The 55,914-nt window shown below is 70.8% G+C and carries 54 protein-coding genes (1 of these 54 only partly in view); 29 read left to right on the top strand and 25 right to left on the bottom strand.

Features of this window, described 5'->3' with window-relative positions; all coding sequences use genetic code 11:
• Both OKJ99_RS28490 and OKJ99_RS28485 read right to left on the bottom strand, forming a co-directional pair.
• On the bottom strand, nt 1-19 hold the 5' portion of the coding sequence (locus OKJ99_RS28490; RefSeq protein WP_326020638.1) for an acyl-CoA reductase. Its footprint begins 1,391 nt before the window's first position; 19 of the gene's 1,410 nt are visible here — the first part of the coding sequence; it begins with the start codon at nt 17-19; the stop codon falls past the left edge of the window.
• Nucleotides 16-1,380, bottom strand: a complete 1,365-nt coding sequence (locus OKJ99_RS28485; RefSeq protein ID WP_326020636.1) for an acyl-CoA synthetase family protein — start codon at nt 1,378-1,380, stop codon at nt 16-18. The genes OKJ99_RS28490 and OKJ99_RS28485 overlap by 4 nt, the downstream gene beginning before the upstream one ends.
• 101 nt (nt 1,381-1,481) lie before the next feature.
• Between OKJ99_RS28485 and OKJ99_RS28480 the strand changes: the two genes are divergently transcribed.
• From OKJ99_RS28480 to OKJ99_RS28460, 5 genes are all read left to right on the top strand, one after another.
• A complete protein-coding gene (locus OKJ99_RS28480; protein WP_326020634.1) occupies nt 1,482-2,129 on the top strand; it encodes a TetR/AcrR family transcriptional regulator in 648 nt (215 codons plus the stop codon).
• A gap of 101 nt (nt 2,130-2,230) precedes the next feature.
• A complete protein-coding gene (locus OKJ99_RS28475; RefSeq protein WP_326020632.1) occupies nt 2,231-3,040 on the top strand; it encodes an enoyl-CoA hydratase in 810 nt (269 codons plus the stop codon).
• A gap of 40 nt (nt 3,041-3,080) precedes the next feature.
• Complete coding sequence (locus tag OKJ99_RS28470) at nt 3,081-4,259, top strand: amidohydrolase family protein (protein WP_326020630.1); 1,179 nt, start codon at nt 3,081-3,083, stop codon at nt 4,257-4,259.
• Nucleotides 4,260-4,279: 20 nt separating this feature from the next.
• Entirely contained in the window at nt 4,280-5,287 is a 1,008-nt protein-coding gene (locus OKJ99_RS28465) for an acyl-CoA dehydrogenase family protein (protein ID WP_326020628.1), read from the top strand.
• Nucleotides 5,271-6,452, top strand: a complete 1,182-nt coding sequence (locus OKJ99_RS28460) for an acyl-CoA dehydrogenase family protein (RefSeq protein ID WP_326020626.1) — start codon at nt 5,271-5,273, stop codon at nt 6,450-6,452. The genes OKJ99_RS28465 and OKJ99_RS28460 overlap by 17 nt, the downstream gene beginning before the upstream one ends.
• A gap of 44 nt (nt 6,453-6,496) precedes the next feature.
• Here OKJ99_RS28460 and OKJ99_RS28455 read toward each other — a convergent pair whose 3' ends face one another.
• Nucleotides 6,497-7,399 (bottom strand): LLM class F420-dependent oxidoreductase, encoded by a 903-nt coding sequence (locus OKJ99_RS28455; RefSeq protein ID WP_326020624.1) that lies wholly within the window; start codon nt 7,397-7,399, stop codon nt 6,497-6,499.
• Nucleotides 7,400-7,601: 202 nt separating this feature from the next.
• On the opposite strand from OKJ99_RS28455, the gene OKJ99_RS28450 reads away from it, so the two are divergent.
• The 3 genes from OKJ99_RS28450 to OKJ99_RS28440 are packed head-to-tail and all read left to right on the top strand — an operon-like array spanning nt 7,602 to nt 10,526.
• Nucleotides 7,602-8,861 carry an aromatic ring-hydroxylating oxygenase subunit alpha gene (locus OKJ99_RS28450; protein WP_326020623.1) on the top strand — a complete coding sequence of 420 codons (1,260 nt, stop codon included), beginning with the start codon at nt 7,602-7,604 and terminating at the stop codon, nt 8,859-8,861.
• Between the two features lie 33 nt (nt 8,862-8,894).
• Complete coding sequence (locus OKJ99_RS28445) at nt 8,895-9,233, top strand: hypothetical protein (RefSeq protein ID WP_326020621.1); 339 nt, start codon at nt 8,895-8,897, stop codon at nt 9,231-9,233.
• A 33-nt stretch (nt 9,234-9,266) separates the two neighbouring features.
• The gene (locus OKJ99_RS28440) at nt 9,267-10,526 is read left to right on the top strand and encodes a metal-dependent hydrolase family protein (RefSeq protein WP_326020619.1); all 1,260 of its coding nucleotides are present in this window, start codon (nt 9,267-9,269) and stop codon (nt 10,524-10,526) included.
• A gap of 6 nt (nt 10,527-10,532) precedes the next feature.
• Here OKJ99_RS28440 and OKJ99_RS28435 read toward each other — a convergent pair whose 3' ends face one another.
• The 3 genes from OKJ99_RS28435 to OKJ99_RS28425 all read right to left on the bottom strand — a co-directional run bounded on the left by OKJ99_RS28435 (nt 10,533) and on the right by OKJ99_RS28425 (nt 12,878).
• Nucleotides 10,533-11,588, bottom strand: coding sequence for an NAD(P)H-dependent amine dehydrogenase family protein (locus OKJ99_RS28435; protein WP_326020617.1), 1,056 nt, complete (start codon nt 11,586-11,588; stop codon nt 10,533-10,535).
• Nucleotides 11,589-11,654: 66 nt separating this feature from the next.
• Complete coding sequence (locus OKJ99_RS28430) at nt 11,655-12,317, bottom strand: TetR/AcrR family transcriptional regulator (RefSeq protein ID WP_326020616.1); 663 nt, start codon at nt 12,315-12,317, stop codon at nt 11,655-11,657.
• Nucleotides 12,318-12,425: 108 nt separating this feature from the next.
• Nucleotides 12,426-12,878: a MarR family winged helix-turn-helix transcriptional regulator gene (locus OKJ99_RS28425; protein ID WP_326020615.1), complete on the bottom strand. Its 453-nt coding sequence runs from the start codon at nt 12,876-12,878 to the stop codon at nt 12,426-12,428.
• Between the two features lie 127 nt (nt 12,879-13,005).
• Between OKJ99_RS28425 and OKJ99_RS28420 the strand changes: the two genes are divergently transcribed.
• Nucleotides 13,006-14,460, top strand: a complete 1,455-nt coding sequence (locus OKJ99_RS28420) for an MFS transporter (RefSeq protein ID WP_326020613.1) — start codon at nt 13,006-13,008, stop codon at nt 14,458-14,460.
• Between the two features lie 18 nt (nt 14,461-14,478).
• Here the strand turns inward: OKJ99_RS28420 and OKJ99_RS28415 are convergent, their stop codons facing one another.
• Together OKJ99_RS28415 and OKJ99_RS28410 are read right to left on the bottom strand one after the other, a co-directional pair.
• Nucleotides 14,479-14,916 (bottom strand): TIGR03618 family F420-dependent PPOX class oxidoreductase, encoded by a 438-nt coding sequence (locus OKJ99_RS28415; RefSeq protein WP_326020611.1) that lies wholly within the window; start codon nt 14,914-14,916, stop codon nt 14,479-14,481.
• A complete protein-coding gene (locus tag OKJ99_RS28410; RefSeq protein WP_326020609.1) occupies nt 14,906-15,646 on the bottom strand; it encodes an enoyl-CoA hydratase/isomerase family protein in 741 nt (246 codons plus the stop codon). Before OKJ99_RS28410 ends, OKJ99_RS28415 begins: the two co-directional genes overlap by 11 nt.
• A gap of 146 nt (nt 15,647-15,792) precedes the next feature.
• On the opposite strand from OKJ99_RS28410, the gene OKJ99_RS28405 reads away from it, so the two are divergent.
• The 7 genes from OKJ99_RS28405 to OKJ99_RS28375 are packed head-to-tail and all read left to right on the top strand — an operon-like array spanning nt 15,793 to nt 24,069.
• A complete protein-coding gene (locus tag OKJ99_RS28405) occupies nt 15,793-17,355 on the top strand; it encodes an AMP-binding protein (protein ID WP_326020608.1) in 1,563 nt (520 codons plus the stop codon).
• Between the two features lie 35 nt (nt 17,356-17,390).
• Complete coding sequence (locus OKJ99_RS28400) at nt 17,391-18,572, top strand: amidohydrolase family protein (RefSeq protein WP_326020606.1); 1,182 nt, start codon at nt 17,391-17,393, stop codon at nt 18,570-18,572.
• Nucleotides 18,569-20,074, top strand: a complete 1,506-nt coding sequence (locus tag OKJ99_RS28395) for a FadD3 family acyl-CoA ligase (RefSeq protein WP_326020605.1) — start codon at nt 18,569-18,571, stop codon at nt 20,072-20,074. Before OKJ99_RS28400 ends, OKJ99_RS28395 begins: the two co-directional genes overlap by 4 nt.
• Nucleotides 20,071-21,654 (top strand): methylmalonyl-CoA mutase family protein, encoded by a 1,584-nt coding sequence (locus OKJ99_RS28390; RefSeq protein ID WP_326020603.1) that lies wholly within the window; start codon nt 20,071-20,073, stop codon nt 21,652-21,654. Before OKJ99_RS28395 ends, OKJ99_RS28390 begins: the two co-directional genes overlap by 4 nt.
• A complete protein-coding gene (locus tag OKJ99_RS28385) occupies nt 21,654-22,061 on the top strand; it encodes a cobalamin B12-binding domain-containing protein (protein WP_326020601.1) in 408 nt (135 codons plus the stop codon). Before OKJ99_RS28390 ends, OKJ99_RS28385 begins: the two co-directional genes overlap by 1 nt.
• 11 nt (nt 22,062-22,072) lie before the next feature.
• Entirely contained in the window at nt 22,073-23,029 is a 957-nt protein-coding gene (locus OKJ99_RS28380; RefSeq protein WP_326020600.1) for an LLM class F420-dependent oxidoreductase, read from the top strand.
• Complete coding sequence (locus OKJ99_RS28375; RefSeq protein WP_326020599.1) at nt 23,026-24,069, top strand: CaiB/BaiF CoA transferase family protein; 1,044 nt, start codon at nt 23,026-23,028, stop codon at nt 24,067-24,069. Before OKJ99_RS28380 ends, OKJ99_RS28375 begins: the two co-directional genes overlap by 4 nt.
• A gap of 41 nt (nt 24,070-24,110) precedes the next feature.
• On the opposite strand, the gene OKJ99_RS28370 is transcribed toward OKJ99_RS28375, so the two are convergent.
• The 6 genes from OKJ99_RS28370 to OKJ99_RS28345 all read right to left on the bottom strand — a co-directional run bounded on the left by OKJ99_RS28370 (nt 24,111) and on the right by OKJ99_RS28345 (nt 33,326).
• The gene (locus tag OKJ99_RS28370) at nt 24,111-24,917 is read right to left on the bottom strand and encodes an SDR family NAD(P)-dependent oxidoreductase (RefSeq protein WP_326020597.1); all 807 of its coding nucleotides are present in this window, start codon (nt 24,915-24,917) and stop codon (nt 24,111-24,113) included.
• A gap of 495 nt (nt 24,918-25,412) precedes the next feature.
• A complete protein-coding gene (locus OKJ99_RS28365; RefSeq protein ID WP_326020595.1) occupies nt 25,413-28,076 on the bottom strand; it encodes a family 78 glycoside hydrolase catalytic domain in 2,664 nt (887 codons plus the stop codon).
• A 35-nt stretch (nt 28,077-28,111) separates the two neighbouring features.
• Nucleotides 28,112-29,407, bottom strand: a complete 1,296-nt coding sequence (locus OKJ99_RS28360; protein ID WP_326020594.1) for an MFS transporter — start codon at nt 29,405-29,407, stop codon at nt 28,112-28,114.
• Nucleotides 29,408-29,420: 13 nt separating this feature from the next.
• The gene (gene uidA, locus OKJ99_RS28355) at nt 29,421-31,232 is read right to left on the bottom strand and encodes a beta-glucuronidase (RefSeq protein ID WP_326020593.1); all 1,812 of its coding nucleotides are present in this window, start codon (nt 31,230-31,232) and stop codon (nt 29,421-29,423) included.
• Nucleotides 31,233-31,275: 43 nt separating this feature from the next.
• Nucleotides 31,276-32,082, bottom strand: a complete 807-nt coding sequence (locus tag OKJ99_RS28350; RefSeq protein WP_326020591.1) for an SDR family NAD(P)-dependent oxidoreductase — start codon at nt 32,080-32,082, stop codon at nt 31,276-31,278.
• Nucleotides 32,083-32,105: 23 nt separating this feature from the next.
• Entirely contained in the window at nt 32,106-33,326 is a 1,221-nt protein-coding gene (locus OKJ99_RS28345; protein ID WP_326020589.1) for a glycoside hydrolase family 1 protein, read from the bottom strand.
• Nucleotides 33,327-33,491: 165 nt separating this feature from the next.
• Between OKJ99_RS28345 and OKJ99_RS28340 the strand changes: the two genes are divergently transcribed.
• Nucleotides 33,492-34,100, top strand: a complete 609-nt coding sequence (locus tag OKJ99_RS28340; RefSeq protein WP_326020588.1) for a TetR/AcrR family transcriptional regulator — start codon at nt 33,492-33,494, stop codon at nt 34,098-34,100.
• Nucleotides 34,101-34,116: 16 nt separating this feature from the next.
• Here the strand turns inward: OKJ99_RS28340 and OKJ99_RS28335 are convergent, their stop codons facing one another.
• On the bottom strand, nt 34,117-34,716 hold the full coding sequence (locus OKJ99_RS28335) for a TetR/AcrR family transcriptional regulator (RefSeq protein WP_326020587.1): 600 nt from the start codon (nt 34,714-34,716) through the stop codon (nt 34,117-34,119).
• A gap of 99 nt (nt 34,717-34,815) precedes the next feature.
• On the opposite strand from OKJ99_RS28335, the gene OKJ99_RS28330 reads away from it, so the two are divergent.
• From OKJ99_RS28330 to OKJ99_RS28300, 7 genes are all read left to right on the top strand, one after another.
• Nucleotides 34,816-37,152: a xanthine dehydrogenase family protein molybdopterin-binding subunit gene (locus OKJ99_RS28330; RefSeq protein WP_326020585.1), complete on the top strand. Its 2,337-nt coding sequence runs from the start codon at nt 34,816-34,818 to the stop codon at nt 37,150-37,152.
• A complete protein-coding gene (locus OKJ99_RS28325) occupies nt 37,149-38,027 on the top strand; it encodes an FAD binding domain-containing protein (protein ID WP_326020584.1) in 879 nt (292 codons plus the stop codon). The genes OKJ99_RS28330 and OKJ99_RS28325 overlap by 4 nt, the downstream gene beginning before the upstream one ends.
• The gene (locus OKJ99_RS28320; protein ID WP_326020582.1) at nt 38,020-38,508 is read left to right on the top strand and encodes a (2Fe-2S)-binding protein; all 489 of its coding nucleotides are present in this window, start codon (nt 38,020-38,022) and stop codon (nt 38,506-38,508) included. Before OKJ99_RS28325 ends, OKJ99_RS28320 begins: the two co-directional genes overlap by 8 nt.
• On the top strand, nt 38,505-39,101 hold the full coding sequence (locus OKJ99_RS28315; protein ID WP_326020581.1) for an SRPBCC family protein: 597 nt from the start codon (nt 38,505-38,507) through the stop codon (nt 39,099-39,101). The genes OKJ99_RS28320 and OKJ99_RS28315 overlap by 4 nt, the downstream gene beginning before the upstream one ends.
• A gap of 63 nt (nt 39,102-39,164) precedes the next feature.
• Nucleotides 39,165-40,001, top strand: a complete 837-nt coding sequence (locus tag OKJ99_RS28310; RefSeq protein WP_326020580.1) for a mycofactocin-coupled SDR family oxidoreductase — start codon at nt 39,165-39,167, stop codon at nt 39,999-40,001.
• Nucleotides 39,998-41,194: a cytochrome P450 gene (locus OKJ99_RS28305; RefSeq protein ID WP_326020579.1), complete on the top strand. Its 1,197-nt coding sequence runs from the start codon at nt 39,998-40,000 to the stop codon at nt 41,192-41,194. Before OKJ99_RS28310 ends, OKJ99_RS28305 begins: the two co-directional genes overlap by 4 nt.
• Nucleotides 41,191-41,421: a ferredoxin gene (locus OKJ99_RS28300; protein WP_326020578.1), complete on the top strand. Its 231-nt coding sequence runs from the start codon at nt 41,191-41,193 to the stop codon at nt 41,419-41,421. The genes OKJ99_RS28305 and OKJ99_RS28300 overlap by 4 nt, the downstream gene beginning before the upstream one ends.
• 59 nt (nt 41,422-41,480) lie before the next feature.
• Here the strand turns inward: OKJ99_RS28300 and OKJ99_RS28295 are convergent, their stop codons facing one another.
• The 6 genes from OKJ99_RS28295 to OKJ99_RS28270 form a co-directional block, all read right to left on the bottom strand.
• Nucleotides 41,481-42,197: a carboxymuconolactone decarboxylase family protein gene (locus OKJ99_RS28295; RefSeq protein WP_326020577.1), complete on the bottom strand. Its 717-nt coding sequence runs from the start codon at nt 42,195-42,197 to the stop codon at nt 41,481-41,483.
• 16 nt (nt 42,198-42,213) lie between these two features.
• The gene (locus OKJ99_RS28290) at nt 42,214-43,719 is read right to left on the bottom strand and encodes an aldehyde dehydrogenase family protein (protein WP_326020575.1); all 1,506 of its coding nucleotides are present in this window, start codon (nt 43,717-43,719) and stop codon (nt 42,214-42,216) included.
• Complete coding sequence (locus OKJ99_RS28285; RefSeq protein ID WP_326020574.1) at nt 43,701-44,489, bottom strand: SDR family oxidoreductase; 789 nt, start codon at nt 44,487-44,489, stop codon at nt 43,701-43,703. The genes OKJ99_RS28290 and OKJ99_RS28285 overlap by 19 nt, the downstream gene beginning before the upstream one ends.
• Nucleotides 44,486-45,271, bottom strand: a complete 786-nt coding sequence (locus tag OKJ99_RS28280; protein ID WP_326020573.1) for an SDR family oxidoreductase — start codon at nt 45,269-45,271, stop codon at nt 44,486-44,488. Before OKJ99_RS28280 ends, OKJ99_RS28285 begins: the two co-directional genes overlap by 4 nt.
• 39 nt (nt 45,272-45,310) lie before the next feature.
• Entirely contained in the window at nt 45,311-45,976 is a 666-nt protein-coding gene (locus tag OKJ99_RS28275; protein ID WP_326020571.1) for a TetR/AcrR family transcriptional regulator, read from the bottom strand.
• Nucleotides 45,977-46,080: 104 nt separating this feature from the next.
• Entirely contained in the window at nt 46,081-47,049 is a 969-nt protein-coding gene (locus OKJ99_RS28270) for an enoyl-CoA hydratase/isomerase family protein (RefSeq protein WP_326020569.1), read from the bottom strand.
• A gap of 149 nt (nt 47,050-47,198) precedes the next feature.
• On the opposite strand from OKJ99_RS28270, the gene OKJ99_RS28265 reads away from it, so the two are divergent.
• The 3 genes from OKJ99_RS28265 to OKJ99_RS28255 all read left to right on the top strand — a co-directional run bounded on the left by OKJ99_RS28265 (nt 47,199) and on the right by OKJ99_RS28255 (nt 49,933).
• Entirely contained in the window at nt 47,199-48,188 is a 990-nt protein-coding gene (locus OKJ99_RS28265) for a CoA transferase (protein WP_326020567.1), read from the top strand.
• Entirely contained in the window at nt 48,143-49,441 is a 1,299-nt protein-coding gene (locus OKJ99_RS28260) for an amidohydrolase family protein (protein ID WP_326020565.1), read from the top strand. Before OKJ99_RS28265 ends, OKJ99_RS28260 begins: the two co-directional genes overlap by 46 nt.
• Before the next feature lie 144 nt (nt 49,442-49,585).
• Complete coding sequence (locus tag OKJ99_RS28255; protein ID WP_326020563.1) at nt 49,586-49,933, top strand: ANTAR domain-containing protein; 348 nt, start codon at nt 49,586-49,588, stop codon at nt 49,931-49,933.
• Nucleotides 49,934-50,115: 182 nt separating this feature from the next.
• Here the strand turns inward: OKJ99_RS28255 and OKJ99_RS28250 are convergent, their stop codons facing one another.
• The gene (locus tag OKJ99_RS28250; protein ID WP_326020562.1) at nt 50,116-50,670 is read right to left on the bottom strand and encodes a TetR/AcrR family transcriptional regulator; all 555 of its coding nucleotides are present in this window, start codon (nt 50,668-50,670) and stop codon (nt 50,116-50,118) included.
• Between the two features lie 53 nt (nt 50,671-50,723).
• Here OKJ99_RS28250 and OKJ99_RS28245 point away from each other — a divergent pair, with 53 nt between their 5' ends.
• Nucleotides 50,724-52,055 carry a carboxypeptidase regulatory-like domain-containing protein gene (locus tag OKJ99_RS28245; protein ID WP_326020560.1) on the top strand — a complete coding sequence of 444 codons (1,332 nt, stop codon included), beginning with the start codon at nt 50,724-50,726 and terminating at the stop codon, nt 52,053-52,055.
• On the opposite strand, the gene OKJ99_RS28240 is transcribed toward OKJ99_RS28245, so the two are convergent.
• A complete protein-coding gene (locus OKJ99_RS28240) occupies nt 52,045-53,139 on the bottom strand; it encodes a PLP-dependent aminotransferase family protein (protein ID WP_326020558.1) in 1,095 nt (364 codons plus the stop codon). The genes OKJ99_RS28245 and OKJ99_RS28240 overlap by 11 nt on opposite strands.
• 131 nt (nt 53,140-53,270) lie before the next feature.
• Nucleotides 53,271-54,617 (bottom strand): MFS transporter, encoded by a 1,347-nt coding sequence (locus OKJ99_RS28235; RefSeq protein ID WP_326020556.1) that lies wholly within the window; start codon nt 54,615-54,617, stop codon nt 53,271-53,273.
• 129 nt (nt 54,618-54,746) lie between these two features.
• On the opposite strand from OKJ99_RS28235, the gene OKJ99_RS28230 reads away from it, so the two are divergent.
• Complete coding sequence (locus tag OKJ99_RS28230) at nt 54,747-55,115, top strand: ArsR/SmtB family transcription factor (RefSeq protein ID WP_326020554.1); 369 nt, start codon at nt 54,747-54,749, stop codon at nt 55,113-55,115.
• Nucleotides 55,116-55,126: 11 nt separating this feature from the next.
• On the opposite strand, the gene OKJ99_RS28225 is transcribed toward OKJ99_RS28230, so the two are convergent.
• The gene (locus OKJ99_RS28225; protein ID WP_326020552.1) at nt 55,127-55,774 is read right to left on the bottom strand and encodes a class F sortase; all 648 of its coding nucleotides are present in this window, start codon (nt 55,772-55,774) and stop codon (nt 55,127-55,129) included.
• Nucleotides 55,775-55,914: the final 140 nt, after the last annotated feature.

The raw sequence follows: 55,914 nt of genomic DNA, 5'->3' as shown, positions 1-55,914 counted from the left end.
GGGTCTGGGCGGTCGTCACGACACACCTCGCACATACGCGTCGACGGTGCCGGCGCACCCGATCTTGTCGTCGCCCGCGAGGTCCGCGTAGCGCACGATGTTGTTGCGGATCGAAGGGCCGGCCGCCCCGCAGGCGCACGGGTCGAGAGTGAGCGAGATCCGGTCGCCGGTGATGACACCGCCCCAGCGCCCGTCCAGCGCGAGGTCGAAGAAGGCGGCCCGCCCCTCGACCTCCCCGCTCTCGTGCGGGAGAAGCTGTTCCCCGGACTCGTCGAGCACGAGCGGGACCACCCACGGCGGTACGTGATAGCGGTCGCCGGTGCGGCACTTGGGCATGCCGGAGTTCAGCTCCTGCATCGAGTAGTTCTGGAAGTTCCGGTCGGCCGGGATGCCGAACGTGTCGTGGACGAACTCTTGGTAGTCGGGCGGGAGTTGGGCGCGCTTGAGGCCGCCGCCGACGTAGAGACAGTTGTCGGAGTGGAAGTCCTTGCCGGAGTAACCCATGTCCCGTACGAGCCGCGCCACTTGGTACAGCGCGTTCCACATGCCGGAGAGGTAGAGCTTCTCCGCGCGGTGCTCGATCAGTGCCTCGGCGGCCGTCGTCATCGCCTTGTCCAGCGCCTCCTGGCGCTGTGTGGCGTTGCGCTCGAACTCGGCGAGCTCCTCGGGGAGCGCGGCGCCCTCGGCGATCTTCCTGCGGAGCAGTACCGTACGGGTCAGCGAGCCGACGGTGATCGGCGGCAGCGGCAGGCGGAACCGCGGCTTGGCCGGGTCCCCGAACGCCCGCTCCTGCGCCTCGGCGATCACCATGTTCTTCGGCACGGCGGCCGTCGGCGCGATGCCGATCATGCGGCGGTCGCCTGTCGGCCGGACGCCCGAGCCCCATGAGAACACCCCCACGGTGTCCTTGCGGGACCAGTCCATGTCCCGCTCGGTGGCGAGCAGCATCGCCGACTTGCCGGTCGTGCCGCTGGAGCAGGAGACATGGTGGCCGTGCTCGCCGAGCCGCGCGATCCACTCGTCGATCCGGTCGCTGCCGTCGAGGTCCGAGGTGTCGAGCGGGGTGATCGGATACGGCGAGACGGTGCCCAGCCATTTCGTGAGCCGGTCCCAACGCCCCTGCGTCAGAAAGCTCTCGGGGTAGCTCTTGTAGACGCTGTGGGGGAACAGTAGCGGTACCAGGTCGGCCAGTTCACGGATCTCGGAGGTGTTGGACTCGCGGGCGCGGTGGCCCAGGAGCTTGATGCGCTCCTTGCGGTCCTGGAGACGTTCGTTGAGGGCCGCCAGCTGTGTGGCCCGCAGATCGCGAGTGGAGTGGGTGAAGCGGTCGGAGGCGTCGACGAGCGCGGTGAGTCGGTGTGTTGCGGTTGCTGAGGTCACGGGGAACACCCTTCGGTTACACCCTGCGGTGAATAGCAACTCGCCCGTATCATTTGCATGGTTGGGGTCCGCGCACAAGAGGGAGAGCGGGAGAGAACACCATGACGGACAAGTCCGCTCCACCCCGCGTTCGAGCGGGGCGCCCCACCCGCGAACAGGCCGAGGCCCGCCACCAGGAGCTGCTCGACGCCGCCCTCGACCTGTTCCTCGAGCACGGCTTCGAAGTGACGACGATCGAGATGATCGCCGCTCGCGTCAGCATGACCAAGCGCACGATCTATGCCCGCCACCCGGACAAGGCGACCCTGTTCCGGACGGCGATCCAGCGCGCGATCGAGCGGCAGATCGTGCCGCCGCACGTGCTCGAAGCCCTGGAGCGGGGCAAGTTGGGCGCGACACTCGAGGCCATCGCGTGGCTGCGTATCGAACAGATCGCCGCACCGCACGGGCTGCGCCTGCAGCACCTCATCAACGCCGAGAGCCACCGCTTCCCGGAGATCTTCACCGCGTACGTGGAGCAGAGCACCAGGCCGCTGATCGACCACGTGGCCGCGGTCCTCCAACGGGCCGTCGACGCGGGCGAGATCGCCCCGACCCGCGTGGACCACGCGGCGTCGGCGTTCATGAGCATGGTGGTCGGCGGCCCGGTCCGCGCCATCGTCGGGGGGCTGGCCCCCACCCGGCAGGAACTCGACGAGAAGGTCGGCTTCACGGTGCGCCTGCTGCTCGACGGTCTGCGGCCCCGATAGGCCTCTGTCGGCGCCGTGCGGGAGTCTTACTTCCGTGAAGTGAGAATGCTATTCTCGCGGCGCGACGCCGGGTGCGACACCCGGCGAGAAGGAGCCGCCCCATGGACAGTCCCACGGATCAGATCCTGTACAAGGCGAAGGACGGCGTCGCCGCCATCACGCTGAACCGCCCCGAGGCAGCCAACGCCCAGTCGATGGACCTGCTCGACGCGCTCGACGCGGCGTGGACACGGGCGGCCGAGGACAGTGACGTGCGCGTGATCGTGCTGCGCGCCAACGGCAAGCACTTCTCCGCGGGCCACGACCTCAAGGGTGCCTCGCACACCCCCGCCTCCGGCAAGATCACGCTGGAGCACATCTACGGCATCGAGGCCCACCGCTATCTCGGCTACTCGCTGCGGTGGCGGAACGTGCCGAAGCCGTCCATCGCGGCGGTGCAGGGCAAGTGCATCGCGGCGGGACTGATGCTGTGCTGGCCGTGCGATCTGATCGTGGCGGCGCAGAACGCCGAGTTTTCCGACCCGGTGGTGCGGATGGGGATCGGCGGGGTGGAGTACCACGGCCACACGTGGGAGCTGGGAGCGCGCAAGGCCAAGGAGATCCTGTTCACCGGACGCGCGCTGACGGCGGACGAGGCCGAGCGCGTCGGCATGGTGAACAAGGTGGTGCCGCTCGCCGAACTCGAAGCGCAGGCAATGGAGTTGGCGCAGCAGATCGCGCGGATGCCGGCGTTCGGCTTGCAGCAGGCGAAACGAGCAGTGAACCAGACGCTCGACGTTCAGGGCTTCTACTCGGCTTTGCAGTCCGCTTTCGACATCCACCAGACCGGGCACGGCAACGCGATCAGCGTGGACGGCTACCCGATCCTGACCCGCCTCGACGACATGAAGAAGCACATCAAACAGTCCTGAGCGAGCACGCCGGCACACGAACAACAGGTAGGGAGAGTCCATGGCTTCGCGTACGCTGCCGTACCCCCTGTTCGACGCGGACAACCATCTGTACGAGACCGAGGAGTCGCTGACCAGGTACCTGCCGGACCGGTACCGCGGCGCCATCCAGTACGTGCAGGTGAACGGCCGCACGAAGATCGCGGTGCGCGGGCAGATCAGTGAGTACATCCCCAATCCCACCTTCGACGTGGTCGCGCGCCCCGGCGCCATGGAGGACTACTTCCGCCACGGAAACCCCGAGGGCAAGAGCCGCCGGGAGATCTTCGGCGACCCGGTGCGCGCGGTGCCCGCCTTCCGTGAGCCCGCGCCGCGCATGAAGTTGATGGACGAGCTCGGCATCGACCGCACCCTGATGTTCCCGACGCTCGCCAGTCTCGTCGAGGAGCGCATGCGGGACGACCCGGAGATGATCCACGCTGTCGTACACGCGCTGAACCAGTGGCTCGACGAGGTCTGGTCGTTCAACTACCACGACCGCATCTTCACCGTCCCGGTCGTCAGCCTGCCCATCGTCGACAAGGCCATCGAGGAACTCGACTGGTGTGTCGAGCGCGGCGCCAAGGCGATCCTCGTGCGCCCGGCGCCGGTGCCCGGCTTCCGTGGCTCGCGGTCCTTCGCGCTGCCCGAGTTCGACCCGTTCTGGCGGCGCGTCGTCGAGCACGACGTCCTCGTCACGATGCACTCCTCGGACAGCGGCTACTCCAGGTACCAGAGCGACTGGGAGGGCGCGGGCGGCGAGATGCTGCCGTTCAAGACCAATGTCTTCCGGATGATGGACCAGTGGCGGCCCGTGCAGGACGCCGTGGCCTCCTGGGTGTGCCACGGCGCTCTGTTCCGCTTCCCCGAGCTGAAGATCGCCGTGATCGAGAACGGCTCCAGCTGGGTGGCCCCGCTCTTGCAGAACCTGGCCGACGTCTACAAGAAGGCTCCCGAGGGCTTCGCCGGAGACCCCGTCGAGGCGGTTAAGCGCAATATCCACGTCAGCCCGTTCTGGGAGGAGGACCTCGGCGAGCTGGCCGACCTCCTCGGTGAGGACAAGGTGCTGTTCGGCTCCGACTACCCGCACCCGGAGGGCCTCGCCGAGCCGACCAGCTACGTGGACGCGCTGGCGGGCATGGACCAGGAACGCCAGGCGAAGATCATGGGCGGGAACCTGGCCCGACTGCTGAAGGTGTGACGAGCGGCAGGGAGGCCGAGATGCTCTTCGAGTTCGACTCGGATCAACGGCTGTGGCAGCGGACCGTCCGTGACGCCGTCTCCAAGGAGTGCACGGCAGCGTTCGTCCGGTCCGTCGCGGACGCGGGCGCCGACCCCGCGCGGCTGTGGCGCACGTACCGGAAACTGGGCTGGACCGAGCTCGTCGACCCTACCGACGCGGTCGAACTCGGCATCGTGCTTGAGGAGTTGGGCCACGCCGTCGACCCGACCCCGTACCTGGCGACCATGACGCAGTTCGCGCCGCTCGTCCCGGCGGCGGCCGGCGACGGGGCGAGCGGGACCGCAGCGTACTCCGGGGTCGCGGCCCGCGCGGACGGCGCCGGCTGGGTCCTCGATGGCACCGCCCGCCACGTGCTCGACGCGGACCGGGCCGAACGCCTCGCGGTCGTCACCGACGCAGGTGTCTTCGTGGTGCCCGCCGAGGCGGTGACCGTCGTGCCGCTGCACGTCTTCGACCCGTTGCTGCATGTCGCCGACGTGACGTTCGCGGGGGTGCGGGTCGGTGAGGCGGACCGCAGCGGCGCCGACCCGGAGCACGCCCGGAACCTCGCACTCGCCGGACTCGCGATGACGACCGTCGGTGCCTGCCGCCGCATCCTCGACCTGACCCTGGAACACGTCCGCGGCCGCCACCAGTTCGGCGCCCCGATCGGCTCGTTCCAGGCCGTCCAGCACAAGGCCGCCGACATGCACGTGGCGATTGAACGGGCCCGCGCCCTCGCCTACTTCGCCATGATGACGATCGCCGCCGACGACCCGCGCCGCCGCCTCGCCGCCGCCATGGCCAAGGCATCAGCGGGGGAGTGCCAGGCCCTGGTGTTCCGGCACGGCGTCCAGCTGTTCGGTGCTATGGGCAACACCTGGGAGAACGATCTGCAGTTCGCGCTCAAGCGCGCCAAGGCGGGCGAACTGCTGCTCGGCGGCGCCGCCGAACACCGCGCCGTGATCGCCGACATCGTGGGGGACGGCCATGCGCATCAGCTTTGACGACGACACCGAGGCCTTCCGCGCCGAGTTCGCGGCGTTCCTCGAGGCGAACCTGCCCACCGAGGCCGAGGCCACCGAACGCTCCCGCTCCAGCGCCCACATACCCGAGTGGGCCCGCCGCTGGCAGCGCACCCAGTTCGACGCGGGCTGGCTGCTGCCCGGCAACCCGCCCGAGTTCGGCGGCCGCAACGCCACCGTGCTGCAGCGGTACGTGCACCTGGAGGAACTCGGCCGGCGCCGGATCTACCACAGCTTCAACCCGCAGGGCGTCGGCATCATCGCCGCCTCCCTGCTCTCCTTCGGCACCGACGAGCAGAAGCACCGCTGGGCCGTCCCCATCCTCCGTGCCGAGATCACCGCGGCCCTTGGGATGAGCGAACCCGGCGCCGGATCCGACCTCGCCTCCCTGCGCACCCGCGCCCAACTCTCGGACGACGGAACGTATTTCACGGTCGACGGACAGAAGGTGTGGACCTCCGGCGCCCATGACGCGGACGTCTTGCTCACCTTCGTGCGCACCGATCCGGACGCCCCCAAGCACAAGGGGATCAGCGTGCTGCTGATCCCCACCGACACCCCCGGCGTGACCCGCCGCCCCTTCGCCTCCTTCACGGGCCCCGAGGACAAGGACTTCAACGAGGTCTTCTTCGAGGGCGTACGGGTGCCCGCCGAGAACCTCGTCGGCTCGCTGAACGAGGGCTGGCGGGTGGCGAACGGCTCGCTCGGCCACGAGCGCACGCTGATGTGGCTGGGCGATGCCGAGCGCATGAGCGACCTGCTGCGCGACTTCCGCCCCAGCAGCGCGCTGGAGAAGGACTGGTACGCCACCCTGGCCATGGACCGGCAGGCGCTGACCCTGCTGGGCCAGGCCGCCCTGGCGCGCGCCGCCCGTGGTGAGACCGACGTGCCCGCCCTGTCCGTGCTCAAGGTTCTCGGCTCCGAGGCATCGCAGAAGGCGCTGGAGCGGGCCCTGGAAGCGGCAGGCCCCGACGGCCTCGTCCACCCCAAGGACACCGCGCCGTACCGCCACATGAGCTTCGACGACGCCTTCACCAGCTGGTTCCACCGCTACGCTCGCAGCTTCGGTGGCACCATCGCCGGTGGCACCTCCGAGATCCAGCGCGGCATCATCGCCCAGCGTGTGCTCGGCCTGCCGCGCGCCTGAGCGGCCCCGCTCACCGCTCTGCGACAGACCGACACTGGCGGTCCTCAGCCCGCGTACGTCGTGCCGAACGCCTCCAGGAACTCCAGGGTCGCCGCCGCCGACTCGTGCTGGCAGGACACGGCCACCCACGTCACTCCGGCCTTCTCCAGCGCGGCGAACGCCTCCCGGTGCCGGTCCGCGTCGAGGGCCGGTTCCGTGAGGCCGTCGTCGCGGTACGAGTGCAGTACGTCGACGCTGTCACCGCGTCCGGCGGCGGCCATGGCATCGCGGACCTCTCCGATCGCGCCCGCCAGTTCGGACAGCGGGCCGAGCGTCGGCGTCCGGGCCGTCGCGCTCAGCTCGGCGCCGCCGGACATCGGCATCCAGCCCTGCGCCCGCTCGGCTGCCCTGCGTCGGCTCAGCCGCGAGTTGCCGCCGATCCACACCGGGATCGGCTGTTGAGCGGGCCGCGGCAGGGCCTGCGCTTCACGGACGTTGAAGTGCCGGCCCTCGTAGCTGAACGGCTCGCCGCTCCAGTGCAGCGGCAGCACGTCAAGGACCTCGTCGAACAGCGCGTTGCGCTCATCGAAGTCGACGCCCAGCGCGTGGAACTCGCCCTTCAGATACCCGGCGCCGAGACCGAGGACCAGCCGCCCGCCGGAGAGCCGGTCGAGCGTCGCCGCCTGCTTGGCCAGCAGCAGCGGATTGCGGTATGGGGCGACGGCCAGGTACGTGAGCAGCCGCAGCCTGCTGGTCACGGCTGCCGCGTGGGAGAGCGCGACGAAGGGGTCGAGTGTCTGGTGCCCGCCGTGGTTCAGCCAGCGTGCTCCGGGTGAGGGGTGCTCGCTGAAGGAGAGCCCGGAGAACCCGAACTCCTCGGCGGCTCGGGCCACTTCCGTCAACGGCCCCGCGTCCAGCAGGTCGCCGTCCGGTCCGTGCGCCTCCGGGTAGTGAAACAGGAATCGCATCGTCACGCATCCTCCGGTTCTGTGCGGAACTGTCGGCCGTACGGCCCCTGTGGTGGGCCCGTCAAGGGTCGCACCCACGCGGGCCGCTTGACGCACGATCAGTTGAGAGAATACCGTTCTCACATCTAGAGATCGAGGTTATCCCAGGATTTCGGACGTCACCGAACGTCAGTGGTGCAGTCGGACTGGAGGGTCGGACCCCATGCCGCATTTCAAGAAGCCCGCCGAGGGCAGCTGGACCGAGCACTTGAAGATCGGCACGGAGCCGATCAGCTATGAGGACTCCATCTCGCCGGAACACTACGAGCTGGAGCGGGACGCGATCTTCCGCAGGACCTGGCTCAACGTCGGCCGGGTCGAGCAACTGCCGCGCAAGGGCAGCTACTTCACCAAGGAGCTGGATGCGGCCCGCACCTCGGTGATCGTCGCGCGCGGCACCGACGACGAGATCCGCGCCTTCCACAACGTGTGCCGCCACCGCGGCAACAAGCTGGTGTGGAACGACTTCCCGAAAGAGGAGACCAGCGGCGTGTGCCGCCAGTTCACCTGCAAGTACCACGCCTGGCGCTACGACCTCGAGGGCAAGCTCGCGTACGTGCAGCAGGAGGGCGAGTTCTTCGACCTCGACAAGTCCGACTACGGGCTCAAGGCCGTGCACACGGAGGTCTGGGAGGGGTTCATCTTCGTCAATCTGGACCCCGAGAACACCACGCCGCTGCGCGAGTACCTCGGCGAGTTCGCCAAGGGCATCGAGGGCTACCCGTTCCACAAGCTCACACAGGTGCACAAGTACCGCGCGGAGATCGGCGCCAACTGGAAGCTGTTCATCGACGCGTTCGCCGAGTTCTACCACGCGCCGATCCTGCACTCCGGCCAGTACATGGCCGAGGAGGCCCGCAAGATCCAGAAGTACGGGTACGAGGCGCTGCACTACGACACCGACGGCCCCCACTCGATGGTCTCCTCCTGGGGCGGCATCGCGCCGCCGCACGACCGCAAGATGGTCAAGCCCATCGAAGCAGCCCTGGAGAGCGGCCTGTTCGGCCCGTGGGACGCCCCGGACATCGGCGTGGCGACAGCGGACCTGCCGTCGGCCATCAACCCGACCCGCGACAAGCGGTGGGGCATGGACTCGTTCGTGTTCTTCCCGAACTTCATGCTGCTGATCTGGCGGCCCAACTGGGTGCTCACGTACCACTACTGGCCGACGTCGCACAACACCCACATCTTCGAGGGCACCTGCTACTTCGTTCCTCCGAAGAACGGGTTCCAGCGGATCCAGCAGGAGCTGGCCGCGGTGTCGTTCAAGGAATACGGCCTGCAGGACGGCAACACCCTCGAAGCGACGCAGACGATGCTCGAGTCCCGCGTCGTCGACACGTTTCCGCTCAACGACCAGGAGGTGCTGCTGAGGCACCTGCACCAGTCCGCGCGAGGCTACGTCGACGAGCACCGGGGCTGACCGATTCAGTGACTCCAGGAGGAGAACCGCATCATGGCGCACGCCACCACTGTCTTTCCCGCCGGCTTCGAGGCCCTGGAGCCGTTCGCCGACTGGGCCGTCCAGGGCGAGAAGGCCCGCTACGCCAAGCGGCTCGCCAGCACCATGGACGAGCTGGACACCTTCTACAACGCGGCGTTCCCGCTGCTCCAGGCCAACAAGGCCTACCTGGAGCAGGTGGACCTCGACAACATCTCGGAGCAGGACAAGCGGCTGCTGTGGGCGTTCTGTGCGCTGGTGACCGTCGCCTTCCCGGTCGAGGCGTGGCGTCAGCCGCGGGTTCCCGACTCGGGGCCCTCCAGCATCGACGCCGTCGTCGAACCCGCCGTCTGACCGGCCGCCGCCTCTGTGTGAAGGAGCCCCGCGATGCCCCGCCCGCGCACCCCACAGCCACCCGTCCTGCTCCGCGCCGCGCGCCTGCTCGACGTCGACAAGGGGGAGTACGTCACCCCCGGTGAACTGCTCGTCGAAGGCGAGCACATCACCCGGATCGCTCCCGACGCCGTCCCGGAAGGCACGGTCGTCGTCGACCTCGGCGATCTGACCCTGCTGCCCGGCCTGATGGACATGGAGGTCAACCTGCTGCTCGGCGGGCCCGACCACCGCAGTCCGCTGATCGCGGTGCAGGACGACCCGGCGGTGCGCACCCTGCGGGCGGTGGCCAACGCCCGCAGGACCCTGCGGGCCGGGTTCACGACGGTGCGAAACCTGGGCCTCTTCCTCCAGACCAACGGGTTGTTGCTCGACGTCGCCCTGAAGAAGGCCATCGATCACGGCTGGATCGAAGGCCCCCGAGTCGTGCCGGCCGGGCACGCGATCACACCCACGGGCGGGCACCTGGACCCGACGATGTTCCAGGCGTTCGCCCCGCACGTGCTGCCGTTGACGGTGGAGGAGGGGATCGCCAACGGCGTCGACGAGGTGCGCAAGGCCGTGCGCTACCAGATCAAGCACGGCGCGTGGGTCATCAAGGTGTGCGCGTCGAACGGCGTGATGTCGCACACCGGCCCGGCCGGCGCCCAGCAGTACTCCGACGAGGAACTGCGCGCCATCGTCGACGAGGCCCACCGCGCGGGACGGAAGGTCGCCGCGCACTGCATGGGCGAACAGGCGGTCACGGCCGCGCTCGACGCGGGCATCGACTGCATCGAGCACGGCTTCCTCACCAGCGGCGAGACCCTCGACCGGATGGTGCGGCAGGGCACCTTCCTGGTGGCCACCACCTCGCTCAACGACGAGATGGACACCTCGCGCGCCGACCCCGAACTCCAGGCCAAGGCGGCCGAGACGTTCCCGCGGGCCCGAGCCACCATCTCCGAGGCGATCCGCCGTGGTGTACGGGTGGCCTGCGGCTCCGACGCCCCGGCGATCCCGCACGGGCGCAATGCCAAGGAGCTGGTCGCGCTGGTGAAGCGGGGCATGTCCCCGCTCGACGCGATCCGCGCCGCGACGACCGTCTCCGCCGACCTCATCGACGTCGACGACCGCGGTCGCCTCGACACGGGCCTGCTCGCCGACGTCATCGCCGTCCCCGGCGACCCGCTGGCGGACATCGCGGTGACGGGCGACGTCCGGTTCGTAATGAAGGGCGGCACGATCCACCGGGGCGGTGCGGCGGAGGCCTGAGCCTTCTTACGACTGGGCGAACGGCGACACGACATGCGGCAGATCGGCCGTCGTCCGGATCCCGGGATCTGCCGCCACCACCCACGGCACCGCGTTCACCGCACGGTTGGCCGTGTACGCGGGGTAGGTGGCGGCCGCGTTCTCCGGCGCGACGGGGAAGCGGATCGTGACGTCCAGCGGAGCGTCGCCGTCGACGGTCAGCCGCCACCCGGTGTCCCGCAGATCCCAGGACCGATCGAGCTCCGTCGTGCAGTACCAGGTCGCCCGGAACCGCAGCACATCGCGGCCCCCTTGCTTCCACGCCACCGTGACGCGCTGCGCCGCCACCGAACCTGCCTCCAGCACCCCGGCGGCGATCGTCGTACGCGACAGAGCGTGCGCGAACTCGCCGTGTACTTCGGACCGTTCTACGGGCAGCCCGAGCGCGTCGGCCACCACCCGCAGCGACGGCGCGAAGCTCGCCTTCAGTGAGGCGAGCCGCCGCTCGTCGAAGGTGTCGTGCCGCCCACCGAACCCCATCACGTCGAAGAGCAGCCCGGGCGACGGACGCCGCGACAGATCGGCGAACTCCTCGATCAGCAGCCCGTCGAGCCGCCGCTGCACGGACGCGAGCACCAGCGGCAGCGCCTCGGTGACGAAGCCGGGGCTGCTGCCGGTGCTGTGGATACTGCTGCCGCCCTCGGCGCAGGCGGCCTCGATCCGCCGCCGCAAGGACTGGTCCATGGCGCCGGGGTGGTGGAAGTCGGTGCGGGTGGCGACGACGTTGATCCCTGCCGTGAGCAGCGCGCACACCGCGTCGGCGTCCAGCTCGCGTGGCGTGTAGAGCACGCAGTCCGGCTTGAGGCCGAGCACATCGGCCGCCTCGGTGGTGGCGTGGACGCCGAGCGGCGCGAGACCGCACAACTCACCCGCGTCCAGGCCCGACTTGTCCGCGCTGTGCACGAGGACGCCGACCACCTCCAACTGAGGATGCTCGGCGGCCCCGCGCAGCGTACGACTCCCGATGTTGCCGGTCGCCCACTGGACGACGCGGTAAGACGACTTGCGTCCCGGTTCCGTCATGGCGAGAACGGTACTCTCGTGATACGAGAAGCGTAATGGCGCGACAGTGAGGCATCCGGCGCGATGTCAGGTCCGCCCGGTGACGCCGCCCCGGCAGAACTCCCAGACCTCATCGGCGGAGACCTGCGTCGACGTGCTGCCGGACGGGACGCCCGGGGTCTGTGCGGTGAACATAGCCGTCTGCATCACCAACGACGCCGCACGCCGCGGCTTGTCCGCGTGTGCGTCACCCGACTCCACGGCCTCCTCGACGAGTTCGGTGAACAGGTCGAGCAGCGGCACGTGCGCGGTGGCCACCTGCTCCGGATGGGTGCCCAGGAGCTGCATGGCGAAGTCGGTGAACAGCGGGCTCTGCCGGCCGGGGCGCGGCATCGACTGTTCGTAGAGCATGTGCACCGCGACGCGAAGCCGTTCGAGAGGCTTCTTCTTGGGGGCGGTGGCGGTACGGATCTCGTCGGCCGAGCGCCCCAGCGCATCCTCGAACAGGGCGAGCAGCAGCTCGTGTTTGCCGTCGAAGTGCTGGTAGAAGCTGCGCAGCGACTGCTTCGAGCGCTCGACGACCTCCTGCACGGTGAAGTCGGTCGTGCCCTTGGCGGCGATGAGTTCCTGGGCCGCTTCGAGGAAACGCTCGATCCGCTGCTCGGCGCGGAGCGTGGCCGCGCGCGTGGACCGCTCGATCGCGCGCTGTCGCCAGACGGGCGGAGTGGGCTCTGCGGGTACGGCGTTCATCTGCGGAACGATACGCGACGCAGTTGAGAAGCGGGTGGCTTCCACCTACCGAAGCGGCTACCGCGTGAACGGGAACATCATTCTCCTGAGGTGTTCTCCCGTGATGTCTCAGGAGCGCGGCCAGGGCTGGCCGCTCAGCCGCTCGATGCTGGTGTTGAAGCGCTGCAGATAGCGGGCGAAGGTCTCGACGTCGTCCGCCGACCAGTCCTCGAAGACCTTGTCCAGTTCCTGGACGTGGGTCTCGCGCTCCTCGTCGAGCTGCCGCTCGCCCTCCTCGGTGAGCCGGAACTTGCGGGCCATGCCGCCGTCCGGGTCGGGGATCCGCTCCAGCAGTCCGGTCCGCATCGCGCTCGCCGTCTGCCGGTTGAGGGTGGAGGCGTCGAGCAGGAAGGCCTCGCTGAGCTGGCCGATCGACATCGGACCCTGGGCCTGGATCCGGCTCAGCATGATGTACGCGCTGCGCTCCAGGCGGTTGTCCTGGCGGCGGCGCTTTTCGTTGCCGAGCTGATGTCGGCCCAGCACCATGTGCTCGAACTCGACCAGGTGCGATGGCTTGTTCATGTACGTGCGTCCTCCTGGGTCGACCGTATCGCAGGGTGTTATGTGCATCACGCATGTAATATGCACGATACACATCATGTGTATGCTGCATAGCGTTGCACACACTGAAAAGATTGAGGAGTCCTTCATGGATGCGCCCCAGTCGAGCGGTAGGTCGGGCGCCATCGTCGCCACCCTCGCGCTCGCAGGCACCGTCGCCGCGATCATGCAGACGCTGGTGACGCCGCTCATCGCCGAACTGCCGCAGCTCCTGGACACGTCGTCCTCGAACGCGGCATGGGTGGTCACCGTCACCCTGCTCGTCTCCGGTGTGTGCGTGCCGGTCTCCGGCCGCCTCGGTGACCTCATGGGCAAGCGACGCATGATGCTGATCTGCGTCGTCCCGCTGATCGTGGGATCGGTCGTCTGTGCGCTGTCCTCGTCCGTCGTCCCGATGATCGTCGGGCGCGGGCTGCAGGGGATGGGCATGGGCATGGTGCCGCTCGGGATCGCGCTGCTGCGCGACGTGGTGCCGACCGAGAAGCTCAGCGGTTCCATCGCGCTCGTCAGTGCGTCCATGGGCATCGGCGGCGCGATCGGCCTGCCGATCGCCGCGGCGGTCGCGCAGTACGCGAACTGGCGCGTCCTGTTCTGGGGCTCGGCGGTCCTCGCCGTGGCCATCGGCGCGATGATCTACGCGATCGTGCCGGACGTCCCGGCCGCCGCCAAGGGACAGCGCTTCGACGCCCCCGGCGCCATCGGCCTCGCCATCGGTCTCGTCTCGCTGCTGCTCGCCGTCTCCAAGGGCGCCGACTGGGGCTGGGGCTCGGGCACCACGCTCGCCCTGTTCGCCCTCGCTGTCGTCTCCCTGCTCGTGTGGGGCCGCTACGAGCTGCGCACCCGCGAGCCGCTGGTCGACCTGCGCACCACCGCCAGGCCCCGCGTGCTGTTCACCAACGCCGCCTCGATCCTCATCGGTGTGGGCATGTACTCCTTCATGCTGATCGCGCCGCAGTTGCTCCAGTTCCCGGAGGCCACCGGCTTCGGCCTCGGTCAGTCGATGCTGGCGGCCGGTCTGTGGATCGCGCCCGGCGGCGTCATGATGATGCTGATCTCGCCGCTCGGCGGAAAGCTGATCAACTCCCGCGGCCCGAAGTTCGCGCTGATCCTCGGCGCCCTCGTGATCGCTCTCGGGTACGGCGCCGCGCTGCCGCTCATGGGGACGGCCTGGGGCATCATGCTCGCCGGCATCATCATCAACAGCGGTGTCGCCCTCGCCTACGGCTCCATGCCCGCCCTGATCATGAGCTCCGTGCCGCTCTCGGAGACCGCCGCGGCCAACGGCTTCAACACCCTGATGCGCTCGCTCGGCACCACGATCGGCTCCGCCGTGATCGGTGTCGTCCTCGCGCAGATGACCGTCTCCATGGGCGGTGTCTCGATCCCGTCCGAGGGCGGCTTCCGTACCGGCCTGATGATCGGCTGCGGCGTGGCCGTACTCTCCGCCGCCGTCGCCGCCTTCATCCCGGGGCTGCGCAAGGGCGAGGACGAGCCGGCGGGCGAGCAAAAGCCCGTCTCCGACGGCGCCCCGGCCCGCGCCTGACCGGTCGGGCGGTCGCGTTCAGGCCGCCGGATGCACCAGCCCGTAGAGGCGTGTGATCTCGGCCCGTACGAGCATGCGCCGGTGGCGGATCATCCGGCGGTCGAACTCGGGGCGGTCGCCGGCCGCGCCGGAAGCGGCGTGCACCGCGTGCAGCTCGTCGATCGCGGCCTCGCCGGCGACCGCCGCGACCGCGACCTCGAACGTGCCCTCCGCGACGGTGTAGTTGAAGAAGTCCTCGCCCGGCACGTACAGGGCCGCCCTCGGATCGCGCAGCAGGTTGCGGCCCTTGGTGCGGCCCGTGGTCGTCGAGAGGCGGAGAACGCGGGCCGCCGGATCGGCGAGGTAGTAGACGTTCGACAGGTGCGGGGTCCCGTCGGGGCCGAGCGTGGCCAGGACGCCCTCGCGGCGGCCCGCCACGCGCTGCCACAGCGCCTCCTGCGGCACCTCACTTCCCACGGGACATCACCCGCTCCGCCGCGGCCCAGTGCTCGTCGGAGGCCCACAGGCGTGCGAAGGTCCGCGCCGCATCGCGCGGCGGGCAGCCGCTCGGCCGCGTCACGCGCTTGATGGACCGCGCCGGCGGGTGGGCGAGGGAGTGCGCCAACTGCCGCCACCCCGCCTCGAACCCGGCCCGCGGCAGCACCCGATCCACCAGGCCCTCCTGTTCGGCCTCCCGGGCGCTCAGCACCTGCCCCGACCCGGCGAGCAGCAGCGCCCGACCCGGTCCCACGAGTGCGGCGAGCCGCTCGGCCCCGCCCCAGGCCGGCATGATCGCCAGCGTCACCTGGTTGAAGGCGATCCGTATGTCATCGGCGGCGACCCGAATGTCGGCGGCCAGCGCGAACTCGGCGCCGCCGCCGAAGGCATGGCCGTTCAGGGCAGCGATCACCGGGCCCGGAAAGGCGGCGATGCGATCGCAGATCGCACGCATCCGCAGTGCCATCTCCATCGCGGCCTCCTCGGTGCGCAGCGCCGCCAGCTCCTTGATGTCGCCGCCCGACACGAACGCCTTCTCGCCCGCCCCCTTGATGACGAGGGCGTGCGTCGTGCCCTCCTGCTCGGCCTCGGTCACGGCGTCGAGAACCTTGTCCAGGCGGTCCATCGTGGCGGGCCCGATCGCGTTGCGCGCGTGCGGGCGGTCGATGGTGATGACGGCGAGCGCGCCGTCCAGTTCGAGGTCGACCATGCGAAACCCTCCGGTGAGCCTTCTCGATGCGTGGGGACCGTGGTCGCGTACGACGTATGGAACATAGCTTCTCGATCTGAGAGAGTTCAATTCTCGTACGTGCTCAGTGTGTACAGGTGTATGCCACGAGGAGGTTGGTTTCTTCCATGCCGACGATCCCGGTCACCGCGCTCAGGACGATCCCGCCGGAGCTGATCCAGCGCTACGAAGCGGAGGGCTGGTGGACCCGCGAAACCCTCGGCGAGATCCTGACGGAACGTCTGCGGGCTGCCCCCGGCTGCGAGTTCAGGGTGCACTCCCGCGTACGCCCCTGGTCCGGAACCTTCGGCGACGTGGAGCGCACGGCGAGACGGCTCGCGGCCGGGCTGCGCGAGCGCGGCGTCGGCCCCGGTGACGTCGTCGCGTTCCAGCTGCCCAACTGGATGGAGGCGGCTGCCGTGTTCTGGGCCTCGGCGCTGCTCGGCGCGGTGGTCGTCCCGATCGTGCACTTCTACGGGCCCAAGGAGGTCGGCTACATCCTGCGCTCCACCCGGCCGAGCGCCTTCTTCGCCGCCGAGCGCTTCGGTCGCCAGGAGTTCCAGGCCGAACTCAGCGCCGGCGTACCGATCGTCGGCGTGGTCGGCCGCGACTTCGACGACCTCCTCGCCGACGAGCCGATGGAGGGCTTCCTGCCCACGGACCCGGCCGCGCCCGCCCTGATCGCCTTCACTTCCGGGACCACCCGCGACCCCAAGGGCGTGGTGCACAGTGACCAGACCCTGCTGTGCGAGACGCGCCAGCTCTCCGCCGCCTACCCGCCGGACCGGGGCAGGCAGCTCACGGTGGCGCCCGTCGGCCACTTCATCGGAATGGCCAACGCCTTCCTGATCCCCGTGCTCGACGGCTCGCCCATCAATCTCGGCGACGTATGGGACCCGGCCCAGGCGCTCGACCTCATCGCCCGCGAGAACCTGGTCGTCGGCGGGGGAGCGACATACTACATGACCAGCCTGCTCGACCACCCCGACTGCACCCCGGCGCACGTTGCCCGCCTCAAGTACGCGGGCCTGGGCGGCTCCGCCGTCCCCTCGGCCGTGACGACCCGTCTGGAGGGCCTTGGCATCACGGCGTTCCGCTCCTACGGGTCCACCGAGCACCCCTCCGTCACCTGGGCCCCGCACGACGGCCCCGCCCGCGTCCGGCTGCATACCGACGGCACCCCGCTGGACGGGGTGGAACTGCGACTCGACGACGACGGTGAGATCCTCACCCGCGGCCCCGACCTCTGCCTCGGCTACACCGACGCCGAGCTCACCAAGTCGGCCTTCGATGCGGAGGGTTGGTACCGCACGGGCGACATCGGGGAGGTCGACGCGGACGGCTGCCTGTCCATTACCGACCGCAAGGCGGACGTGATCATCCGGGGCGGCGAGAACATCAGCGCCCTGGAGGTCGAGGAGGTGCTGCTCGGCGTGGCCGGCGTCGCGGAGGCCGCCGTGGTCGCCGCGCCCGACGCCCGGCTCGGTGAGCACGCGGCCGCCGTGCTGCGCATGCTGCCGGGCCGGCCCGTCCCGGAACTGTCGGAGCTGCGGGGGCACTTCGAGCGCGCCGGGATCGCCCGGCAGAAGTGGCCGCAGGAGGTGCACGGCGTCGAGGAGTTCCCGCGCACCGCCAGCGGCAAGGTGAAGAAGTTCGTGCTGCGGAAGGACATTGCCTCGCTTCCTCGGTGAGAATAGTATTCTCACTATCGGCTAAGGAGGATTCCATGCCTTCGCGCACCCTGCCCTATCCGCTCTTCGACGCGGACAACCACCTCTACGAGACTCGGGAAGCGCTGACCAAGTACCTCCCGAAGCAGTACGACGGTGCCATCGAATACGTCGACGTCCGCGGCCGTACGAAGATCGCGATCCGCGGGCAGATCAGCGAGTACATTCCGAACCCGACCTTCGACGTCGTCGCCCGGCCCGGCGCGATGGAGGAGTACTTCAGGGTCGGCAACCCGGATGGGAAGACCCGCCGGGAGATCTTCGGGGAACCGATGCGCGCCATCCCTGCGTTCCGCGAACCGGGCCCCCGCCTGGAACTCCTGGACGACCTCGGCATCCAGCGCTCCCTGATGTTCCCGACGCTCGCGAGCCTCATCGAGGAGCGCATGAAGGACGACCCGGAGCTCATCCACGCGGTCATCCACGCGCTCAACGAGTGGCTGCACGAGACCTGGGGCTTCGTCCACAAGGACCGCATCTTCACCGTCCCCGTGATCACCCTGCCGTTCGTGGACAAGGCGATCGATGAGCTGAACTGGGTGGTGGAGCGCGGCGCCCGCGCGATCCTGGTCCGCCCCGCTCCCGTGCCGGGTCCCGGTGGTGTCACCCGCTCCTTCGCGCTGCCGGAGTTCGACCCGTTCTGGAAGCGGGTGCAGGAGCTCGGGGTGCTCGTCACCTTCCACTCCTCCGACAGTGGTTACTCGAACTACGCCAACGACTGGGAGGGCGGCACCCGCGAGTTCCTGCCCTTCAAGCCCAACGCGTTCCGGCAGGTGGCGGAGTGGCGGCCCGTCGAGGACGCGGTGGCGTCGATGATCTGTCACGGCATGCTCTCCCGGTTCCCGGCGCTGAAGGTCGCGGTGATCGAGCAGGGCGCGTCGTGGGTGGAGCCCGTGCTCGGCCGGCTCGCCGATGTGTACAAGAAGATGCCGCACGAATTTCAGGAGGACCCGGTCGAGGTCTTCAAGCGGCACATCCACATCAGCCCGTTCTGGGAGGAGGACATGGCCGCCCTCGGTGACCTCATCGGCATCGAGCGGGTCCTGTTCGGCTCCGACTACCCGCACCCGGAGGGGCTCGCCGACCCGGTCAGCTACGTCGACTTCCTCGGCAAGCTCGACGAGACCGACAAGGCCAAGGTGATGGGCGGCAACCTGGCCCGCCTGATGGCCCCATGAGCGTCAACGGCGCCAGTGTCGACGGCGCTTTGAAGTGGCGCAGCATCCCCGAGATGGCGCTCAGCGCCGCCGACCGTTTCGGCGACGCGGAGGCCGTGGTCGACGGAGACCTGCGCCTCACGTTCGGCGAACTCGCCGACCGGATACGGGCCGCCGCCGGCGCCTACGCCCACGAACTCGGCATCCGCAAGGGCGACCGGGTGGCGCTGTGGGCGCCCAACTCCGCCGACTGGATCGTCGCCGCCTTCGGGCTCACGGCGGCCGGGGGCGTCCTCGTCCCCGTGAACACACGCTTCAAGGACGCCGAGGCGCACGACATCGTGCGCCGCAGCGGAGCCAGGGCGCTGCTCGTCCACAACGGCTTCCTGGACCGGGAGTTCACCGGGCCCGAGGGCGTACCCGTGATCGATGTGACGTCCGGCTTCCTCGCCTCCGGCAGCGCGTACGAGCGCGAGGTGGGCGCCCTGGACGAGGACGACATCGCCGACATCGTGTTCACGTCCGGCACCACGGGCCGCTCCAAGGGCGTCATGACCACCCACGGGCAGACCCTGCGCCTGTACGACGAGTGGTGCGACCTGGCCGGGCTGCGGCAGGGCGACCGCTATCTCATGGTCAACCCGTACTTCCACATCTTCGGCTACAAAGCGGGCCTGGTCGCTTCGTTCCTGCGCGGAGCCACCATGCTGCCGGTCCCCGTGTTCGACACGGACGTGGTGCTCGACCTGGTCGAGCGCGAGCGCGTGACCGTCCTGCCGGGGCCGCCCACCCTCTACCACTCACTGCTCGCCGCACCGGCAGGGCGTGATCTGTCCTCGCTGCGCGTCGCGGTCACCGGGTCCGCGGACATCCCGGTCGAGCTGGTGCGGCGCGTCACCACCGAACTGCCCTTCCAGCACCTGATGACCGGATACGGACTGACCGAGGCGGGCACCGTCACCGCCTCCCGGCCCGGCGACCCGTACGAGGCCGTCGCCACCACCGTCGGCCGCCCCTGCGAGGGCTTCGAGGTGCGCATCGCCGACGACGGCGAGGTCCTCGTGCGCGGCTACGCCGTGATGAAGGGCTACCTCGACGACCCCGCCGCCACCGCGGAGACCATCGACCCCGACGGCTGGCTGCACACCGGCGACCTGGGGGAGCTCGACGCGGAAGGCCGGCTGAAGATCGTCGGACGCAAGAAGGACATGTTCATCGTCGGCGGCTTCAACGCCTACCCGGCCGAGATCGAGGGCTTCCTCCTCGAACACCCCGCCGTCGCCCAGGCAGCCGTCATCGGCGTGCCCGACGCACGCATGGGGCAGGTCGGCAAGGCGTACGTGGTGGCACGGGAGCGGGTGAGCGCCGAGGACCTCATCGGCTGGAGCCGCGAGCGCATGGCCGGGTTCAAGGTGCCGCGACACATCGAGTTCCGTGACGCACTGCCGCTGGGCGCCACAGGCAAGGTCCTCAAGGACCAGCTGACCGCCGGCCGGCCCGAGGAGGAGCCGCGACACCCATGACAGACGACCCCGCGCACACCCCGTCCGGCCTCCCCCTCCAACCTGTCTACACCCCGGCCGACGCCCCCGACACACCGCCGGACCCGGGTGCGTACCCCTTCACCCGCGGTAACTACCCGACCGGATACCGCGGCCGCCTGTGGACCCGCCGCCAGTACTCCGGCTTCGGCACCGCCGAGGAGTCCAACCGCCGCTACCGCTACCTCCTCGACCAGGGCTCGACGGGCCTGTCCGTGGCGCTCGACCTGCCCACCCAGTGCGGCTACGACTCCGACGACCCGGAGTACGCCGACGAGGTGGGCCGGGTCGGGGTCGCGGTCGACAGCCTCGCCGACGTCGAGCTGCTTTTCGAGGACCTCCCGCTCGACCGGATCAGTACCAGCTTCACCATCAACGGCACGGCGGCGATCCTGCTCGCGCTGTACGTGGCCGCCGCCGAGAAGCGCGGCATCCCGCGTGCCAAGCTCACCGGCACGATCCAGAACGACATCCTCAAGGAGTACGCCTCGCGCGGCACCTGGATCTGGCCGCCCGAGCCCTCGCTCCGCCTGATCGCCGACACCATCGAGTTCTGCGCCGAACAGGTCCCGCGCTTCAACGCGATCTCCGTCGCCGGTGCTCACTTCCGCGACGCCGGGGCCAACGCCGTCCAGGAGATGGCGTTCACCCTCGCCGACGGAGTCACGTACTGCGAGACGGTCCTTGAACGCGGCCGCATGACGATCGATCAGTTCGCCCCGCAGATCTCGTTCTTCTTCTACACGCACGGCGACTTCTTCGAAGAGATCGCCAAGTACCGCGCCGGACGCAGGCGTTGGGCGACCATCGTGCGCGAACGCTTCGGCGCCGAGACCGACAAGGCGTGCATGTTCCGCTTCGGCTGCGTCGCCGGAGGCGCCTCCCTGTACGCGCCGCAGGCCCGCAACAACACCGTACGCGTCGCCTACGAGGCACTCGCCTCCGTCCTCGGCGGCGTGCAGTCCATGTTCACCGCGGCCTGGGACGAGCCGTTCGCGCTGCCCAGCGAGGAGTCCGCGACGCTCGCGCTGCGCACCCAGCAGGTGCTCGCGTACGAGACGGGCGCCGCGGCGGTCGCCGACCCGCTGGGAGGTTCGTACTTCGTGGAAGCCCTCACCGACGCCACCGAGGAGCGCGTCGTCGAGATCATGGACGACCTGGAGCGGCACGGCGGCATGGTCCGTGCCATCGAGGACGGCTATCTGCAAGGGCTCATCGCCGACGAGGCGTACCGGGCCCACCAGGACATCGAATCTGGTGCCAGGCCCGTCGTCGGCGTCAACCGGTTCACCGCCGACGAGACGCCGCCCGACCTGGCCACGTACGAACTCGACGCCGAGGGGCGCGAGCGGCAGCTGAAGCGGCTCGCCCGGGTGAAGCACGAGCGCAGCGCGGCCGAAGTGCGGCGCACACTGGGTGAGCTGAGGCGTGCCGCCGACGCCCCGGACGTCAACCTCATGGGCCCGCTCGTCGACTGCGCCGCCGCCTACTGCACCGTGGGCGAGATGTCCGACGTGCTGCGCGCGGTGTGGGGCGAGTTCCGGCAACCGGTGGTGTTCTGATGGCCACCGCATCCGGCGCCCGAGTCCTGATCGCCAAGCCCGGACTCGACGGGCACGACCGCGGCGCGAAGATCGTCGCGCGGGCGCTGCGGGACAACGGCTTCGAGGTCGTGTTCACCGGAATCCGGCAGCGCGTCACCGACATCGCCGCGACCGCCGTGCAGGAGGACGTGGCCGTGGTCGGCCTGAGCATCCTCTCCGGCGCCCACATCGCGCTGACCGCCCGCACCGTCGAGGCGCTGCGGGCCGCGCACGCCGAGGACATCGCGGTGGTCGTGGGTGGCTCCATCCCGGCTGGCGACATCCGGCGCCTGAAGAAGGCGGGCGCCACCGCCGTCTACCCGACCGGCACCCCGCTCGACCACATCGTGGCCGACATCCGCAAGCTGACCGCAGACCGTTCGTGAGGAGCCCCCGTATGCGTATCGGAGTGATGTCAGGCCCCGAGCGGGGCGACAGCGCACGCAAGGCAGCCCGCATGCTCGACGATGTGCGCTGGGCCGAGGAGGCCGGATTCGACACGGTGTGGGTGCCCCAAGTGCCCACGGACTTCGACGCGTTGACGGCCATCGCACTGATGGGCTCGGTGACCTCGCGCATCGAACTGGGCACGGCCGTCGTACCGGTGCACGCCCAGCACCCCATCGCCCTGGCCCGCCAGGCACTCTCCGTGCACGCGGCGGCCCAGGGGCGGCTCGCGCTCGGGGTCGGCGCCTCGCACCACTGGATCGTGCGCGACATGCTCGGGCTGCCCTACGAGAAACCCGCCGCGTACACGCGCGACTACCTCGACGTCCTCAACTCGGCCGTCAGCGGCAACAGTTCGGTCGACGTCGAGAACGACACCTTCACCGTCCACAACCCGCTCGGCCTCGCCCCGGTCGCCCCGCTGCCGGTCCTGCTCGCCGCGCTCGGCCCGGTCATGCTGCGCGTCGCGGGGGAGCGGGCCGACGGGACCGTGCTGTGGATGGCCGACGAACGCTCCGTCGCCGACCACGTCGTGCCCCGCATCACCAAGGCTGCCCAGGAGGCCGGACGCCCCGCGCCGCGCATCGTCGCCGGCATCCCCGTCTGCCTGTGCCGGCCCAACGAGGTGGACGCCGCGCGCGAGCGCGCCAACCGCATTCTCGGTGAGGCCGAGATCTCGCCCAACTACCAGCGTCTGCTGGCGTACGGCGACGCCCGTGACGTCGGCGACCTGTGCGCCGCCGGCGACGAGGCGTCGATCAAGGCCCGTTTCCAGCGGTTCGCCGACGCGGGCGTCACCGATCTGTCAGTACGTCTCCTGCCGATCGGCGAGGGACGCGAGGAACTGGTCGCGTCCAAGCGCCGCACCCGCGAAACGGTGGCGGCGATCGCCGCGGAGCTGCGGTGAACGCCGGACCACTCGCCGGTATCCGCATCCTGGAGGTCGGGCACATCCTCGCGGGCCCCTACGCGACGATGCTCCTGGCCGACCTGGGTGCGGAGGTGACGAAGCTGGAGCCACCCGGCGGCGACCTGTCCCGTCAGGTGTCCGACGCGTACTTCGCGAGCCTCAACCGCGGAAAACGCAGCATCCGAGTGGACCTGACGACTGACGCGGGCCAGGAGCGGCTCCATCAACTCGTGCTTGATGCCCATGCGTTGCTCGTGAACCTCAAGCCGTCGGCGATCCGCCGCTGCGGACTGACCTACGATGACCTGAAGGCGTACAACGACCGTCTCGTCTGCGTCGCCCTCACCGGCTACGGCATGGAGGCGGGCGACGACCCCGCCTTCGACTACGTCGTCCAGGCCGCCACCGGCATCGCCGCCCTGACCGGCGACCCGGAAGGCCCGCCGATGCTCCCCGGCTACTCGTCCGCCGACAACTCGGCAGGCATGACCGCCGCGTTGGGGCTGCTCGCGCAGATCGTGTCGGGGCGCGGCGGACAGGTCGACGTGAGCCTGCGCGACGTCCTGCTCTCCCAGCTCAACTACCGCGCCGCCGCCTACCTCAACGAGGGCACCGTCCCCCGCCGTACACCGGGCGGCGCCCACGCCTACTACGTACCGGCCCAGCTGTTCCCCACGGCAGAGGGCCACTTGGCGCTGTTCGTCACACACGACGGCTTCTGGCGGGCCTTCGCCACCGAGGCCGGTATCGACGAGCCCGCGTTCGCCACCATGGCGGGCCGGGCGGCGCACCGGGACGATGTGATCGCGGCCGTCACGAAGGCCCTCGCCGGGGATACGGCGCAGGGCTGGGAGGCGCGGCTACGGCCCTTGCACGTCCCGGCCGCCGCGGTCCGTACGCTGCCCGAGGCCTTGGAGCGCACGCCCGGCGCCGTTGTCCGGGCGGGCGACTATCGCCTGGTCGGCAGCCCTGTCCACGTCGCCGGATACGAACCGTCGTACGGGGCGCCGCCGCGCCTGGGGGAACACGGCGGGTGACTCCGGGGCGCCCTGTTGCCCCCTGGCCGTCTGTGGGTCCGTCAGGCCGTGTCGCCGGCGTCCGCGAGGAGCGTGCTCCCCGTCATGAAGGCCGCCAGGTCGCTCACGGCGAAGAGGACGATGCGGGCGACGTCGTCGGGGACGCCGAGGCGGCCCAGTGTGCTCGGCTGCATGACGGACATGAGGTGCTCGGCCGTTTCGGGATCGGAGGCCCCGGCGACCGCGAGACTTCCCTCGGTGGGGACGAACGTCGGCGCGACGCCGAGCACGCGGATGCCCATCGGGGCGAATTCCAGGGCGAGTTGCCGGGTGACTCCGCGCGCGGCGTGCTTCGACGCGACGTACGCGGCGAGTCCCGGCCCCGTCCCCCGGAATCCGGCGGTGGACACCACGTTGACGACGACACCTCCGTGCCCCGCCTCGCTCATCCGGCGCGCGGCCTCCCGAGCGCCGAGGAAGACGCCCCGCGCGTTCACGGCGAACACCTCGTCCCAGGTCTGCGTGGGCATCTCCAGGGCGGGAGTGGCGGGGAAGATCCCCGCGTTGTTGACCCAGATGTCGATCCCGCCCCACTCCCGCACCGTGCGGTCGGCGCCCGCGGACACGCTGTCGGGGTCGGTGACGTCCAGCTGCAGCGGCAACGTACGCCCCGGCAGTGATTCCGCTGCCTTCAGCGCGAGTTGCTCGTCAACGTCGGTGACCGCCACGTCCGCGCCCGCCTCGGACAGGCGCTGGGCGATGGCGAGCCCGAGGCCGCGGCCCGCACCGGTCACGAGGGCGCGTCGACCGGTCAGCGAGATCAGTTCGGTGACGGTCCGGGTCGAGACGTCGGGTACGGAGATCTGCATGATGTCCCCCTTTGCTTGAGGCTGCTGGGCGGTGCGGCGGGCCGCTTGCCTGCAGTCGATGCGCGGGCGTCGTCGTGCGTGGAAATGCTGCTCTCGGGTACCGGTATCGGCAGGCTGGAACGAGTGGGGCTCGATGCCGTCCGCGCCGACCCACTGGCTGGATTGCTCCTGGACGCCGATGTCCATCGCCACGTGAGCCTTCGGAATTCACGTTCTCTCAGTTGTACTCCAGTTCGCTTCCGTTGTCCCCGCCGCCGGTGGCCCATTTATGCAGGGCAACGCGCGTTGCGTGGTGGGTCCCGACGAGGCGTACGACGATCTTCACGTGCGGAGCAGGGAGCGTTGAGTGCGGGCTCTCGGTGCCGACCGCGGGGCTCAGTCACTGGTCGGACGCGTGCCGTCTCCGCGCGGCGTGGGGCATGCAGACCCTAATCGCCACCCTGTTCGGCGGGTGCACGGTCATGATGCGCTCGACGCCGTAGAGAATCGGGCACATCACCTCGACATACGTACGGAAGCGTTCCACGGCGCGTTGCCCTCGAACCTTCCCGGCGGCACCGTGCGGGCGGTCCCGTCCGGGAACACCACACGCGCGGTCGTGCCCGGTGGGACGTCGACTGTGAGCGTCAACTGGCCACCACTCAGATGCCATTCGACGCCGATGGTGCCGTACGGGGACTCGTGCGTGCCGCGCGCCCACGTGAGCGAGGCGTGCGGGACGGGCGCCACCTCGAAGGACTCCCAGGCCACCGAACCCGGCGCCTGGCGAAGGCCGAGTGTGTGGGTGTGCAGGAAGCGGACCACGGCGCCCTTGCTGTAGTGGTTCAGCGAATCGTGCGCCTCGCCGCTCTCGTCGACGCCCTCCCAGTCCTCCCAGATCGTCGTGGCACCCCGGTCCAGCAGATACAGCCAGGACGGCGCGGTGCGCTGGAGGAGCAGCTCGTACGCGACATCGGCGTGGCCGGCGTCGCACAGCACCGGGAGCAGATCGCCGGTGGCCAGGAACCCGGTGCCGAGGTGGGTGCCGGCGGACCGGATCAGCGACACCAGGCGCTCGGCGGCCGTCGCGCGCAACTCGTCGGGGACGAGGCCGAGGGACAGCGCCCGTACGTAGCCCGCCTGGGTGTCACCGCAGGTGCGCCCGTCGGCCGTGAGGTACTCGGTACGCCAGGCGGCACGGATCCGCTCGGCACTCGCGGCGTACCGCGCGGCCTCCTGCGTACGGCCGAGGACCTCCGCCACGCGCGCGAGCGTCGACGTCGAGCGGTACAGGAACGCCGTGCCGACCTCGCCCTTGTCGGCCATGAACCAGCCGGCCGGGTCGACCTTGATCGGGTCGACGGGGATGCCGTCGGGCCCCTTCTTCTTCGGCTCGGTCCACTCACCCCAGTGGAAGGAGCCGTCCCACAGGTACCGCTCGTGCGGCAGCGGCTCCGCCGAGCGTTCGACGCGGGACGGGTGGCGCACGGTGTGGGCGGTGGTGAGCGCCCACTCGACCCAGCGCGTCATCGCGTCCCAGTTCTCCGCGAGCACCTCCCGGTCGCCGTAGGCTTCGTACAGCTCCCACGGCACCGCGACGATCGCGTCGCCCCAGCCCGCCGAGCCCGTCATCATCGCGAACCGGTCGTCGAGGTGGTGCTTGATGCGGCGGCCGTCGGGCGAGAAGTTGGCGATGCGACCGTCGTCCAGCTGGTCGTCGCGGACCGAGCGCAGCCACTTGCGGCTGAAGCCAAGGACGTCGTAGAGGCGCGTCGCGGTCGGCGCGAACACCAGGTAGTCGCCGGTCCAGCCGAGGCGTTCGCGGGTCGGGCAGTCGGTGGGCACGTCGACGGCGTTGCCGCGAAAGCTCCAGTCGGCCAGCGCGTGCAGCCGGCCCAGGTCCTCGTCGCTGCACGCGAAGGTGCCGGTGCGGCGCAGGTCGGTGTGGACGACGCGCATGGTCAGGCTCGTCGGGTCGAGCGGGGCGGCGCCGTCCCTGCGGATGCGCGCGTACCGGAAGCCGTGCACGGTGTGGCGCGGCTCGAAGATTTCCCCGGGGCGGCCCGCGGACACCACCTCGTCGCACTGGACGAACTGCGCCAGGTCCTCGCCCGGCATGAACGAGTCGAGGTGACGGGTCGACAGGTCACCGTCGGCGCCGAGGTGTTCGCCGTGGTCGATCACCGTGCGCGTACCGGCCGGGCCGAGGTCGCTCAGCGCGAGCCACCCGGAGGCGTTCTGCCCGAAGTCGGCGATCCACAGGCCGTCCTCCACCTGCTTGACCGACTGGGCGGGCCGCGACGCGACGACACGCACGGGCGGCGCGGGCGACCAGGTGACCGGGGGAGCCACGACCCGGTCGACGAGGACCGGGCGCGCGGGCTCCGGCCGGACACCGAAGTCCGTGGTCTGGCCGTCCATGAGGTCGGCGCGGGTGACGGCGGAGGGCGAGCACGTCCAGGACTCGCCGGTACGGACCACCTGGCGCGTCCCGTCCTCGTACGCGAGGTGCAGCTCGGCGCGCGCACCGAGCACCGTGCCCCAGCCCGCCGGCTGCCGAAACGCGCCGACCTGCCCCCGGTACCAGCCGTCGGAGAGGACGAGTTCTATGCGGTTGGCGCCCGCGCGGACGGACGGCGTGACGTCCGAGGCCTGGGCGTGCAGCGTTCTGTCGTACGAGGTGGAGCCGGGGGAGAGCTCGGCGGTGCCGGCCCGCTCGCCGTTGAGGTACGCCTCGTAGACGCCGAGGGCGGTCGCGTAGAGGCGCGCCGAGCGGACACCCGGCAGGGCCTCGAAGGCGCAGGAGAGGGTGTGGGCAGGGCGCCTGCCGTAGCCGGGGTCGACCGGGGACTCGGCCGGGGAGATCCAGCGCGCCCGCCAGTCCGTGTCCAGGAGCCCGACCTCGAAGCGGTGCCACGGCGACCAGGCACCTTCGGCCGCCCGCACCTGCCAGGCCACCCGCTGCCCACTGCGCAGGTCGCCCCAGGGCCAGGGCACGAACAGGTGATGGCCAAGCGTGAGTGAGGTCCTGGCCTCGCCGTCGACGGCGCACTCGAGCGCGTAGCGAGTGGGGAGGCAGGCGCCCGTCGGCGGCTTCCACGACAGCCGGGGCGCGGGCCCGGACACCGGGAACTGGTCGCCGCCGCTGTCGATGCACAGGTCGTACGGAGCGTCGTTCATGAACTTCCTTGGTGCACTCGAAGGTTGCTAGGGCCCTAGCGGACCGACTTGACCTTGGTGAAGATGATCAGGCCGCCGGCGAACGCGAACACCGCCCCGGTCAGATAGAGCAGTGTGTAGTTCTTCTCGCCGCCCGAGGCGCCGATGGTGATGACGAGCGGCGCGATCAGCGGGGCGAGGGCGCTCGGGATCTTCTGCGCGAACGCCACGACCGCGAGATAACGGCCCGCCTGCGCACGGTCCGGGAGGATCGCGAACACGATGGCCTGGTCGACGGCGGCGAACACCGCGATCGCGAGCTGCATCAGCACGGCGCCCACGATGAGCTGGGGCATCGAATGGGCGAACGCCTCGGTGCAGGCACCGGCCACGAAGATGGTGGCCCCGATGAAGGTGAAGAGTTTCCGCCGGCCCAGCTTGTCCGAGAGGAAACCGCCCGCGATCGCGCCTCCGGTGGCCGCGAGCACCCCGATGACCCCGATGGACGCCACCACCCCGGCGACCTCCTTGACCGGGAGGTCGAGCCGCTGCGCGTAGAAGAAGGTGCCGAAGGTGGTGTTGAAGTACAGGCCCATGAAGAAGATGAAGCGACCGAGCCAGTTCCAGCCGAAGTCGGGGTACTTGCGGGGACTGAAGCCGTAGCTGGCGATCAGGCTCCGCACCGTCAGAGCGCTCGTGGTGTGCACGAGCGCACGCGAGTCACCCTCCGGCCTGAAGACCGGGAACAGGACGAGGAGCGCCGCCCCGACGAGCCCCGGCACCAGGAACACAAGGAGCGTGCTCGACGCCACCGCGTACGCGACGCCGATCCCCACCACCGGAGCGATCTGCTGAGAGACGCTGGTCAGCGCCGCCACCCGGCCCCGCTGCTCCTCGGGCACGCGGTCCGCCTGGACGTTCTGGATGGCCTGGCCCGCCGTTGACCAGCCCACCATGCCGACGACCCACGCGAGCCCCACGAGGAGCACGCTCGGCGCGACGGCGATCCCGAGCAGCGAGACGATGCCGAGGACCGCGCCGAGCAGCATGAACGGTGTCCGGCGCCCGAGCCGCGAGCGCGTGCGGTCGCTGCACAGCCCGATCAGCGGGCTGAGTACCAGATAGACGAACTGCGCGGACCCGGTGACATAGCCGAGCAACTCCTCGCGCCCGGGCACGAGTTCGGAGACGCGCACGGCGAGCGAGTACGACAACGGGACCATCAGCGCGAGCGAGGCGCCGAAGTTGCCGACCGCCATCCACGCGATGTATCCGGCGCTGACCTTCCGCAGTTCGGGCGCTTCGATCGTGGGACCCGCGGGCGGGTTCCCGTGACCGATGTCCTGAGCCATGAGGAACCCTCCGTCAGTCTTCTTCAGCAATGGGTGTGCCGGGCTTGCGCCCGTCGAGGCCCTGCCAGCGGCGACGCAGAGCGAACGCGGCCGACTTGGGTTTGCGTTCGCGCGTGAACACACCCTTCTTGTTGCCGTCGACGCGGTGGATGCCGGCCGAGGTCTGGAAGTCGGCGAAGTTCCACACGTGTTCGCCGACGAACGCCGGGATCCGGTCGAAGACCCGGTGGTACATGGCGAGGAGATCGCTCTGGTACTCCTCGCTCCACGGCGCGTCCCACACCGAGTGCAGCCCCGGCTGCGTGTCGGCGCCGTACTCGGACATCATCACGGGCTTGCCGAACCGCTCCGCCCAGCCGCGCAGATCCTGCTCCAGGTACGTCTCGGCGGTGGCGAGGTCGCCGGTGAACAGGTACCAGCCGTAATAGCGGTTGATGCTGAGCACGTCGAACAGGTCGCCGATCCGGTCGTTCTGCGGGGTCGCGAACATCACGGCGGCGTACGTGAGGGGGCGCGTCGGGTCGAGCTTGCGGACGAGCTCGACGAGCGGCTCGAAGTACTCCCGGGCGCCCTCCTCGTTGGAGGCGGGCTCGTTGGCGAGACACCACATGACGACGCTCGGGTGGTTCTTGTCGCGCTCGATCAACTCCCGCAGGTGCTGGGCGTGTACGTCGCCCATGACGCCGCCGAAGTTCTCCGGTGCGAACGTCGGGGTGGGCGGGACGCCGGTGAGGCCGCCCTGCACTCCGAGGTTGAGGCCGACGGCCGCCGTCTCGTCGATGACGACGACGCCGTGCCGGTCCGCGAAGTCCAGAACCTCCTCGGCGTACGGATAGTGCGCGGTGCGGAAGGAGTTGGCGCCGGTCCAGTCGAGGAGCTGGAAGTCGTGGACGAGGTAGGCGTCGTCGTGGCCCTTGCCGCGCACGGGGGTGTCCTCGTGCTTGCCGAAGCCCGTGAAGTAGAAGGGTTCGCCGTTGATGAGGAAGTCCGTGCCACGGACCTCGACGGTGCGGACGCCGAACGGCTGGGTGTAGCTGTCGAGCAACTTGCCATCAGGGCAGACCAGTTCAACTATGAGATCGTACAGGTAGGCGGCGCCGGGCCGCCAGAGTGTGACGTCCTCGATGCGCAGGGAGCCCTCCGTTCCTGTCGATGAGGCGACCGTCGCGCCCGCCTCGTCGACCGCGCGCACCCGCACTTCCTCGGCGCCGCCCACGGCCTCCACGAGGTAGTCGACGACACCGGCCGAGCCGTCCCGGCCCGTGACGACGGTGATGTCCTCGACGTGGCTGCGCGGGGTGCTGCACAGGCGCACCGGGCGGGCGATCCCCGCGTAGTTGTAGAAGTCGTGCAGGTAGGACTGGCGGGGGCGGCCGTCGGGGCCCGTGGTGACCGTGCCCGGCGGCAGCGTCTCGTTGGTCAGCCGGTTGTCGACGCCGGCCGTCAGCCGGAACTCGGCGCCGGGGGCCACGACATCGGTGAGGTCGGCCTCGAACGGGGTGTAGCCCCCGGTGTGTTCCGTGACGAGCCGGTCGTCCACGTACACCTGCGCCGCGTGCGTGACGGAGCCGAAGCGCAGCACCACGCGCTGCCCGGACCAGCCGCGCGGCACCCGCACCTCGCGCTGGTACCAGACGACGCCGACGTGGTCGCGGATCTCCGGGTCCGTGAACAGGTCGTTGTAGCTCGCGGGGACGGGGGCTTCGAGTGGTGTGTCGAGGCGGGCCCGCCATGGCTCGGCGGTCGCGCGGGAGTCGAGGGCGAACCGCCACAGTCCGTCGAGGCCGACGATGTCGCGGGTGGGGCTGGTGCGGGGCGAGAGCATGCGGCTCCTCTGGTTCCTTCTTCAGGAGATGGGGCGGGCGTGGTCAGGCCGTTTCACCGGCGTCCGCGAGGAGCGTGCTCCCCGTCATGAAGGCCGCCAGGTCGCTTGCGGCGAAGAGAACAATGCGGGCCACGTCGTCGGGGACACCGAGGCGGCCCAGGATGGTCGGCTGCATCACGGACATGAGGTGCGAGGCCTCGGCGGGATCGGTGACGCCGGCAGCGGCGAGGTTTCCCTCGGTGGGCACGAACGTCGGCGCGACACCGAGCACACGGATGCCCATCGGGGCGAATTCCAGCGCCAGTTGGCGGGTGAGCCCGCGCGTCGCGTGCTTCGACCCGACGTACGCGGCGAGCCCCGGCGCCGTTCCCCGGAAGCCGGCGGTGGAGACGACGTTGACGACGACGCCCCCGTGGCCGGCCTCGCTCATCCGGCGGGCGGCCTCCTTCGCGCCGAGGAAGACACCGCGCGCGTTCACGGCGAACACCTCGTCCCAGGTGTCCGCGGACATCTCCAGGGCCGGAACGCTCGGGAAAATCCCCGCGTTGTTGACCCAGATGTCGATCCCGCCCCACTCGCGCACCGCGCGGTCCGCGGCGGCGGACACACTGGAGGGATCGGTGACGTCCATCCGGACCGGCAGCGCGCGGCCCTTCAGCGTTTCGGCGGCGCTCGCGGCGAGTTTCTCGTCGACGTCCGTGACCAGCACGTCCGCGCCCGCCTCCGACAGGCGCTGGGCGATGGCCCGGCCGAGGCCCTGGCCGGCGCCGGTCACGACGGCGCGGCGCCCGGACAGCGAGACCAGTTCGGCAAGGGGCAAGGACGACACGTCGGGTACGGGGATCGGCACGGTGGAGTCCCTTCGCGGGCAAGTCAATTGGCGGTGCGGCGGGCGGTCTCGCCCAGCCAGGCGAGGCTCGGCTTCGGGCGGCGCTCGAAGGTCTCCCGGTCCACCGCGATCAGGCCGAAGGTGGGCTCCCAGTGCCCCCACTCGTAGTTGTCGAGCAGGCTCCAGTGCAGATAGCCGCGGACGTCCGCGCCCTCGGTTACGGTCGCCTCGAGGTGGTCGAGTGCCTCGCGTGTGTAGGCGATCCGGCGGGTGTCGTCGTGCGTGGCGATGCCGTTCTCGGTGACCAGGATCGGCAGGCCGCCGGTTACCTCGGCGGTGTGCCGGACGGCGATGGCGAGGGCGTCGGGGCGGTAGGCGGTGCCGACCAAGGTGTTGTCGGGGGCTTGAGGGTGCGGTTCGACGCCGTCGGGGCCGACCCACTGGCTGGAGTACGACTGCACGCCGACGAAGTCGTCGCCGCGCGAGCCGTCCAGGTACAGGTCCTCCCAGATGTGCTCCAGTTCGCGCTTCTTGTCCTCGGCGCCGGGGCGGGCGACGAAGGCGCGGTTGGCCACGGTCCAGCCGACCTTGGCGCCGGGGAGGTGTGTGCGCAGGGCCTCGCGGGCGGCGTGGTGGGCCTCGACGAGGCGTTCGCCGATCTTCACGTCCGGGGCGGGGAGTGCGGGGCGCGGGCTTGCGGTGTCGACCGTGGGGCTCTGCCACTCTTCGGAGGCCTGTTGTTCGGAGCCCTGCCGGCTCTCCATGGCTCGGGCCATGCCGACCATGATGGCCAGCATGTTCGGCTCGTTCATGGTCACGACCCACTCGACGCCGTCGAGGATCGGGCACACCGCCTCGACGTACGCACGGAACCGGCCCACCGCCCGGTCCCCGAGCCACCCGCCCTCCTGCGCGAACCACAGCGGGCTGGTGAAGTGGTGCAGTGTCACCACCGGCGTCAGGCCGAGACCGACCGCCGTGTCGATCATCCGCCGGTAGTGGGCGAGTTCGGCGCGCGAGATGTGGCCGGGCAGCGGCTCGATCCGCGCCCACTCGATGCCGAAGCGGTAGGCGGTGAGCCCGGCGTCGGCGAGCAGCCGCATGTCCTCGGCGTAGCGGTGGTAGCTGTCGCAGGCGTCGCCGCTGCGCTCCATGCCGGGCACGCGCCCCTCGCTCGCCCAGAAGTCGCTGTTGAGGTTGTTGCCCTCGATCTGGTGCGGTGCGGTGGAGGCGCCCCAGAGGAAGCCGGGCGGGAATGCGGTCATGTGGACTGCCCTTCCGAGGGCAGAGCCCGGGGGCCCAGCCAACTGTTACCATGTGGTTGGTTTTCGTTTGGAAGGTAGACCGCGATCTCGGAGGCCGGGAAGACTGTCGCCCGGCTTCGTGACCAGAGCGTTATCCGACACTGCATCACCCCAGGGGAGGGCGCTGTGAGTCAGGCGAAAGCGCGCGGGCCGTACGCGAAGACGGCGGCCCGCCGGGCGGAGATCGTGCGGGCGGCGCGCGACTGCTTCGCCGAACATGGCTTCAGCAAGGCCTCGTTGCGGGGTATCGCGGAGCGCGCGGGCATCACGCACGCGGGACTGCTCCACCACTTCCAGAACAAGGGCGACCTGCTGGCCGCGGTGCTCGCCGAACGCGACACCGAGGAGTGGCAGTACGGGGAGTCGCAGGTCGCCGACATGGGCGAACTCGGCCCCTACCTCGGCGAACTCATGCGCCACCACCAGAAGTCACCGGAACTGATGCGCCTGTGGCTCGAACTCGCGGCGGCCGCGGCCCGCCCGGACCACCCCGCGCACGGCTACTTCACCGAGCGCTACGGCAGGGTGCGCACCAACTTCGCGCAGGGCATGCACGGCAAGGCGCAGCGCGGCGAACTCCACCAGAACCTCGCCCCCGAGCACGCGGCGACGCTGCTCCAGGCGGTGCTCAACGGCCTGCAGCTGCAATGGCTGTTGGACCACGACCTCGACATCGTCGGACCGGTCCGCGCGTTCCTGGATCTGCTGTTCCAGGAGGCGCCGGAATCGGACTGAGGGGCCCGGTCCGGTCCTACGCGTCCGAGGCCGACGCTCCCTCGTACCGTTTGAGGAAGTCCTCCACGAACGCCACGGCTTCCTCGTGCCGCGTCGTCATCCCCATCGTGTTCTCCATCATCAGGATCCGGCCGAGCGCATTGGTGAGCACCAGCAGCACGGCAGGGGAGAGTCCGTCCGGCAGCTCCACGCCCGTCTCGGCGAGCCTGCGGGTCAGTGCCGCCACCTGCGCCTCGCGGTAGCGATCCGCGTGGGCCGCGAGTTCGGCGCGGATCGCCTTGCGGTGGTTGGCGAGCGCCGCGAACTCCGTCGTCAGTGTGTTGCCGGGGTGGCTGCTGAGCGTCCACAGCATGCGCAGCGGCTGCGGACCGTCGAGGACCCGGTCCACGCGCGCCAACTCCTGGTCCGCGCGCCGCCGAAGCGCCGCCAGGAACAGGTCGTCGAGCGTGCGGAAGTAGTACAAGACCAGGGCCGGAGCCACCTCGGCCTCGCGCGCCACGCGCCGTACACCGACGGCCGCGTACCCCTCCTCCAGCATCAGTCGCTCCGTGATGTCGAGCAGCAGCAGACGGGTCTTGGAGTTCTCGGCGCCCATCCGGCGCGGCGCAGCAGTCATGCGGTCATTGTGCTTGACGCTCGCGAAGCGCGGGTGTTAAACAGTCGTTCAGCACCTCGGTTAAACACTCGTTCAGCATCTGGACGGAAGGTAGGGCCGATGGCACCAAGCGGCGGTCACGCCCCCTATGCGGGCACCCGCACCCCACGGGTTGAGGACCTGCGTCTCCTGACCGGCACCGGAACCTACGTCGACGACGTCGTGCGCCCCGGCATGCTGCACGCCCACTTCGTCCGCAGCCCCCTTCCACGGGCCCGCATTCTCGGCATCGACACCTCCGAGGCACTCCAACTCGACGGTGTGCACGCCGTGTTCGTGGCCGAGGACCTCAACCCCGGCGTCCACGAACAGTGGTACACCCTCGATGGACGCGACGCCCCGGACACGCCTCGGCCTCCGCTCGCCGAAGGGGAGGTGCGGTTCGCGGGCGACCCGGTCGCGATGGTCGTCGCCGTCGACCGCTATGTCGCCGAGGACGCTGCCGAGTTGGTCCTCGTGGACTACGAGCCACTACCGCCGGTTGTCGACTACGCGGCGGCCCTCGGCTCCCTGGAGTCCGTGCACGCCGCATACCCCGACAATCTGGCCGGGCAGCTCGGCGGGCGCCCCATGAGCGACCTCGACCCCGTCTTCGCGAACGCCCCGCACGTCGTGTCACAGACCATCCACCAGCAGGCGCACGGCCCCGTCCCGATGGAGACCCGCGGCATCGTCGCCGAATGGACAGCGGCCGGCGGGGAGATGGCGATCTGGGCCGCGACCCAGTCCCCGCACGAGGTCCGCGCCTTCTGCGCCCGCCTGCTGGGGATCGACGAGCACCGGGTGCGGGTCGTCATGCGTGACACCGGAGGCGGATTCGGGCAGAAGGTGCTGCCGCAGCGCGAGGACATGTGCGTACTGCTGGCCGCCACCAAGCTCCCCGCCGCACTCAAATGGATCGAGGACCGGCAGGAGCATCTGTTGGCGGCCGGGCAGGCGCGGCACGAGCACGGCGAGGCCCGGATGGCCTTCGACGGGGACGGCAGGATCCTCGCCGCGACCCTCGACCACGTCCAGGACGCGGGTGCCTACCCGACCCCGTCGCCGGTGCAGAGCGGCATCGCCGTCGGGATGCTGTTCCCCGGCCCGTACCGGATTCCCGAGGGCACGTTCTCGTCGCGGTTCGTGTTCTCCAACACCAGTGGACGGGTGGCGTACCGGGGGCCCTGGCAGTACGAGTCGATGGCGCGTGAGGTGCTGCTCGACACCGCCGCGCGCCAACTCGGCCTCGACCCTGTTGAGTTGCGGCGCCGCAACATGCTGAGCGCCGACGACCTGCCCACGGCGAACTGCAACGGCATGCCCTACGACCACATGTCGCCGCGCGAGACCTTCGAGCAGGCCCTGACCATGCTCGACTACGACGCGTTCCGCAAGGAACAGGCCCGGGCCCGTGAGACCGGACGCTACCTGGGCGTCGGCACGTGCACGTACGTCGAACCGACCGCGGGTGCCACCCCGTTCCACGCCACCGAGGGCGCCACCATCCGCATCGAGCCCTCCGGCAAGGTCAATGTGTACGTCGCCGGAGGGTCCTGCGGCAACAGCCTGGAGACGACCGTCGTACAGCTGACGGCCGACGCGCTCGGCGTCGCCGTCGAGGACGTCAGTACGGTCCAGGGCGACACCGCCGTCACCCCGTACGGCGCGGGAACGGGCGGCAGCCGCTCGGGATCCATGACGGCGGGGGCGATCGCCAAGACGGCAGGGGTGCTGCGGGAGCGCATCCTGGCCATCGCCGCGCACCGGCTCGAAGTGCCCGTCGAGGACGTCGAGTTCAACCGAGGACGGGCCACCGCGAAGGGCGGCGACGCTGTTCTCACGCTCGCCGAGATCGCCGACCTCGCGTACTACCAGGTGCACGCCCTGCCACCCGGAGCGTCGGCGGGACTGGAGGCCAGCGGCCGCTACCACACGCCGCACCTCATGATCTGGGCGAACGCCACCCACGTGTGCACCTGCGAGGTCGACCTCGTGACCGGCGAGGTCACGCTGTTGCGGTACATCGTCAGCGAGGACTGCGGCCCGATGATCAACCCGAGCGTCGTGGAGGGCCAGATCTTCGGAGGCACCGTGCAGGGCATCGGCGGCGCCCTCTACGAGCACCTCGCATACGACGACGAGGGCAACCCCGTGGCCACCACGTTCATGGACTACCTGCTGCCGACCGCCACCGAAGTACCGGTGATCGAGGTCGGGCACGTGGAAACACCGAGCCCAGGACCGGGCGGGTACAAGGGGGTCGGCGAGGGCGGCGCCATCGGCTCGGCGCCGGCCGTCGTGAACGCGGTCGCCGACGCACTCGCGCCCCTGGGTGTACGCGTCGACCGATTGCCCCTGACTCCCGCGCGGATCGTCCAACTCGTCGAGCAGGCGCAGGGGGTGACAGCACGGTGAAGCCCGCGGCTTTCACCTACCACGCGCCGACCAGCGTCGGCGAAGCGGTAGGCCTGCTCGCCGAACACGGAGACGAGGCGAAGGCCCTCGCGGGCGGACAAAGCCTCGTGCCGATGCTCGCGCTGCGCCTCGCGGCCTTCGGACACCTCGTCGACCTGCGCCTCGTCGACGCGCTGCAGGGCATCGAGCGGCGCGAGGACGGGTCCGTGCGCATCGGGGCCGGGACGACCCAGGCCACCGTCCAGCGTTCGGAGGAGATCCGCGCGGCGGTTCCGCTGCTCGCCCGCGCCACACCACTCATCGGCCACTTCCAGATACGTAGCCGCGGCACGGTCGGCGGTTCGCTCGCGCACGCCGACGCCGCGGCCGAATACCCGGCGGTCGCGCTGACCCTGGACGCCGACCTGGAGGCGGAGTCACCACGAGGCCGCCGCACGATCCCGGCCGCCGACTTCTTCACCGGCGTGTGGAGCACGGCGCTGGCCGAGGACGAATTACTGACAGGGGTGAACTTCCCTGTCTGGGGCGGGCGTTGCGGCTTCGCCGTCGAGGAGTTCGCCCGCAGAAGCGGCGACTTCGCCATCGCCGGAGCCACCGTCGCGCTGCGCGTCACGGCCGACGGGAGGCTCGACCGGTGCGCCATCGGCCTGTTCGGGCTCGGCCCGACCGCGACCCGGGCGCTCGCCACGGAGACCGGGCTGCTCGGCACCGACCCCACGGACGCCGTCCCGGACGACCTCGGCCGCGCCGCCACCGAGAACCTGGCATCCGTCCCGTCCGATCTGCACGGGTCGGCCCGCTACCGCACCCGCGTCGGCGCCGCCATGGTCGCCCGCGCCTGGCGCCGCGCCGTACAGGAGGCACTCCATGGCTGACCCGGCTCCCGTCGACATCCATGTACACGTCAACGGTACGGGGCGGCGATCGAGCGTGCCGCCCCGGCTCACCCTCGCCGACTTCCTCCGCGTGAACTGCGGCCTCACCGGCACCCACCTCGGCTGCGAACACGGCGTCTGCGGAGCCTGCACCGTGCTGCTCGACGGCGAGGCCGTCCGCGCCTGCCTGGTGTTCGCCGTGCAGGCCGACGGGGCGGAGGTGACGACCGTCGAAGGAATGTCGGGCAAAGACGGTCAACTCTCCACGGTCCAGGCCGCGTTCCGCCAGAACCACGCCCTGCAGTGCGGATTCTGCACGCCCGGACTGATCGTCTCGGTCACCGCCTTCCTCGCCGAGAACCCCAAGCCCACCGACGAGGAGATCCGCGAAGCGCTGACCGGGAACCTGTGCCGGTGCACCGGCTACCAGGGGATCGTCGACGCCGTGCGGGCAGCCGCCGAGGAAGGGACATCGGCATGAAACTGGAGAACAGGCTCGGCATCCCCATCGGGGTCCACGACGCCTGGCGGGCCCTCCTCGACGTGGAACGCGTCGCTCCCTGCGTCCCGGGAGCGACACTCACCGGCAGCGAGGGCGACACCCACCACGGCCGCATCAAAGTCAAGCTGGGCCCTGTCGGACTCACCTACAGCGGCACCGTGACCTTCGTGACCCGCGACGAGGAGTCGAAGACCGTGGTCCTGGAGGCGAGCGGCCGCGAGTCCCGGGGGAACGGCACCGCGAAGGCGCGTGTCACGTGCCGCCTGAACGCCGCCGACGACCCCGACCACACCGACGTACAGGTCGAGACCGAACTCACCATCACCGGCAGACCCGCCCAGTTCGGGCGCGGCACGCTCGCGGAGGTGTCCGGGGCGCTGCTGGACCGGTTCGCGGAGAACCTGGCGGCGGAGCTCATGGCCAACTCCCCGCAACTCAATGCCACGTCCGATCCGCTCGATCTCGCCGACACGGCCTCGGGTGCCGCGCTCAAGCGCGTCGTGTCGATCGCCGTGTCGATCGCCGCCGCGCTGCTGCTCGCCCTGGGCCTGCGCGGGCTGCGGCGCCGCTGACACACGTATTCACCGACTCGCCAAGCCCCCCGAACCCCCTTCACCCCAGGAATGAGGTACCCCATGCCCGGACGCGTAGAAGGCAAGGTCGCGTTCATCACCGGAGCGGCGCGCGGTCAAGGCCGCAGCCACGCCATCCGGCTCGCCGAGGAAGGCGCCGACATCATCGCCATCGATGTCTGCAAGCAGCTCGACGGCGTCCAGTTCGCCATGTCGACCCCCGAAGACCTCGACGAGACCGTCAACCAGGTGCAGAAGCTGGGCCGCCGCATCCACGCCGTACAGGCCGACGTCCGCGACCATGACGCGCTCAAGGTGGCCGTCGACGAGGGCGTCGAACGGTTCGGCCGGCTCGACATCGTCTGCGCCAACGCCGGGATCGGCAGTAACGGTGCCCTCGCGCACGAGATGGACGAGAAGACCTGGCGCGACACGATCGACATCAACCTCACCGGCGTCTGGCTCACCACCAAGGTGTCGGTGCCGCACATCATCGCCGGCGGCCGGGGCGGCTCGATCATCCTCACCAGCTCCGTCGGCGGGCTGCGCGGCCACGCCCACATCGGACACTACGTCGCCGCCAAGCACGGGGTCGTCGGCCTGATGCGCACCCTGGCCTGGGAACTGGGCGAGCACAACATCCGCGTCAACTCCGTCCATCCCAGCCAGGTCAACACCCCGATGGTGATGCACGAGGGTACGTACAAAATGTTCCGCCCCGACCTGGAGGCCCCCACCGTCGACGACTTCGCCGCCGTCTCGCAAAGCATGCACATCCTGCCGACGCCGTGGGTCGAGGCACGTGACATCAGCAACGCCGTCCTCTACCTCGCCTCCGACGAGGGCCGGTACGTCACCGGCAGCACCCAGACCGTCGACGCGGGAGCCATGCTCAAATGACCACTGCCGCCGCCCTTTCCTGGGACCCCTTCGACCCTGCCCTCGCCCGCGACCCCTACCCCCTCTACGCCCGCCTGCGCGAAGAGGCGCCGCTCTACTACAACGCCGAGCACGACTTCTACGCGGTCAGCCGGCACGTCGACGTCCAGAGCGGCCTCGCCGACTGGCAGACATACTCGTCTTCGCGCGGCGACATCCTGGAGATCATTCAGGCGAACGTCGACATTCCCCCGGGCACCCTCATCTTCGAGGACCCGCCGGTCCACGACATACACCGGCGCCTCTTGGCCCGCGTCTTCACCCCACGCCGCATCGCCCAACTGGAGCCGCAGATCCGCGACTTCTGCACGAGCGTGCTCGAACCGGTGGCAGGCGCCGAACGCTTCGACCTCGTGGAGGTCGTGGGCGCCGAGATGCCGATGCGGGTGATCGGCATGTTGCTCGGCATCCCGGAGGCCGACCAGGCGACGTACCGCGACCGCACGGACGCCACCCTCGACACCACAGGACGCGGCAGGCTCGACCCTTCCGAGATGCTCAACACCGAAGGACTCCAGGCGTACATCGACTGGCGCAAGAAGCATCCCTCGGACGACCTCATGACCGAGCTGGTGACCGCCGAGTTCGAGGACGAGAAGGGCACCCGCCGCACCCTCACCGACGAGGAGGTCCTGACGTACTGCACGGTGGTAGCGGGTGCGGGCAACGAGACGACCGGCCGCCTCATCGGCTGGTTCGGCGCCCTGATGGCCCGCTACCCGGAGGCCCGCAGAGAACTGGTGGCCGACCCGTCGCTCCTCCCGAACGCCATCGAGGAGATCCTGCGCTTCGAGCCGACAGGCCCCTTCACCGCGCGCTACGTCACCAAGGACGTCGAGCTGTACGGGCGTACGGTGCCGGCCGGGAGCGCCATGCTGTTCATCCAGGCCGCAGCCAACCGTGACCCGGAGCGCTTCCCCGACCCGGATCGCTTTGACATCCACCGTGTCACCCAGCACATGTCGTTCGGCGTCGGCGCCCACTACTGCCTCGGCGCAGCCCTCGCCCGACTGGAGGGGAGGGTGGCGGCGGAGGAGATCCTGCGGCGGTTCCCCGACTGGGAGATCGACTGGGACGGCGCGGAGCTGGCGCAGACCTCGACCGTACGAGGGTGGAAGACGCTGCCGTTGGTGATCGGCGGTGCGGGGCGATGACACAGCGGTGGGACGTCGCCGTCGACCCGCGCATGTGCGTCCGCACCGGGCTGTGCGTCGCCTCTCTGCCGAGCGCCTTCGAGCGCGACGAACAGGGTCAGGGGCGGGCGCGGACCGAGTCGTCGGCCACCTCCGAGGAAGTCCTGGAGATCGCCGAGTCCTGCCCGGTCGAGGCGATCTCGATCGTGGACACGGAGAGCGGGAAACCGGTCTTTCCGCCGGAATAGAGCAGCGAAGAGGGAGGGGCCGGGACGATGTCCCCGGCCCCTCCCTCTTATGCCGGTGCCTACGCGGGCAGCGCCGCCCATGCAGCCTCCACGGCGTCCGCGAGCGCGTCGCCCTTCGCGAACCCGTAGTACGCGGCGAACTGCAGCACGATCTCGTCCATCTCCGCCTTGGTGATGTCACCTGAGTGCAGCGCTGCCGTCACGTGGGAGCGCAGCGGGACCGGGGAGTCGTCGAGTGCCACGGCCGCCACTGTGATGATCCGGCGGTCCCGGCGGGCGAGCCCGGGGCGCTTCCACACATGCCCGAAGACGAAGCCCAGAATGCCGGCGTGCCGGTACGGGGACGTGGAGGGTGGCGCGGGCACCAGATTGACGTCGACGAACTCCTCCGCGCCGCGCGCGATCCGCTTGTCCATGTCCGTCGGTCCAAGCGTGTCGTTGCCCAACTCAGGCCAGGGCGGGGTCGGTTCACCTCGGTCGCGGTGGATGCGGTCCCACTGGCGACCGACGGCCCCTTCGAGGTGCGAGGCCTTGGGCCAGCCGCAGTACACGGCGAAGTGCAGCACGAACTCCAGCATCTCCGTGAGCGTGATGTCACCGCCGGCGAGCGCCGCGTGCACCTGCTCCTCGATCGGCCCGGGCGCGTCCGCCGCTGCCACGCAGGTCAGCGTGGTCCAACGCCGGTCCCGTCGAGCCAGGCCGGGCCGCGACCACACTTGCGCGTCCAGGAAGTCGCGCGACGCCCGGTCGAACGGCGTGTCATGAGTGACGTCCATGAGTACCTCCTGGTGGCTACGCGCGGATGAAGACGTTCTTGGTCTGCAAGAACTCGTACAGCCCCTCCTTGCCGCCCTCGCGCCCGTGCCCGCTGTGCTTGTATCCGCCGAACGGCGCGCCCGGCGGCTGCCCCGACGCCCCGTTGACGTGCACGGTGCCCGCCCGCAGGCGCGGTACGACGCGCTGCACGCGCGCCACGTCACGGGTGTAGAGGACCGAACCGAGCCCGTACGGCGTCGCGTTGGCGAGCCGCACCGCGTCGTCCTCGTCGTCGAAGGGCAGGACACTGAGCACAGGGCCGAACACCTCGTGCCGGGCCACCTCGCTGTCCTCGGCCACATCGGCGAGCACGGTCGGCTCGACGAAACAGCCTTCCCGGACCTCCGGAGACAGGACGCTCGGGTCGACGGCGCGACCGCCCGTGATGAGCCGGGCGGTGCCCGCAGCCCGCTCGATCACCCCGAGGATCCGGTCCCTGGCGGCCGGGCCGATCACCGGGCCGAGCGCCGTCGTCGGCGCGAAGGGGTCGCCCACGGTCAGTGCGGCAGCGGCCCGCCCGGCCGCCGCGACGACGTCTTCGTACACGTCCCTGTGCACAAGAAGCCGCGTACTGAGGTTGCAGCCCTGGCCGGAGAGGTTCATGCAGGAGCGGACCGTGTCGGCGACCGCCGCGTCGAGGTCGGCGTCGGGGAAGACGACGCTCGCCGTCTTTCCGCCCAGCTCCAGCAGGACCGGCTTCAGGGTGTGGCGGGCCGCGTCGAGGATCTTCCGCGCGGTCGGGATGCCGCCGGTGAAGGAGATCATGTCGACGTCCCCGTGGCGCACGAGGTGATCGCCCGCCTCCGGCCCGCCCGGCAGGATGTGCAGCACACCGGGCGGCAGCCCCGCCTCCAGGGCGATCTCGCCGAACCGTGCCACCGCGAACGGCGCCAGGTCGGGGGATTTCACCACCACACAGTTGCCGGCCGCGAGCGCCGGCGCGATCTTCATGCCGACCGACATGACCGGGCCGTTCCACGTGAGGATGGCGCCCACCACCCCGTACGGCTCCGGCACGGTGTAGTCCAGACCCGGCACCATGAGCGGGCTCGGCGGGATGGTCACGCCCTCGATCTTGTCGGCCCACCCCGCGTAGTAGCCGAACCAGCCCGCGCACAGATGGGCGAGCGCCGACGACATCAGGATCGGCGCGCCGATCTCCAGGGTCGTGAGCCGGCCAAGATCGCCTACCCGCTCCAGCATCAGCTCCTCCACCCGCTGGAGGATGCGGCGCCGCTTGTCCGGGGACATCGCCCGCCACTCGGGCTGCGCGGCGCGCGCGGCGGCCACCGCGTCGTTCACCTCATGCGGCCCACACAGCAGCACCGAGCCATTGACCCGGCCGGTCGCGGGACTGAGGTGGTCGGCCGCGCCGAGGGAGGTCTTCTCGAGCCAACTGCCGTCGATGAGCGGGCCGGTGACGCCCAGCTGGTCGGTGATCTGGGAGAGGCTGGTGTCGGCGTTCACAGTCGGCTCACCCACCCGCCGTCGACGCTGATCGTCTGGCCGTTGATCCACTCTCCGGCGGGGGAGGCCAGCAGGAGCAGCGTCCCGAGCAGGTCCTCCGCGGGTGCCTGCTTCTTGCCGGGGATCGCGGAGGCGAGCGCGGCGCGAGCGGGGTGTTCGGCGGGCAGGCTCTTGAATCCGGGTTCGTTTTCGACGAGGCCCGGAGCGATGGCGTTGACGTTGATGCCGAGAGGTCCCAGCGAACGGGCAAGGCCCACCGTCACGTTGACCAGGGCCAGCTTGCTCACCCCGTAGATGCCGCCGCCCATGAAGGCCCCGGCCGACACCTGGTTGATGATCCGTCCACCGCCCCGCTCCACCATCGACGCCTTCACCGCGCCCGCGCAGACGACCGCCCCGAACACATTGACCCGCATGACTCGGTCGAACCACTCACCGGGCAGTTCGAGGAGGTCCACCTGCGGGATGTCCGCCATCAGCGCCGCGTTGTTGACCAGGATGTCGACCCCGCCGAAGGTCTCGACGGTCAGGGCCGTCATGGTTGCGGCCGAGTCCCGGTCGGTGATGTCCACCCGCACGCCGAGCGCGTGCAGCCCGTCGGAGGCAAGGGACTTGGCGGCCCGCTCGGCCCCCTCGCCGTCCAGATCCGCGAGCACGACGCGCGCCCCGGCCTCGGCGAGGGCCCGCGCGTACACCTGGCCGATGGCGCCTGCGCCACCGGTGACGACGGCCACCTTGCCGTCCAGGCTCATCCGGTCGATGGTGCTGCTGCCTGTGGGATTCATCCGGCGTCCTTTGTCAGTCGGGACAGATACAGATCGACGTCCGCGCCCAACTCGCGCAGTTCGTCGGCGGCTTCGGGTGCGGTGAGGATCAGGAACCGGCCCTCGCTGATCCCGTCGGCGACCAGTTCGCCCACCGAATCGGCGTCGACGACGGGGAACGCGGGCCCCTGGGGCGCGGCCGGCTCCCCGTAGAACGTGATCTGCTCGACGATGTTCGTGGCGACCCCGGCCGGGCACAGGCACGAGACACCGATGCCGCGCGGACGCAGATACAGCGCGAGCGACTCGGACAGGCCGACGACGGCGTGCTTTGTCGCCGTGTACGGCAGCCGGTCGAACCCGTACGGCAACAGGCCCGCGGTGGAAGCGGTGTTGACCACGTGCCCAGAGCCCTGGCCGAGCAGCAAGGGCAAGAACACCAGATTGCTGCGCACCACACTCAGCAGATTCACGTCGATCACCCGTTGCCAGGCGTCGAGCGGAATGTCCTCGACGGGGCCGACGGCGAGGATGCCCACGTTGTTCATCACCACGTCGACGCGCCCGAACCGGTCGAGGACCAGGTCGCGCACGGCCCGCAGGTCGTCGAGGTCCGTCACATCGCACCGGGCGGCGACACCCCGGCCGCCGAGTTCCCCGGCCACTGTGTGCGCGCGCTCGGCCTCGAGGTCGGTGACCACCACGCGCGCGCCGCGTCGCGCGAAGGCGTGCGCTGAGGCGCGTCCGATCCCGCTGCCCCCGCCGGTGACCACGGTGACCGCGTCGTGCAGATCCATGCTCATCGAACGACCAATCGTTGGAAGGGACGTTTCGGGGCGTCGCTACGGATGGATCGGCAGAGCCGGTTCGACCGGAGCTGTCGCGGCGAGCGCGGCCAGCGTCGCCGCCGACACTGGGGCCTCCAGGAATCCGACGATCCCGTCGAGAAGGTCGCCCACATGGACGACGAACGGCAGCACCCGCTCGTCACGGGCCCTGCTCTGCTCCCGCTCCGCCCCCGCGTGCACGCTGAACGCCGTCGCCTGGGCGATGCGGTGCGTCCGCAGCGGTTCGGGAACGGCAGGCAGCAGCGCGCCGACCCGAGTGCGGAAGCGGTGGGTCGGCGCCAACAGGGCGGGGGAGAGACGACCGAGCACGTCCCTGCGCCCGTGCTGCTGAAGCTTCGCCACGAAGCTCAGGTAGCGGCTGCCCTCCTGGTCGCCCTGTTCGAGCACCGGCACCACATGGCACTCCACCCAGGACCTGAGGTCGTCCGGGCAGCGCTCGGCGACCAGGGCGTCGCGGCGTGCGTTGAGGCCCCGCAGCCGGTACTCGAAGATCGCCTGGACCAGCCGTTCCTTCGAACCGAAGTGATACTGCACCGCTGTGTTGTTGCCGTTGCCGGCGGCCGCGCTGATCTGTCGCAGGGACGCCCCGTCGAGCCCCCGCTCGGCGAACAACCGCTCCGCGGTGAGGAGGATCTGTTCCTTGACGGACGAGGACGGCACGACACACCACACCCATTCTTCGAAGAGGTACGTTGCGTGCTGATGAGAACCATGTTTCCGTTCAGTGGGAACTGAAGCACGGCTCCGGGGTGAAGTCAACTGCCTTAAACGGTCCCTGTGACCTCGTCCACTAGGCCCCAATCTTGCGCCTCGCAGGCGGTCAACTCCGCACCTGACAAGGCCAGATGGGTGGCCCGGTGGCGACCGATGCGCCGAGGGATCCCGGCAGTGCCCCCGGCGCCGGGTATCAGGCCCATGGCGACCTCCGGCAGCCGGATCCGGGTGTCGGGGGCGGCCACGACCCGGCCGGCGAACGAGGCCAGTTCGATGCCCGCGCCCACGCACGCGCCGTGCAGATGCGCGGTGGCCCGGCCCGCGCAACGCGCCAGCAGGGCCGCCGGGCTGTGCTCGACGCGCACCCGATGGGCCCGAGCGGGGTCGCCCGACGTGCCGAACTCGGTGAGGTCGCCGCCGCTGCAGAACGCGGGACCGCTCCCGCGCAGGTCGACTCGGGTCACCGAGGGATCGACGACGGCCACCGTCAGGGCCTCGCACAGGGCGTCCCTGGTCGCCGCGTCGACGGCGTTGCGCACCCAGGGGCGGTCGAGGGTGACGATGAGCCGATCACCCTCGCGGTCCAGGCGTACCGGCTGTGCGGCGGGGCGGGCGGTGCCGCGCGGCGTAGTCGCGAGCCAGTGCCGGAAGGTCGCGCCGCCCTGCAAGGCGGAGTACGCGAGTGACTCCGCGACCAGGCGCTCGGGTATGTCCAGATTCCGTCCCAGGCGCAGGACTTGGACCAGCGTGATCGACGCGTCGGGGCTCGCCGTCACCGCCTCGCACAACCGGGTGGCGGTCTCGCGTGGGTCGGGGCAGGAAACCCAGGGGCGCGGCGCGTCCTCGATCCCGGTCAGCAGCACGTCGTACGCCTCGGCCGGGACGTCCACGGGCCGTGCGGCGCAGCCGATGACAACGCGAGGACGCGTGTCGAAGGAGGCGCGTTCGGGCCCCGGGCGGTCGTGCGGGGCGCGGCTGAAGTCGTTGTCGAGGTCGACGAGTTGCCATGGCGTGTCCATGCGTCCCGGCACTCCGCCCTCCTGCTGGGTGTCTCCCGTTCGCGTCGGCGTGAGTGTAATTTGTCGATGCAGGTGGGAGAAGGGTGGTCGCGGTTTTGGAGAACGTAACTCTACGAGTTGGGCTCGAGGCCGAGGCGGAAGCTCGGCTTTTGGCGGGCCCGCTAAGACGACTTCGTGCGGTCGCCCGTGACGTCACCGCCCTCACCGGCGTCCCGGTAGACCTCGGCACGGAACTGTTCCTGCGGGCCCGGCTCGCGGGCTTCGCGTCTTCGGGGCGGACCTCGGCCGGCGGCTCCTGCCGCATGCTGCGGGCCGCCGACGGCTGGGTGGCCGTCAACCTCGCCCGCCCCGCCGACCACGCGTCCGTGCCTGCCCTCCTCAATCTGCTGGGCGGCGCAGGCGAGTTGACGGACGCGATCGCCGCGCGCCCCGCGGCGGAGGCCGCCGGCCGGGCCCAGCTCCTGGGGGTGCCGGCGGCGGCCCTCGGATCGGAGTGCAACCGCCGCCCGCCCGTACGCCGCGAACGCCTCGGGCCCGCGAGCGAGCCGCGGACGCCCGCCGGCATACGGGTCGTGGACTTCTCCGCGCTGTGGGCGGGACCGCTGTGCGCGCGACTGCTCGGTCTCGGGGGCGCCGAAGTGGTGAAGGTGGAGAGCGCGACCCGCCCCGACGGCGCGCGCCGTGGCAGCCCGGCCTTCTACCGCCACCTGCACCGAGGCCACCGCGGCGTCGTCCTCGACTTCACCGACCCCGCCGCGCTGCGCTCCGCGGTCGCCGACGCCGACGTGGTGATCGAGGCGTCACGCCCGCGCGCCCTGCGCCGCGCCGGGCTCGACGCAGGGTGGTTCCTCGCCGGGCGGCCCGGCCGGGTGTGGATGAGCATCACAGGCTACGGCCGCGCTGACGATCGGATCGCCTTCGGCGACGACGCGGCGGTGGCGGGCGGACTCGTGGCGTGGCCGCCCGACGGCGCAGGTCCCGCATTCCTCGGCGACGCCCTGGCCGACCCCGTCACGGGTGTCTACGCGGCGCGCGCCGCGGCCCGGTCGCTGCGGGACGGCGGCGGACACCTCGTGGACGTCGCCATGGCGGCGTGCGCAGCGGACGTCGCTGGTGCGGGCGGTGGCTCGCCGTGCTGATCCGGGACGTGGAGGTCGAGAGGCACGGCCGGGTGGACGTGCGGGTGGTGGCCGGGCGCGTGGCCGAGGTGGGGGCGCGCCTGGGCGGGAGCGGGGGGATCGACGGGCGGGGTGGCGCGCTGCTGCCGGGGCTGCACGATCACCATGTGCACCTCGCCGCGCTGGCCGCCGAGGCGGCTTCCGTGCGGGTCGGACCCGCGGATGTGGCCGGGCCCGAAGGGCTGACACAGGCGCTGCGGGGCGGGGCGCCGGGGGAGTGGGTGCGGGCCGTCGGGTATCACGAGAGCGTTGCGGGCGACCTGGACCGTGCGATCCTCGACCGGTTCGTCGCGGACCGGCCGGTGCGGGTGCAGCACCGCAGCGGCGAGCTGTGGTTGTGGAACGGGGCCGCCCTGCGCGCCGCGGGTCTGGACGACGCCGGTGACGGCAGGTTCTGGCGCGCGGACGAACGCCTGCGAGCCAGAACCCCGCCAACCCCATTGGATCTGGCGGGAGTCGGGCGTCGGGCCGCGGCGCGCGGCATCACCGGATTCACTAACGCCGACCCCCATCCCGCCCCCGAACTGCGCACACTCCTGCGTCCCCTCCCGCAACGCCTCACCATCCTCGGCCTGGACCGCACCGCCCCCGTGAAGATTCGCCTCGACGACCTGACGCTCCCCACGGCCACTGACCTGGCGGCGCGCATCACCCGGGCCCGGCCCCGACCCGTCGCCGTCCACTGCGTCACCCGCGTCCAGCTCTTCGTCACGCTGCTCGCCCTGGACGAGGCGGGCAGTGTGTCCGGCGACCGTGTCGAGCACGGTGCGGTGATTCCCACCGAGGCCGTCGACCGGCTGCGAATGCTCGGCGTCACCGTGGTCACCCAGCCGCACTTCCTGGTGGAGCGGGCGGCCGCGTATGAGAAGGACGTGGCCGCGGACGACCGGCCCCACCTGTACCGCTGCGGCACGCTCCGCGCCGCGGGTGTCCCCGTCGCCGCGGGCACGGACGCCCCGTACGGCACGTCGGACCCCTGGGCGGTGATGCGCGCGGCCGCAGGGCGGGTCGGCCCCGAAGGGCTGACGCCGCGTGCCGCGCTCGGCCTGTTCCTGGGCGCACCGCTCGCGCCCGGCGGCGCCTCGCGCACTGTGGAGCCCGGCGCTCGTGCGGATCTGTGCCTGCTCCACGTCCCCCTGCGGGAGGCGCTCGACGACCTGTCGGCCAACTGCGTACGGGCGGCGTTCGTGAACGGCCGGGGCATTTCGGCGTGAGGTGTTCCGGCTCGGGCAGATGGCCGTCCCGGTCATCTGCCCCGCGCATACCCGATGGGACGGTTGTCGTGCGAAGCGGCGGGCAGGAGTGGTACAAGGTCAGTCGGTTCCCTTGCCAGGCACGGCACTTGGAGGTGCACCGTGATGCTCCCGGCTCGCCGACGCGCAGTGGAAGCCGCCTGCGAGAGGGCAGAACGGGTCGCCGAACTCGAGGTGCAGGTCGAGCAGTTGACGGAGGCCGTGACCTCGCACGCCGAGGTCGACCAGGCCATCGGCGTCGTGATCGCGGTGGGCGGGCTCCGGCCGGCGGAGGCGTGGGACGTGCTGCGCGAGGTCTCCATGCGCACCAACACCCGGCTCCGTCTGGTCGCCCGGTGCTTGATCGCCTGGCCGCGCACCCGCGAGCTCGATCCGGTGATCCGCGCCGAGTTGGAGCGGCAACTCGCCCAGCGCCAAGGGTCGGCGAGCCCGGTGGCGACGGAACCGCACTGAAAACCCCGCTCCCCGGCCCGGGCCGGAGGGCTCATGCCGGGAAGCGGGTGCGGGCTCACTGCCGAACCCGCCACGGCCAGCATTGACCGCTCTGCCCCTCGGAGTAACACGCAGGCCCGCTCACTAACGTAAACGTGCCCGGAATCTTCACGCGTGCTGGCCCGCCCGGTCACCGGCGCGCGTCACACGGGCGACAGTGCCGCCTCGATGAGGCGTCGGGCCGCCGCGTCGGTGCGGGGCACGTCGCCCGTCACCAGCCGGTCCTGGCACAGGCCGCGCAGCCCGGACACCAGGAGCGTCGCACGCTCGCGGGCCGCGGGACGCGGGTGGCCGAGGCGGACGTACGCGTCCGCGATCGGGTCGACCATGAACGCCACGGTCTCGCGGGCGAGTTCGCCGTACTGCTCGGCATCGGTCGCCGCCAGGCTCAGCAGTTGGAGCAGCATCCGGATCGGCCCGGCCTGTTCGCCCACCGTGATCGCCTTCCACAGCGCACGGGCCGAGCGGCGCAGCGCCTCGACGTCCTCGACCGGGTCGAACAGCGCGTGGGCATCGGGCCGGCTCGCGGCGAGGGCGCGCGCGATGAGGTTCTCGCGGCTGCCGAAGTAGTACAGCAGCATCCGCTTCGTCGTGCCGATCTCCTCGGCGAGCGGGGTGAGCGACAGGTGTGCGAGGCCGTGGCGCTGCACGTACTCCACCACCTGGCCGAGCAGCTCGGCGCGTTTCTCGGTGTTCACGGTTCGGGGCACCCTTTGAACGTACCGGACGGTACATGTATCGTCCATTCATCATGGATTCCTGTTCCGACCGGTACACCTACGAGCGACCGCGGGGCGCCGCGATCAAGGCCTTCGCCGAGGCGGCCTGGTTCCCCGCCGTCCTCTTCCTCGGCATCCTCTGCTTCTTCGCCCCGGCCCTGCACGCCCCGAAGCCGCACCACGTCGAGGTGGTGGTGGCGGGCTCGGCGGACCGGGTCGAGGGCGAGCTGCGCGCGCGATACCCCGACGGCTTCGACGTGACCCCCGTGGACACCGCCCGCCAGGCACGCCAGGCGGTCCTCGACCGGGACGCCTTCGCCGGATACGTCACCGGGAACCGCCCCGTGCTCTACGTCGCCAAGGGCAACGGCGCCTCCCTGGAACAGACGCTCACCGGCGCCTTCGGCAGGCTCAGGGGCGGCGCCCCAGTCGTCCGCGACGTCGCGCCGACCGCGCGGAAGGACCTGCTCGGCTCGACGGTGCTGTACTTCGCCATCGCCTGGAACATCCCCGCGTACATCCTCGCCACGACCCTGCTGCGCGCCGTCGGCCTCGACCGGCGCCGCAAGCTCCTGGCCATCGCGGCCGTAGCCGCCGTGTTCAGCCTCGTCGGATACGGGGCGGGGGTCGGGCTCGGCTACTTCGACGCGCACCCGGCGGTCCTCGGCGTCGCCTTCCTCCTCAGCACGGCGGTCGCCACGGCCGCCTCCGGGCTCGCCCCGTTCACCCGGCAGTTCCTGCCCGCGGTCGGCATGACGCTGTTCATCGTGATGTCGATCCCGACCAGCGGGGGAGCGGTGCCCGCCCCGCTGCTGCCCGAGTTCTTCCAGGACGTGCACGCCGTGATGCCGCTCGCCAACGCCGTCGACGCGCTGCGCGGAGTCCTGTACTTCGACGGGGCCGGGGTCCTCAAGCCGCTGCTCGTCCTGTGCGGCTGGATCGTGGCCGGCCTGGCGCTGCTCGGCCTCGACCACGCGCGGCATCGGCGCGCGGGAGAGGGCGAGTCGGCCCCGGTCGACGACCCCGCCGCCGAGACGCCCGTGCCCACCGCGCTCCCCGCCCAGCGACACCACTTCGGCGAACCGGTCCCCACGCTGACCGGCGCGGTCACCGGCGCCGCTCGCGAACCGCTGCGGGGCGCCGCCGTCGTCGTACTCGACGGCCGCGGACGCCAGCTGGTCTCCACGTTCACCGACGGCCAGGGCCGCTACGCGGTGGCGGGCCTGCCCGAGGACCACCTCAGCCTGGTGGCCTCGGCCCCCGGCAGACACCCCGAGGCGCAGCGCATCCTCGTACGCCAAGGAACCCCCGCCACGGCGGAGTTCACGCTGCGGGCGCGCGAGGGCGTCCTGGTCAGCGGGTGACTCCGGAGCCTTCGGTGAGCACCTCGGCCATCCGGCTCAGGATCACCTCGACCTCCTCGTCCGACAGCGGTACGAGTTCCAGGGACAGCTCGCCGTCGTCCTGGCGGTCCGTGTAGAGCCAGATCTGCGGGTCCCCGGCCCTGAGTGCGTCCGCGAGGGCCGGCGCGTCGAGCCCGGCCCGTGCCGCGTCGACCCGCAGCGCCGCGCGGGGGAACGGCAGGCCGGTCGGGTCGGGGACGGGGTGCGCGGTGAGGCCGGGCAGCGCGGCGGCGCGGGCGGCGAAGCGTGCGACCTTGTCCTCCTGGCGCCGCGCCCACGCGGACACGTCCAGCTCCTGCCGTGCCTCCAGCGCGGCGAGCGTGCCCACGATCGACTCCTTGCTCGCCTTCATCGCCCGGCCGATGCCCTTGCCCTGCGCACGCACCGACCGGACGGCCCCGGCACGGCCGAGCACCAGGCCCGCCGTCGGACCGCCCAGGTACTTCTGGCCGCTGACGAGGACGAGATCGGCCCCGGTGTCCAGGAGTTCGCCGACCCGGAAGTCCTGCGCGGCCCCGTCGATGATCGCGGGCACCCCGCGCCGGTGCGCCGCGGCGACCGCATCGGTGAGGGGGGCGCGCGCCCCGCGCGTGAGCCGCGACGACACCAGCACGAGGCACGCCGTGCCGGGGTGGGCGAGGTCCTTCTCCAACTCCTCCGGCGTGCAGGCGGAATCGGACCCCGACAGGACGGGCGTGCCGCCCGCGAGGCGGATGTCCTGGACCAGCGGGTGCCCGTAGTCGACCGCGTGGCCCGCGGGCAGCACCACGCGCGCGGGCAGCCCGCCGGTGTCCGGCAGCGCGGCGATCCGCTCCGCCGACTCGCCCGTCATCGCGGCCGCGACCGACAACGTGATCGCCGACGACGTGCAGTGCACGACCGTTCCGGCCTCCGCCCCGGTGGCGCGGGCGAGGGCGCGGTCGGCGAGTTCGTGCAGCTCCTCCATGACGAAGAAGCCGGACAGCGCCTGCGCGACCGCGCGCCCGACCCGCTCGTCACTGCGCGAGACGCCGACCGGGGTGAACGGCCCCCGGGCGTTGATCAATCGCGTCAGCCCTTACCGCTCGTGAATCCCCTGCTGGTCGTGCGTCCCCTGCTGGTCGTGCACCCTCTGCTGTTCGTGAAGTCCCATGGGCAGCATGGTGCCTGGTCGGCGCCGCGCGTCCGGCGACCGGCTCAGCGGGTCGCGTGCAGCGCGTCGCCGAACCGCCGATGACTGTGCCGCCAACCGTCCGCCACGCGCACCGCCCCCCGTACATGCGGGTGACCGGCGGAGAGCCCCACGTGCTCGTGCTCCACCTCCGGCACCGAGTCACCCACGCCCACCGGCCACAACCGCGCCGCCGCGACTCCAGCACCCACCGCGACCACTGCGAGCCCGACCACGGCCGCGCCAAGACCGGCCCGCGCGCCCAGCCACCCCGCCAGCGGATACGTGAGCAGCCAGCACGCGTGCGACAGGGAGAACTGCGCGGCGAACGCGGCCGTACGTTCCCGTTCCGGCGCGGCCCGCCGGACCAGCCGGCCGGTCGGCGTGAGCACCATCGAGCACGCCCCACCGAACGCGACCCAGGCGGCGAGCAGCGCAGGCACCCGCCAACTCCCGGCGTGCGCCGCCGTGATGACCCCGACGGCCGCGAACACGCCGCCAAGCGCCAGCGCCCCGCGCACCATCACCGCCCGCTCGCCCACCCGCTCCAGCATCCGCGGCACCACGAGCGCCACCACCATCGACCCGGCCCCGTACGCCCCGAGAGCCACCGGCACCGCGCCCGACGACAGACCCAGGAAGTCCCTTACGTAGACGACGGAGTTGACGGTCACCATCGCGCTCGCCGCCGCCACGGCCAGGTTCAGCGCCAGCAGTCCCCGCAGCTGGGGGAGTGTGAGGAAGAGGCGGGTCCCGGCTGTCGCCTTGGCGAACACGCCACCCGCGCGCGGGGGAGCGGGCGCGCGCTCGGGAAGCGTCGTCGAGACCACGAGCGCGGCCGAGGCGAGGAAGCCCACGACCGTTCCCGTGAACAGGCGGTGGTACGAGAGCACGGACAGCAGCGCCGCGGCGAGCGCCGGACTGAACAGGCTCTCCATGTCGTACGCGAGCCGGGCGAGCGACAACGCGCGCGTGTAGTCGCGCTCATCGGGCAGCACGTCCGGGATCAGCGCCTGGAAGGTGGGCGTGAAGACGGCCGATGCGGACTGCAACGCGAACACCAGGACGTAGACCTGCCAGACCTGGTCCACGAACGGCAGCGTCAGGGCCACGGCCGCCCGCAGCAGGTCGGAGCCCACCATCACCGCGCGCCGCGGCAGTCGCTCCGTGAAGGCCCCCACCAGCGGGGCGACCAGCACGTACGCCGTCATCTTGATCGCGAGCGCGGTGCCGAGCACGGCGCCCGCGTCCGCCCCCGCGATGTCGTACGCGAGGAGCCCGAGCGCGACGGTGGCGAGACCGGTGCCGACGAGGGCGACGACCTGGGCGCCGAACAGGCGGCGGTACGTGCGGTGGCGCAGAACCGTGAGCATGCGGGCCCCTCCGGAAGGCTGCATCGAAAGAATACTCGTTATGTGCGCACCTGCGCACATGACGAGTATGTAACCGCCGGGTGCGCCGTTCGCGCAAGGGCTCCATAGGCAGGCATCTAGGCTGGGGCCATGCCCGCAAGCGATCCGACCCCCACCGCGGCTCCCTCGGCCGTCGCGCACCCGCGCGAGCCCGACGCCGCCCGACTCGCCGAGGCGACACGGGTGTTCGCCCTGCTGTCGGACGCGACCCGGCTGCACGTGCTGTGGCTGCTCGCCCTGGAGGAGTCGGACGTGGGCTCGCTCGCCGACCGCGTCGCGGCATCGCGCACGGCCGTCAGCCAGCACCTGGCGAAGCTGCGGCTCGCGGGCCTGGTCGAGGCGCGCCGCGAAGGCCGGCACATGCACTACCGCCTCACCGACGGACATCTGCGGCGCCTGGTGACGGAGGCGCTGAGCCACGCGGACCACCGGGTGACCGGAGAGGCCCCGCACGACTGAGCCGTTCTACGTCACGTACGGTCGCGGACCGAGGTGAGCAGTCCGTAGAGGACGACGTTCCCCGCGTACCCGGTGCCCTTGCTGTACGTGCCGCCGCAGGTGATGACGCGGAGTTCGGGCAGGCCCGTGCCGCCGTAGACCCGGCGGGACGGGAAGTGCTTCTTGTCGACGACGTCGATGCCGTGGATCTCGAACACGGCCGTCCTCCCGTCGGCGCGGTCGATCTCGATGTGCTCGCCCTTCTTGAGCGCGCCGAGCCCGTAGAAGACGGCGCGCCCCTCGGCGTTGTCGACGTGCCCGTCGACGACCGCAGTGCCGCGCTCGCCGGGCGTGACCGCACCAGGGAACCAGCCCGCCAGATTCGCCTTGTCCGGCGGCGGCGCGTCCAGCCAGCCCTCCGCGTCCCGCCCGACGCGCGTCAGCGGCGCGTTCACACCGATCTCGGGGATGCGGATGCGCTGCGGAGCGGCGGCGGGCAGCGGGTCGGCGGGCGGCGTGTCGGTGCCGAGCCTCGCGGCGCCGCGGTCGGGCTGCGGCGGCCCGTCACCGGAAATCCCGTGATGCACCAGCAGCACCCCGGCAAGCAGCGTCGCCGCGAGGAAGGACCACGTGGGGCGGCGACGTGGCACCGCGGGCGCGGACTCGGCTATCGCAGGCATCAGCTGGTCCCGGCCCCGTGCCGTCGTCGGCGCAGTCGCCGGCCGACGAGTACCGGTACACACGCCAGGGCGAGCAGCCCGGCCGCCGCGCCGAGGTGCCGGCCGAGCCCGCCCGACGTGTCGCCCGGTTCGGCCCCCGT

The sequence above is a fragment of the Streptomyces endophyticus genome (assembly GCF_035798155.1).
In the GTDB taxonomy this organism is placed as follows: domain Bacteria; phylum Actinomycetota; class Actinomycetes; order Streptomycetales; family Streptomycetaceae; genus Streptomyces; species Streptomyces endophyticus.
Note: the sequence above shows the minus strand (reverse complement) of the source record. Positions and strands in the feature narration are given on the sequence as shown.

Coding starts and splice junctions, on each gene's coding strand:
- OKJ99_RS28380 (WP_326020600.1), top strand. CDS start 22,073: ATGCGTATCGGAGTGATGTCAGGCCCCGAGCGGGGCGACAGCGCACGC.
- OKJ99_RS28280 (WP_326020573.1), bottom strand. CDS start 45,271: ATGAGCATGGATCTGCACGACGCGGTCACCGTGGTCACCGGCGGGGGC.
- OKJ99_RS28230 (WP_326020554.1), top strand. CDS start 54,747: ATGCCCGCAAGCGATCCGACCCCCACCGCGGCTCCCTCGGCCGTCGCG.
- OKJ99_RS28440 (WP_326020619.1), top strand. CDS start 9,267: ATGCCCCGCCCGCGCACCCCACAGCCACCCGTCCTGCTCCGCGCCGCG.
- OKJ99_RS28480 (WP_326020634.1), top strand. CDS start 1,482: ATGACGGACAAGTCCGCTCCACCCCGCGTTCGAGCGGGGCGCCCCACC.
- OKJ99_RS28285 (WP_326020574.1), bottom strand. CDS start 44,489: ATGAATCCCACAGGCAGCAGCACCATCGACCGGATGAGCCTGGACGGC.
- OKJ99_RS28295 (WP_326020577.1), bottom strand. CDS start 42,197: ATGGACGTCACTCATGACACGCCGTTCGACCGGGCGTCGCGCGACTTC.
- OKJ99_RS28420 (WP_326020613.1), top strand. CDS start 13,006: ATGGATGCGCCCCAGTCGAGCGGTAGGTCGGGCGCCATCGTCGCCACC.
- OKJ99_RS28385 (WP_326020601.1), top strand. CDS start 21,654: ATGGCCACCGCATCCGGCGCCCGAGTCCTGATCGCCAAGCCCGGACTC.
- OKJ99_RS28390 (WP_326020603.1), top strand. CDS start 20,071: ATGACAGACGACCCCGCGCACACCCCGTCCGGCCTCCCCCTCCAACCT.
- OKJ99_RS28300 (WP_326020578.1), top strand. CDS start 41,191: ATGACACAGCGGTGGGACGTCGCCGTCGACCCGCGCATGTGCGTCCGC.
- OKJ99_RS28255 (WP_326020563.1), top strand. CDS start 49,586: ATGCTCCCGGCTCGCCGACGCGCAGTGGAAGCCGCCTGCGAGAGGGCA.
- OKJ99_RS28460 (WP_326020626.1), top strand. CDS start 5,271: ATGCGCATCAGCTTTGACGACGACACCGAGGCCTTCCGCGCCGAGTTC.
- OKJ99_RS28475 (WP_326020632.1), top strand. CDS start 2,231: ATGGACAGTCCCACGGATCAGATCCTGTACAAGGCGAAGGACGGCGTC.
- OKJ99_RS28320 (WP_326020582.1), top strand. CDS start 38,020: ATGGCTGACCCGGCTCCCGTCGACATCCATGTACACGTCAACGGTACG.
- OKJ99_RS28455 (WP_326020624.1), bottom strand. CDS start 7,399: ATGCGATTCCTGTTTCACTACCCGGAGGCGCACGGACCGGACGGCGAC.
- OKJ99_RS28470 (WP_326020630.1), top strand. CDS start 3,081: ATGGCTTCGCGTACGCTGCCGTACCCCCTGTTCGACGCGGACAACCAT.
- OKJ99_RS28345 (WP_326020589.1), bottom strand. CDS start 33,326: ATGACCGCATTCCCGCCCGGCTTCCTCTGGGGCGCCTCCACCGCACCG.
- OKJ99_RS28315 (WP_326020581.1), top strand. CDS start 38,505: ATGAAACTGGAGAACAGGCTCGGCATCCCCATCGGGGTCCACGACGCC.
- OKJ99_RS28310 (WP_326020580.1), top strand. CDS start 39,165: ATGCCCGGACGCGTAGAAGGCAAGGTCGCGTTCATCACCGGAGCGGCG.
- OKJ99_RS28445 (WP_326020621.1), top strand. CDS start 8,895: ATGGCGCACGCCACCACTGTCTTTCCCGCCGGCTTCGAGGCCCTGGAG.
- OKJ99_RS28235 (WP_326020556.1), bottom strand. CDS start 54,617: ATGCTCACGGTTCTGCGCCACCGCACGTACCGCCGCCTGTTCGGCGCC.
- OKJ99_RS28370 (WP_326020597.1), bottom strand. CDS start 24,917: ATGCAGATCTCCGTACCCGACGTCTCGACCCGGACCGTCACCGAACTG.
- OKJ99_RS28335 (WP_326020587.1), bottom strand. CDS start 34,716: ATGACTGCTGCGCCGCGCCGGATGGGCGCCGAGAACTCCAAGACCCGT.
- OKJ99_RS28450 (WP_326020623.1), top strand. CDS start 7,602: ATGCCGCATTTCAAGAAGCCCGCCGAGGGCAGCTGGACCGAGCACTTG.
- OKJ99_RS28405 (WP_326020608.1), top strand. CDS start 15,793: ATGCCGACGATCCCGGTCACCGCGCTCAGGACGATCCCGCCGGAGCTG.
- uidA (WP_326020593.1), bottom strand. CDS start 31,232: ATGCTCTCGCCCCGCACCAGCCCCACCCGCGACATCGTCGGCCTCGAC.
- OKJ99_RS28430 (WP_326020616.1), bottom strand. CDS start 12,317: ATGAACGCCGTACCCGCAGAGCCCACTCCGCCCGTCTGGCGACAGCGC.
- OKJ99_RS28225 (WP_326020552.1), bottom strand. CDS start 55,774: ATGCCTGCGATAGCCGAGTCCGCGCCCGCGGTGCCACGTCGCCGCCCC.
- OKJ99_RS28435 (WP_326020617.1), bottom strand. CDS start 11,588: ATGACGGAACCGGGACGCAAGTCGTCTTACCGCGTCGTCCAGTGGGCG.
- OKJ99_RS28330 (WP_326020585.1), top strand. CDS start 34,816: ATGGCACCAAGCGGCGGTCACGCCCCCTATGCGGGCACCCGCACCCCA.
- OKJ99_RS28395 (WP_326020605.1), top strand. CDS start 18,569: ATGAGCGTCAACGGCGCCAGTGTCGACGGCGCTTTGAAGTGGCGCAGC.
- OKJ99_RS28245 (WP_326020560.1), top strand. CDS start 50,724: ATGGATTCCTGTTCCGACCGGTACACCTACGAGCGACCGCGGGGCGCC.
- OKJ99_RS28365 (WP_326020595.1), bottom strand. CDS start 28,076: ATGAACGACGCTCCGTACGACCTGTGCATCGACAGCGGCGGCGACCAG.
- OKJ99_RS28410 (WP_326020609.1), bottom strand. CDS start 15,646: ATGGTCGACCTCGAACTGGACGGCGCGCTCGCCGTCATCACCATCGAC.
- OKJ99_RS28465 (WP_326020628.1), top strand. CDS start 4,280: ATGCTCTTCGAGTTCGACTCGGATCAACGGCTGTGGCAGCGGACCGTC.
- OKJ99_RS28425 (WP_326020615.1), bottom strand. CDS start 12,878: ATGAACAAGCCATCGCACCTGGTCGAGTTCGAGCACATGGTGCTGGGC.
- OKJ99_RS28305 (WP_326020579.1), top strand. CDS start 39,998: ATGACCACTGCCGCCGCCCTTTCCTGGGACCCCTTCGACCCTGCCCTC.
- OKJ99_RS28360 (WP_326020594.1), bottom strand. CDS start 29,407: ATGGCTCAGGACATCGGTCACGGGAACCCGCCCGCGGGTCCCACGATC.
- OKJ99_RS28400 (WP_326020606.1), top strand. CDS start 17,391: ATGCCTTCGCGCACCCTGCCCTATCCGCTCTTCGACGCGGACAACCAC.
- OKJ99_RS28270 (WP_326020569.1), bottom strand. CDS start 47,049: ATGGACACGCCATGGCAACTCGTCGACCTCGACAACGACTTCAGCCGC.